The 56,687-nt window shown below is 70.7% G+C and carries 50 protein-coding genes, 2 pseudogenes and 1 riboswitch (2 of these 53 running past the window's edge); of the genes and pseudogenes, 36 read left to right on the top strand and 16 right to left on the bottom strand.

Annotated features, from left to right (window positions below):
• Positions 1-522, bottom strand: the 5' portion of a protein-coding gene (locus ACFYW5_RS05000; protein ID WP_389415491.1) for a C40 family peptidase. The gene continues 324 nt to the left of window position 1, outside the view; only the first 522 of its 846 coding nucleotides appear in the window; the start codon lies at positions 520-522; the stop codon falls past the left edge of the window.
• Positions 523-1,240: 718 nt separating this feature from the next.
• On the opposite strand from ACFYW5_RS05000, the gene ACFYW5_RS04995 reads away from it, so the two are divergent.
• From ACFYW5_RS04995 to recQ, 15 genes are all read left to right on the top strand, one after another.
• The gene (locus tag ACFYW5_RS04995) at positions 1,241-1,600 is read left to right on the top strand and encodes an NADH-quinone oxidoreductase subunit A (RefSeq protein WP_003974383.1); all 360 of its coding nucleotides are present in this window, start codon (positions 1,241-1,243) and stop codon (positions 1,598-1,600) included.
• Positions 1,601-1,614: 14 nt separating this feature from the next.
• Positions 1,615-2,169 (top strand): NADH-quinone oxidoreductase subunit B family protein, encoded by a 555-nt coding sequence (locus tag ACFYW5_RS04990; protein WP_056552623.1) that lies wholly within the window; start codon positions 1,615-1,617, stop codon positions 2,167-2,169.
• Positions 2,166-2,903: an NADH-quinone oxidoreductase subunit C gene (locus ACFYW5_RS04985; RefSeq protein ID WP_389415490.1), complete on the top strand. Its 738-nt coding sequence runs from the start codon at positions 2,166-2,168 to the stop codon at positions 2,901-2,903. The genes ACFYW5_RS04990 and ACFYW5_RS04985 overlap by 4 nt, the downstream gene beginning before the upstream one ends.
• A complete protein-coding gene (locus ACFYW5_RS04980) occupies positions 2,900-4,222 on the top strand; it encodes an NADH-quinone oxidoreductase subunit D (protein ID WP_389415489.1) in 1,323 nt (440 codons plus the stop codon). Before ACFYW5_RS04985 ends, ACFYW5_RS04980 begins: the two co-directional genes overlap by 4 nt.
• Complete coding sequence (gene nuoE / locus ACFYW5_RS04975) at positions 4,219-5,091, top strand: NADH-quinone oxidoreductase subunit NuoE (protein WP_389415488.1); 873 nt, start codon at positions 4,219-4,221, stop codon at positions 5,089-5,091. Before ACFYW5_RS04980 ends, nuoE begins: the two co-directional genes overlap by 4 nt.
• Positions 5,091-6,440, top strand: coding sequence for an NADH-quinone oxidoreductase subunit NuoF (nuoF, locus tag ACFYW5_RS04970; protein WP_389415487.1), 1,350 nt, complete (start codon positions 5,091-5,093; stop codon positions 6,438-6,440). Before nuoE ends, nuoF begins: the two co-directional genes overlap by 1 nt.
• The gene (locus tag ACFYW5_RS04965) at positions 6,437-8,941 is read left to right on the top strand and encodes an NADH-quinone oxidoreductase subunit G (protein ID WP_389415486.1); all 2,505 of its coding nucleotides are present in this window, start codon (positions 6,437-6,439) and stop codon (positions 8,939-8,941) included. Before nuoF ends, ACFYW5_RS04965 begins: the two co-directional genes overlap by 4 nt.
• Entirely contained in the window at positions 8,938-10,302 is a 1,365-nt protein-coding gene (gene nuoH, locus ACFYW5_RS04960; RefSeq protein ID WP_389415485.1) for an NADH-quinone oxidoreductase subunit NuoH, read from the top strand. Before ACFYW5_RS04965 ends, nuoH begins: the two co-directional genes overlap by 4 nt.
• Positions 10,295-10,936: an NADH-quinone oxidoreductase subunit NuoI gene (gene nuoI / locus ACFYW5_RS04955; protein ID WP_389415484.1), complete on the top strand. Its 642-nt coding sequence runs from the start codon at positions 10,295-10,297 to the stop codon at positions 10,934-10,936. Before nuoH ends, nuoI begins: the two co-directional genes overlap by 8 nt.
• Positions 10,933-11,751, top strand: a complete 819-nt coding sequence (locus ACFYW5_RS04950; protein WP_389415483.1) for an NADH-quinone oxidoreductase subunit J — start codon at positions 10,933-10,935, stop codon at positions 11,749-11,751. Before nuoI ends, ACFYW5_RS04950 begins: the two co-directional genes overlap by 4 nt.
• Positions 11,748-12,047: an NADH-quinone oxidoreductase subunit NuoK gene (gene nuoK, locus ACFYW5_RS04945; RefSeq protein WP_250070882.1), complete on the top strand. Its 300-nt coding sequence runs from the start codon at positions 11,748-11,750 to the stop codon at positions 12,045-12,047. The genes ACFYW5_RS04950 and nuoK (ACFYW5_RS04945) overlap by 4 nt, the downstream gene beginning before the upstream one ends.
• A 14-nt stretch (positions 12,048-12,061) precedes the next feature.
• Entirely contained in the window at positions 12,062-13,975 is a 1,914-nt protein-coding gene (gene nuoL / locus ACFYW5_RS04940; RefSeq protein WP_389415482.1) for an NADH-quinone oxidoreductase subunit L, read from the top strand.
• Between the two features lie 5 nt (positions 13,976-13,980).
• Entirely contained in the window at positions 13,981-15,552 is a 1,572-nt protein-coding gene (locus ACFYW5_RS04935) for an NADH-quinone oxidoreductase subunit M (protein ID WP_389415481.1), read from the top strand.
• Positions 15,549-17,198: an NADH-quinone oxidoreductase subunit NuoN gene (nuoN, locus tag ACFYW5_RS04930; protein ID WP_389415480.1), complete on the top strand. Its 1,650-nt coding sequence runs from the start codon at positions 15,549-15,551 to the stop codon at positions 17,196-17,198. The genes ACFYW5_RS04935 and nuoN overlap by 4 nt, the downstream gene beginning before the upstream one ends.
• Before the next feature lie 221 nt (positions 17,199-17,419).
• On the top strand, positions 17,420-19,429 hold the full coding sequence (gene recQ, locus ACFYW5_RS04925; RefSeq protein WP_389415646.1) for a DNA helicase RecQ: 2,010 nt from the start codon (positions 17,420-17,422) through the stop codon (positions 19,427-19,429).
• A gap of 33 nt (positions 19,430-19,462) precedes the next feature.
• Here recQ and ACFYW5_RS04920 read toward each other — a convergent pair whose 3' ends face one another.
• Together ACFYW5_RS04920 and fahA are read right to left on the bottom strand one after the other, a co-directional pair.
• Positions 19,463-20,401, bottom strand: coding sequence for a M56 family metallopeptidase (locus tag ACFYW5_RS04920; protein WP_389415479.1), 939 nt, complete (start codon positions 20,399-20,401; stop codon positions 19,463-19,465).
• Between the two features lie 219 nt (positions 20,402-20,620).
• A complete protein-coding gene (fahA, locus tag ACFYW5_RS04915) occupies positions 20,621-21,841 on the bottom strand; it encodes a fumarylacetoacetase (RefSeq protein WP_389415478.1) in 1,221 nt (406 codons plus the stop codon).
• Between the two features lie 319 nt (positions 21,842-22,160).
• Here fahA and ACFYW5_RS04910 point away from each other — a divergent pair, with 319 nt between their 5' ends.
• On the top strand, positions 22,161-22,967 hold the full coding sequence (locus ACFYW5_RS04910) for an HAD family hydrolase (protein WP_389415477.1): 807 nt from the start codon (positions 22,161-22,163) through the stop codon (positions 22,965-22,967).
• 9 nt (positions 22,968-22,976) lie between these two features.
• Here the strand turns inward: ACFYW5_RS04910 and ACFYW5_RS04905 are convergent, their stop codons facing one another.
• On the bottom strand, positions 22,977-23,459 hold the full coding sequence (locus ACFYW5_RS04905; protein ID WP_389415476.1) for a transglycosylase SLT domain-containing protein: 483 nt from the start codon (positions 23,457-23,459) through the stop codon (positions 22,977-22,979).
• A 5-nt stretch (positions 23,460-23,464) separates the two neighbouring features.
• Positions 23,465-23,672: riboswitch (cyclic di-AMP (ydaO/yuaA leader) on the bottom strand.
• 523 nt (positions 23,673-24,195) lie between these two features.
• Here ACFYW5_RS04905 and ACFYW5_RS04900 point away from each other — a divergent pair.
• The 4 genes from ACFYW5_RS04900 to ACFYW5_RS04885 all read left to right on the top strand — a co-directional run bounded on the left by ACFYW5_RS04900 (position 24,196) and on the right by ACFYW5_RS04885 (position 28,493).
• Positions 24,196-25,206: a polyprenyl synthetase family protein gene (locus tag ACFYW5_RS04900; RefSeq protein ID WP_389415475.1), complete on the top strand. Its 1,011-nt coding sequence runs from the start codon at positions 24,196-24,198 to the stop codon at positions 25,204-25,206.
• Between the two features lie 261 nt (positions 25,207-25,467).
• A complete protein-coding gene (locus tag ACFYW5_RS04895) occupies positions 25,468-26,661 on the top strand; it encodes an outer membrane lipoprotein carrier protein LolA (protein ID WP_389415474.1) in 1,194 nt (397 codons plus the stop codon).
• 10 nt (positions 26,662-26,671) lie between these two features.
• On the top strand, positions 26,672-27,643 hold the full coding sequence (locus ACFYW5_RS04890) for an ABC transporter ATP-binding protein (RefSeq protein ID WP_389415473.1): 972 nt from the start codon (positions 26,672-26,674) through the stop codon (positions 27,641-27,643).
• A complete protein-coding gene (locus ACFYW5_RS04885; protein ID WP_389415472.1) occupies positions 27,630-28,493 on the top strand; it encodes an ABC transporter permease in 864 nt (287 codons plus the stop codon). The genes ACFYW5_RS04890 and ACFYW5_RS04885 overlap by 14 nt, the downstream gene beginning before the upstream one ends.
• On the opposite strand, the gene ACFYW5_RS04880 is transcribed toward ACFYW5_RS04885, so the two are convergent.
• Together ACFYW5_RS04880 and ACFYW5_RS04875 are read right to left on the bottom strand one after the other, a co-directional pair.
• Complete coding sequence (locus ACFYW5_RS04880) at positions 28,490-29,071, bottom strand: flavodoxin family protein (protein WP_389415471.1); 582 nt, start codon at positions 29,069-29,071, stop codon at positions 28,490-28,492. The genes ACFYW5_RS04885 and ACFYW5_RS04880 overlap by 4 nt on opposite strands.
• Before the next feature lie 102 nt (positions 29,072-29,173).
• The gene (locus tag ACFYW5_RS04875; protein ID WP_389415470.1) at positions 29,174-29,683 is read right to left on the bottom strand and encodes a hypothetical protein; all 510 of its coding nucleotides are present in this window, start codon (positions 29,681-29,683) and stop codon (positions 29,174-29,176) included.
• 134 nt (positions 29,684-29,817) lie between these two features.
• Between ACFYW5_RS04875 and ACFYW5_RS04870 the strand changes: the two genes are divergently transcribed.
• A complete protein-coding gene (locus ACFYW5_RS04870) occupies positions 29,818-31,008 on the top strand; it encodes a tetratricopeptide repeat protein (protein WP_389415469.1) in 1,191 nt (396 codons plus the stop codon).
• 14 nt (positions 31,009-31,022) lie between these two features.
• Here ACFYW5_RS04870 and ACFYW5_RS04865 read toward each other — a convergent pair whose 3' ends face one another.
• Positions 31,023-31,505 (bottom strand): VOC family protein, encoded by a 483-nt coding sequence (locus tag ACFYW5_RS04865; RefSeq protein WP_389415468.1) that lies wholly within the window; start codon positions 31,503-31,505, stop codon positions 31,023-31,025.
• Positions 31,506-31,542: 37 nt separating this feature from the next.
• Positions 31,543-31,977, bottom strand: coding sequence for a winged helix-turn-helix transcriptional regulator (locus tag ACFYW5_RS04860; protein WP_389415467.1), 435 nt, complete (start codon positions 31,975-31,977; stop codon positions 31,543-31,545).
• Positions 31,978-32,067: 90 nt separating this feature from the next.
• On the opposite strand from ACFYW5_RS04860, the pseudogene ACFYW5_RS04855 reads away from it, so the two are divergent.
• A pseudogene (locus ACFYW5_RS04855) lies at positions 32,068-33,222 on the top strand (MFS transporter); the annotation flags it as partial.
• Positions 33,223-33,302: 80 nt separating this feature from the next.
• Here ACFYW5_RS04855 and rarD read toward each other — a convergent pair.
• Both rarD and ACFYW5_RS04845 read right to left on the bottom strand, forming a co-directional pair.
• Complete coding sequence (gene rarD / locus ACFYW5_RS04850; protein ID WP_389415466.1) at positions 33,303-34,316, bottom strand: EamA family transporter RarD; 1,014 nt, start codon at positions 34,314-34,316, stop codon at positions 33,303-33,305.
• A gap of 116 nt (positions 34,317-34,432) precedes the next feature.
• Positions 34,433-35,287, bottom strand: coding sequence for an SDR family oxidoreductase (locus ACFYW5_RS04845; RefSeq protein ID WP_389415465.1), 855 nt, complete (start codon positions 35,285-35,287; stop codon positions 34,433-34,435).
• Between the two features lie 94 nt (positions 35,288-35,381).
• Between ACFYW5_RS04845 and ACFYW5_RS04840 the strand changes: the two genes are divergently transcribed.
• Positions 35,382-35,780, top strand: coding sequence for a winged helix-turn-helix transcriptional regulator (locus ACFYW5_RS04840; RefSeq protein ID WP_389415464.1), 399 nt, complete (start codon positions 35,382-35,384; stop codon positions 35,778-35,780).
• Positions 35,781-35,888: 108 nt separating this feature from the next.
• On the opposite strand, the gene ACFYW5_RS04835 is transcribed toward ACFYW5_RS04840, so the two are convergent.
• From ACFYW5_RS04835 to ACFYW5_RS04815, 5 genes are all read right to left on the bottom strand, one after another.
• Positions 35,889-36,968 carry a 2-oxoacid:ferredoxin oxidoreductase subunit beta gene (locus ACFYW5_RS04835; RefSeq protein ID WP_389415463.1) on the bottom strand — a complete coding sequence of 360 codons (1,080 nt, stop codon included), beginning with the start codon at positions 36,966-36,968 and terminating at the stop codon, positions 35,889-35,891.
• Entirely contained in the window at positions 36,961-38,889 is a 1,929-nt protein-coding gene (locus ACFYW5_RS04830; RefSeq protein ID WP_389415462.1) for a 2-oxoacid:acceptor oxidoreductase subunit alpha, read from the bottom strand. Before ACFYW5_RS04830 ends, ACFYW5_RS04835 begins: the two co-directional genes overlap by 8 nt.
• A 148-nt stretch (positions 38,890-39,037) precedes the next feature.
• On the bottom strand, positions 39,038-39,697 hold the full coding sequence (locus ACFYW5_RS04825) for a LuxR C-terminal-related transcriptional regulator (protein WP_389415645.1): 660 nt from the start codon (positions 39,695-39,697) through the stop codon (positions 39,038-39,040).
• Positions 39,698-39,933: 236 nt separating this feature from the next.
• A complete protein-coding gene (locus ACFYW5_RS04820; protein WP_389415644.1) occupies positions 39,934-41,271 on the bottom strand; it encodes a sensor histidine kinase in 1,338 nt (445 codons plus the stop codon).
• 112 nt (positions 41,272-41,383) lie between these two features.
• Positions 41,384-42,592 (bottom strand): sensor histidine kinase, encoded by a 1,209-nt coding sequence (locus ACFYW5_RS04815; RefSeq protein WP_389415461.1) that lies wholly within the window; start codon positions 42,590-42,592, stop codon positions 41,384-41,386.
• 203 nt (positions 42,593-42,795) lie between these two features.
• On the opposite strand from ACFYW5_RS04815, the gene ACFYW5_RS04810 reads away from it, so the two are divergent.
• The 13 genes and pseudogenes from ACFYW5_RS04810 to ACFYW5_RS04750 all read left to right on the top strand — a co-directional run bounded on the left by ACFYW5_RS04810 (position 42,796) and on the right by ACFYW5_RS04750 (position 55,491).
• Complete coding sequence (locus ACFYW5_RS04810) at positions 42,796-43,215, top strand: NADH-quinone oxidoreductase subunit A (RefSeq protein WP_389415460.1); 420 nt, start codon at positions 42,796-42,798, stop codon at positions 43,213-43,215.
• Positions 43,206-43,781, top strand: a pseudogene (locus ACFYW5_RS04805) (NADH-quinone oxidoreductase subunit B); the annotation flags it as partial. The gene ACFYW5_RS04810 and the pseudogene ACFYW5_RS04805, both read left to right, overlap by 10 nt.
• A gap of 281 nt (positions 43,782-44,062) precedes the next feature.
• Positions 44,063-45,793, top strand: coding sequence for an NADH-quinone oxidoreductase subunit C (locus ACFYW5_RS04800; protein ID WP_389415459.1), 1,731 nt, complete (start codon positions 44,063-44,065; stop codon positions 45,791-45,793).
• Positions 45,790-46,758 carry an NADH-quinone oxidoreductase subunit H gene (locus ACFYW5_RS04795; RefSeq protein WP_389415458.1) on the top strand — a complete coding sequence of 323 codons (969 nt, stop codon included), beginning with the start codon at positions 45,790-45,792 and terminating at the stop codon, positions 46,756-46,758. Before ACFYW5_RS04800 ends, ACFYW5_RS04795 begins: the two co-directional genes overlap by 4 nt.
• A complete protein-coding gene (locus ACFYW5_RS04790) occupies positions 46,758-47,309 on the top strand; it encodes a NuoI/complex I 23 kDa subunit family protein (RefSeq protein ID WP_389415457.1) in 552 nt (183 codons plus the stop codon). The genes ACFYW5_RS04795 and ACFYW5_RS04790 overlap by 1 nt, the downstream gene beginning before the upstream one ends.
• Positions 47,309-47,923: an NADH-quinone oxidoreductase subunit J gene (locus ACFYW5_RS04785; protein WP_389415456.1), complete on the top strand. Its 615-nt coding sequence runs from the start codon at positions 47,309-47,311 to the stop codon at positions 47,921-47,923. The genes ACFYW5_RS04790 and ACFYW5_RS04785 overlap by 1 nt, the downstream gene beginning before the upstream one ends.
• Positions 47,923-48,303: an NADH-quinone oxidoreductase subunit NuoK gene (gene nuoK / locus ACFYW5_RS04780; RefSeq protein ID WP_389415455.1), complete on the top strand. Its 381-nt coding sequence runs from the start codon at positions 47,923-47,925 to the stop codon at positions 48,301-48,303. The genes ACFYW5_RS04785 and nuoK (ACFYW5_RS04780) overlap by 1 nt, the downstream gene beginning before the upstream one ends.
• Positions 48,300-50,294, top strand: coding sequence for an NADH-quinone oxidoreductase subunit L (locus tag ACFYW5_RS04775; protein ID WP_389415454.1), 1,995 nt, complete (start codon positions 48,300-48,302; stop codon positions 50,292-50,294). Before nuoK (ACFYW5_RS04780) ends, ACFYW5_RS04775 begins: the two co-directional genes overlap by 4 nt.
• 6 nt (positions 50,295-50,300) lie before the next feature.
• Complete coding sequence (locus ACFYW5_RS04770) at positions 50,301-51,875, top strand: NuoM family protein (protein ID WP_389415453.1); 1,575 nt, start codon at positions 50,301-50,303, stop codon at positions 51,873-51,875.
• Positions 51,872-53,395 (top strand): NADH-quinone oxidoreductase subunit N, encoded by a 1,524-nt coding sequence (locus ACFYW5_RS04765; protein WP_389415452.1) that lies wholly within the window; start codon positions 51,872-51,874, stop codon positions 53,393-53,395. Before ACFYW5_RS04770 ends, ACFYW5_RS04765 begins: the two co-directional genes overlap by 4 nt.
• A gap of 179 nt (positions 53,396-53,574) precedes the next feature.
• Complete coding sequence (gene htpX / locus ACFYW5_RS04760; protein ID WP_389415451.1) at positions 53,575-54,438, top strand: zinc metalloprotease HtpX; 864 nt, start codon at positions 53,575-53,577, stop codon at positions 54,436-54,438.
• Complete coding sequence (locus ACFYW5_RS04755; RefSeq protein ID WP_389415450.1) at positions 54,435-54,836, top strand: YccF domain-containing protein; 402 nt, start codon at positions 54,435-54,437, stop codon at positions 54,834-54,836. Before htpX ends, ACFYW5_RS04755 begins: the two co-directional genes overlap by 4 nt.
• A gap of 94 nt (positions 54,837-54,930) precedes the next feature.
• On the top strand, positions 54,931-55,491 hold the full coding sequence (locus tag ACFYW5_RS04750; RefSeq protein ID WP_389415449.1) for an SMI1/KNR4 family protein: 561 nt from the start codon (positions 54,931-54,933) through the stop codon (positions 55,489-55,491).
• A 26-nt stretch (positions 55,492-55,517) separates the two neighbouring features.
• On the opposite strand, the gene ACFYW5_RS04745 is transcribed toward ACFYW5_RS04750, so the two are convergent.
• Positions 55,518-56,687, bottom strand: the 3' portion of a protein-coding gene (locus ACFYW5_RS04745) for an APC family permease (RefSeq protein ID WP_389415643.1). Its footprint extends 75 nt past the window's final position; only the last 1,170 of its 1,245 coding nucleotides appear in the window; the start codon falls outside the window, past its right edge — the gene reads right to left on this strand; the stop codon is at positions 55,518-55,520.

Below are 56,687 nucleotides of genomic sequence, written 5' to 3'. Positions count from 1 at the left end.
GAGGAAGGCGATGACCGTGCCGACGCTGCCGCTCGCGGGGGCGGAAGCGGTGGCGGTGGTGGTGGTGGCAGTCGTGCTGGTGGCGGCGAGCGTGGTCCGCTCGGCGCTGCGCGCGGCGCGCTCGGCGGCGGCCTTGCGGGCCGCCTCGGCGGCCTCCTTCTTGGCCTCCGCCTTCTTCTTGGCCTCCGCGAGGTCGGCCTTGGCCTCCTTCGCGGCCGCCGCGGCTGCGGCGTCGCGCTCGGCCTGCAGCTCGTAACCGGCCGCGGCCTGCTGCGTGACGTCCGCGGACTCGGCGACCTGAGCGGCCAGGTCGGCCGTCAGGGTGGGCAGTTCGATGGTCTGCGTGACCGGCTCGGCGGCGCTCGCCGTGGCCGACGCACCCGCCGCTGCCATGCTGAGGACGCCACCGGCAACTCCGGCGCGCATCGCGAGGGTCGTGGACCCGGAGCGGCGGGGTTTCCGGTGGCTGCGTATGTGAGCGGTGTGGGACATGAGAACAACCGGTATCAGGGGCTCCTCCATACCTTCAAGAAACGTGTGCTGCGCCACAGTTGTTCAACCGACCCCCCGAAAACCTCTCCTGACGCCCTTTATTGACGCCGTAACGGACATTGCGGACGCCACCCCGCACGCCCGTGATCACGCGCTTTCATCGGTTCGCCCGAATTGCCCCGCGCCTACCACTGGTTGGGACAAGTGGCCAAGCCCGGTTCTCATCGGCCTCTCATGAGTGTGGCGGAGGTCACGCAACGGTCACAGCGACGGGTGCGTCCCCCGTGCGCGATCGACCCCCCGATCGCTCGTGAACGCGTGCACGCGTCCACACCTCGCCCCGCGCCTCCCTCTGATGTGTGAACGCGGTCCTCTATCAGGGCCCCGGGTCCATCTCCAATTTGCATGCAAGGGAAGTCTCTTGATATTGAGACGACCCCTCCGAGCTGCGCCGACGAGCGGAAATGTCACCTCAGGTGATCACTTGCATGCCTCGCGTACGAAGATCACCACTCATCCGACTTCATGATCCTTCGTCAGGTGGTGGAGATCACAAAGCTTGTGCAATACCCCGTGTCGCAGATCACAGAGCGGCGGGCATAAGATGCGAGGCAGTTGGGCTTGTGACCTGCTTCACATGTTCTCGATCTTCGCCGGGACGGGCGGGGTTCGAGGAACCGGTGGGACAGGAGTGGCGAGTCCGACGCAACCGCCAGCAGTCAGTGCCGACTGAGAGGAGCGAGGAGCGGTGAACGCGTATGCGCCCATCCTCGTACTGGGAGCCCTCGGGGCAGGCTTTGCGATCTTCTCCGTGGTCATGGCCACGCTGATCGGTCCGAAGCGGTACAACCGGGCCAAGCTCGAGGCCTACGAGTGCGGCATCGAGCCGACCCCCACGCCGGCCGGCGGCGGGCGTTTCCCGATCAAGTACTACCTGACGGCGATGCTCTTCATCATCTTCGATATCGAGATCGTCTTCCTCTACCCCTGGGCCGTCACCTTCGACGCCCTGGGGATTTTCGGGCTCGTGGAGATGCTGCTCTTCGTGCTCACCGTCTTCGTGGCGTACGCGTACGTATGGCGGCGCGGCGGCCTGGAATGGGACTGAGGGGCCTTTAACTCATGGGACTCGAAGAAAAACTGCCGAGCGGCTTCCTGCTGACCACCGTCGAGCAGGCCGCGGGCTGGGTGCGCAAGGCGTCCGTCTTCCCGGCCACCTTCGGCCTCGCCTGCTGCGCCATCGAGATGATGACCACCGGCGCCGGCCGCTACGACCTGGCGCGCTTCGGCATGGAGGTCTTCCGCGGTTCCCCGCGGCAGGCCGACCTCATGATCGTCGCCGGCCGGGTCAGCCAGAAGATGGCGCCGGTGCTCCGGCAGGTCTACGACCAGATGCCGAACCCCAAGTGGGTGATCTCCATGGGGGTCTGCGCCTCCTCGGGCGGCATGTTCAACAACTACGCCATCGTGCAGGGCGTCGACCACATCGTCCCGGTCGACATCTATCTGCCCGGCTGTCCGCCCCGGCCCGAGATGCTGCTGGACGCGATCCTCAAGCTCCACCAGAAGATCCAGACCTCCAAGCTCGGCGTGAACGCCGAGGAGGCGGCCCGCGAGGCCGAGGAAGCCGCGCTCAAGGCGCTCCCCACGATCGAGATGAAGGGGCTGCTGCGATGAGCGACACGAACAACGGCGTCAACCCCGAGAAGGACCTCGGCACCGAGAACCTCCCCGGCCAGCGGGGCGACGGCGGCGAGGAGATCCGCGTCCAGCGCGGCATGTTCGGCGCCAACAACGGCGGCGACACCTCCGGTTACGGCGGCCTGGTCCGCTCGGTCCGGCTCCCGGGGCCGGCCACCCGCCCCTACGGCGGCTGGTTCGACGAGGTCGCCGACGAACTCGAGGGCGCCCTGGAGGAGCAGGGCCTCCTGCCGGAGAACGCCATCGAGAAGACGATCGTCGACCGCGGCGAGCTCACCTTCCACATCGAGCGCGAGCATCTGCTCCGCGTCGCCCGCACCCTGCGCGACGACCCGGCCCTGCGCTTCGAGCTGTGCACCGGCGTGAGCGGGGTCCACTACCCCCACGACAAGGGCCGCGAGCTGCACGCCGTCTACCACCTGCGCTCGATCACCCACAACCGGCTGATCCGCCTCGAGGTCAGCGCCCCCGACAGCGACCGCCGCGTCCCGTCGCTGGTCTCCGTCTATCCGACCAACGACTGGCACGAGCGCGAGACCTACGACTTCTTCGGTCTCGTCTTCGAAGGCCACCCGGCCCTGACGCGGATCATGATGCCGGACGACTGGCAGGGCCATCCGCAGCGCAAGGACTACCCCCTCGGCGGCATCCCCGTCGAGTACAAGGGCGCCCAGATCCCGGCTCCGGACCAGCGGAGGTCGTACTCGTGAGCACTTCCCACGCTTCCCCCCGCGAGACCACCGAGGGCACCGTCTACACGGTCACCGGTGGCGACTGGGACGAGGTCGTCCAGTCCGCGGCCCGCGCCGACGACGAGCGCATCGTCGTCAACATGGGTCCCCAGCACCCCTCCACCCACGGAGTGCTCCGGCTGATCCTGGAGATCGAGGGCGAGACGGTCACCGAGGCCCGCTGCGGCATCGGCTATCTGCACACCGGCATCGAGAAGAACCTCGAGTTCCGCACGTGGACGCAGGGCACCACGTTCGTGACGCGCATGGACTACCTGACGTCCTTCTTCAACGAGACCGGCTACTGCCTCGCCGTCGAGAAGCTCCTCGGCATCGAGGACCAGATCCCCGACCGGGCCACCCTGATCCGGGTGCTCCTGATGGAGCTCAACCGCCTCTCCTCGCACCTGGTGTGCATCGCCACCGGCGGCATGGAGCTCGGCGCCACCACGATCATGATCTACGGATTCCGTGATCGTGAAATGATTCTCGACATCTACGAGCTCATCACGGGCCTGCGGATGAACCACGCGTACATCCGCCCCGGCGGACTCGCCCAGGACCTGCCGCCGGGCGCGGTGGACCAGATCCGCGAGTTCGTGAAGAAGATGCGCAAGAACCTCCCGGAGTACGACAAGCTCGCCACCGGGAACCCCATCTTCAAGGCCCGTATGCAGGACGTCGGCTACCTCGACCTGGCCGGCTGCATGGCCCTCGGCGCCACCGGACCCATCCTGCGCTCCACCGGCCTGCCGCACGACCTGCGCAAGTCCCAGCCGTACTGCGGCTACGAGACCTTCGACTTCGACGTCCCCACCGCCGACACCTGCGACTCCTACGGCCGCTTCCTGATCCGCCTGGAGGAGATGCGCCAGTCGCTCAGGATCGTCGAGCAGTGCCTGGACCGGCTGCAGCCCGGCCCGGTCATGGTCGCCGACAAGAAGATCGCCTGGCCCGCCCAGCTCGCGCTCGGCCCGGACGGTCTCGGCAACTCCCTCGACCACATCAAGAAGATCATGGGCACCTCCATGGAGGCCCTGATCCACCACTTCAAGCTGGTCACCGAGGGCTTCCGCGTTCCGCCGGGACAGGCGTACGCGGCCGTCGAGTCGCCCAAGGGCGAGCTCGGCGTGCACGCCGTCTCCGACGGCGGCACCCGCCCCTACCGGGTCCACTTCCGCGACCCGTCCTTCACCAACCTTCAGGCGATGGCGGCGATGTGCGAGGGCGGCCAGGTCGCCGACGTCATCGTCGCTGTCGCGTCCATCGACCCCGTGATGGGAGGCGTCGACCGGTGACCACCAGTTCTTCGGAGCAGGGCGTCAGCCTGGGCATGCCCGAACTGCCCGCGCCCGGCTACCCGGACGACGTCCGAGCCCGGCTGGAGCGGGACGCGCGCGAGATCATCGCCCGCTACCCCGACTCCCGGTCCGCGCTCCTTCCGCTGCTGCACCTGGTGCAGTCGGAGGAAGGCCATGTCACGCGCACCGGGATGCGGTTCTGCGCGGACATGCTGCAGCTGACCACGGCCGAGGTCACCGCGGTGGCCACCTTCTACACCATGTACCGGCGCCGCCCGAGCGGTGACTACCAGGTCGGGGTGTGCACCAACACGCTGTGCGCGGTGATGGGCGGCGACGCGATCTTCGAGGCGCTCCAGGAGCACCTCGGCATCGGCAACGGCGAGACCACCGACGACGGCAAGGTCACCCTGGAGCACATCGAGTGCAACGCCGCCTGCGACTACGCGCCGGTCGTGATGGTCAACTGGGAGTTCTTCGACAACCAGACCGTGCAGAGCGCCAAGCGCATGGTGGACGACCTGCGCGCGGGAGCACCGGTTTCCCCCACGCGCGGGGCGCCGCTGTGCACCTTCAAGGAGACGGCCCGGGTCCTGGCGGGCTTTCCCGACGAGCGGGAAGGGGCAGTCGAGGCCGGCGGAAGCGCGGGACCCGCTTCGCTGATCGGTCTCAAGCTGGCCAAGGGGGAGACCGCCCCCGCGCGCGTGGTGCACCCGCGCGACGGCGGACCTCATGAGGAGCCGCAGGACAGGGCAGTGCACGAGCCGTCACCCACGCAGCACCTGAGCTCACACGACGCGCCGCAGGACACATCGGCCTCCGACCCGGCCCACCCGGCCGGGCCTGCCGCCGAGGAGGGGGAGTGATGACCTTGGCACCCGAGCTGAAAGACACCGGCCCCGAGAAGCTGCTCGCACCCGTGCTGTCGGCCTTCTGGGACGAGGACAAGTCCTGGACGCTGGACGTCTACCGAAGGCACGAAGGATACGAGGGACTCCGCAAGGCGCTCGCCATGTCGCCGGACGACCTCATCGCCTATGTGAAGGACTCCGGTCTGCGCGGGCGCGGCGGCGCGGGATTCCCCACCGGAATGAAATGGCAGTTCATTCCCCAGGGAGATGGAAAGCCGCACTATCTAGTTGTCAACGCCGACGAGTCGGAGCCCGGAACCTGCAAGGACATCCCGCTCCTCTTCGCGAACCCGCACAGCCTCATCGAGGGCATCGTCATCGCCTGTTATGCCATCAGGTCGTCTCATGCCTTCATCTACCTGCGGGGTGAAGTCGTCCCCGTGCTGCGGCGGTTGCACTCGGCCGTGAGCGAGGCCTATGCGGCCGGCTACCTCGGAAAGAACATCCTCGGTAGCGGCCTCGATCTCGAACTCACCGTGCACGCGGGCGCCGGGGCGTACATCTGTGGTGAAGAGACCGCACTGCTCGACTCGCTCGAAGGCCGCCGTGGTCAACCGCGGCTCCGTCCCCCCTTCCCTGCGGTGGCGGGCCTCTATGCCTGCCCCACTGTGGTGAACAACGTCGAGTCGATCGCGTCGGTTCCCGCGATCCTGCACAAGGGCAAGGACTGGTTCAGGTCGATGGGCAGCGAGAAGTCCCCGGGCTTCACGCTCTACTCGCTCAGCGGCCATGTCGCGAGCCCCGGCCAGTACGAGGCCCCGCTCGGCATCACCCTGCGCCAGCTGCTGGAGATGAGCGGCGGCATGCGGCCCGGCCACCGGCTGAAGTTCTGGACGCCGGGCGGCTCCTCGACGCCGATGTTCACCGACGAGCACCTCGACGTCCCCCTCGACTACGAGGGAGTGGCCGCCGCCGGTTCGATGCTCGGCACCAAGGCGCTCCAGTGCTTCGACGAGACGACCTGCGTCGTCCGCGCCGTCACCCGCTGGACCGAGTTCTACGCCCACGAGTCCTGCGGCAAGTGCACGCCCTGCCGTGAGGGCACGTACTGGCTCGTGCAGCTGCTGCGCGACATCGAGGCCGGCAAGGGCGTGATGAGCGACCTCGACAAGCTGAACGACATCGCCGACAACATCAACGGCAAGTCCTTCTGCGCCCTCGGCGACGGCGCCGCCTCGCCGATCTTCTCCTCGCTGAAGTACTTCCGCGAGGAGTACGAGCAGCACATCACGGGCCGCGGCTGCCCCTTCGACCCGGCCAAGTCGACGGCCTGGGCCGACCACCGTACGGAGGTGAACGCATGACTGTGACCACGAGCGCTCCCTCCGGAGGGGGAGAGGCGGCGGTCCCGCCGGAAGATCTCGTCTCGCTGACCATCGACGGCGTGGAGATCAGCGTGCCCAAGGGCACCCTGGTCATCCGGGCCGCCGAACAGCTCGGCATCGAGATCCCCCGCTTCTGTGACCACCCGCTCCTCGACCCGGCCGGCGCCTGCCGCCAGTGCATCGTCGAGGTCGAGGGCCAGCGCAAGCCGATGGCGTCCTGCACCATCACCTGCACCGACGGAATGGTGGTGAAGACGCATCTGACCTCGCCGGTCGCCGAGAAGGCCCAGCACGGTGTGATGGAGCTGCTCCTCATCAACCACCCGCTGGACTGCCCGGTCTGCGACAAGGGCGGCGAGTGCCCGCTGCAGAACCAGGCCATGTCGCACGGCCAGGCCGAGTCCCGCTTCGAGGGACGCAAGCGGACCTACGAGAAGCCCGTGCCGATCTCCACGCAGGTGCTCCTCGACCGCGAGCGGTGCGTGCTGTGCGCCCGCTGCACCCGCTTCTCCAACCAGATCGCGGGCGACCCGATGATCGAGCTGGTCGAGCGGGGCGCCCTCCAGCAGGTCGGCACCGGCGAGGGCGACCCCTTCGAGTCGTACTTCTCCGGCAACACCATCCAGATCTGCCCGGTCGGAGCGCTCACCTCGGCGGCGTACCGCTTCCGCTCCCGCCCCTTCGACCTGGTGTCCTCGCCGAGCGTCTGCGAGCACTGCTCGGGCGGCTGCGCCACGCGCACGGACCACCGGCGCGGCAAGGTCATGCGCAAGCTCGCCGCAGACGACCCCGAGGTCAACGAGGAGTGGATCTGCGACAAGGGGCGGTTCGCCTTCCGGTACGCGCAGCAGCGGGACCGGCTCCAGACGCCGCTGGTGCGCAATCCCGAGGGCGAACTGGTGCCGGCGTCCTGGCCGGAGGCCCTGCAGATCGCGGCCCAGGGGCTGCTCGCCTCGCGCGGGCGGGCCGGTGTCCTGACCGGCGGCCGCCTCACCATCGAGGACGCCTACGCGTACAGCAAGTTCACGCGCGTGGCGCTCGATTCCAACGACATCGACTTCCGCGCGCGCGTGCACAGCGGCGAGGAGGCCGACTTCCTGGCGGCCCGGGTCGCCGGACGCGGCCGTGACCTCGACGGTACGGGCGTCACCTACACCCTCCTGGAGAAGGCGCCCGCGGTCCTGCTCGCCGGGTTCGAGGCGGAGGAGGAGGCGCCCGGGATCTTCCTGCGGCTGCGCAAGGCCTGGCGCAAGCACGGCCAGCAGGTCTTCTCGCTCGCCACGCACAGCACCCGCGGCCTGGAGAAGGCCGGCGGCGTCCTGCTGCCCGCCGCTCCCGGCACCGAGACCGAGTGGCTGGATGCCCTCGCGAGCGGGGTCGGACTGGAGGGCGACGGTGCCAGGGCCTCCGAGGCGCTGCGCACCGAGGGCGCGGTGATCGTCGTAGGGGAGCGGCTGGCCGGTGTGGCGGGCGGGCTCACCGCCGCCGTACGGGCCGCGTCCGCGACCGGCGCGCAGCTGGTGTGGATCCCGCGACGGGCCGGTGAGCGCGGCGCCGTGGAAGCCGGCGCGCTGCCGTCGCTGCTGCCGGGCGGCCGTCCGGCCACCGACCCGCGCGCGCGGGAGGAGGTCGCCGCGGCCTGGGGCGTGGCCGAGCTCCCGCACCGCTACGGACGCGACACCGGCCAGATCGTGGAGGCCGCCGCCACCGGTGAACTCCAGGCCCTGGTGGTCGCCGGAGTCGAGATCGCCGACCTGCCCGACCCGGCACGCGCGCGCGTGGCGCTCGCCGAAGCCGGCTTCCTGGTCTCGCTGGAGCTGCGGCCGAGCGAGGTCACCGAGCTCGCCGACGTGGTCCTGCCGGTCGCCGCCGTCGCCGAGAAGGCGGGCACCTTCCTCAACTGGGAAGGCCGGGTGCGCTTCTTCGAGGCCGCGCTCAAACCCGACCACATGACCCGCCGCCTGCCCCCGACCGACGCCCGCGTCCTGCAGATGCTGGCCGACGCCATGGACGTCCACCTGGGCCTGCCGGACCTGAGCACCGCGCGTGCGGAGCTGGACCGGCTGGGCGCCTGGGACGGGCCCCGGGCCACCGAACCCCTGGAGACCGGGGCGCAGTTGCCGCGGCCCGCCGCCGGGGAGGCCGTGCTGGCCGGGCACCGGCTGCTGCTCGACCAGGGACGCCTCCAGGACGGTGACGAGGCGCTCGCCGGCACCCGGCACACCGCCCACGCGCGCCTGTCGGCCGCCACGGCCGCCGAAGCGGGGCTGAAGGAGGGCGACCTCCTCGCGGTGACCGGCACCGCCGGGACCGTGCAACTCCCGCTCAGGATCACCGCGATGCCCGACCGGGTGGTCTGGCTGCCGCTGAACTCCACCGGTGGCGGCGTCGCCTCCGACACCGGGGCGCGGCCCGGCTCCCTCGTCCGCATCGGCCCGGCGACGCTCGCCACCGGAGCACCCAAGGAGGTGGAGGCATGAGTGTGTTCCTCGCCGCTGAAGACCTCTCGATGTTCGGCCGTGACCCCTGGTGGCTGGTCGTCGTCAAGGCGGTCTTCTGCTTCGCCTTCCTGATGGTGACGGTGCTGTTCTCCATCGTGTGGGAGCGCAAGGTCGTCGCCTGGATGCAGCTGCGCATCGGCCCCAACCGGCACGGCCCCTGGGGCATGCTCCAGTCGCTCGCCGACGGCATCAAGCTGATGCTGAAGGAAGACGTCATCGTCAAACGCGCGGACAAGGTGGTCTACGTCCTCGCGCCGATCATCGCGGCCATCCCGGCCTTCATGGCGATCGCGGTGATCCCCTTCGGCCCGGCCGGGAACGAGATCTCGATCTTCGGCGAGCGCACCACGATGCAGCTCACCGACCTGCCGATCGCGATGCTCTACATCCTCGCGGTCGCCTCGGTCGGCATCTACGGCATCGTGCTGGCGGGCTGGAGCTCCGGATCCACGTATCCGCTCCTCGGCGGCCTGCGCTCCTGCGCGCAGATGATCTCGTACGAGATCGCCATGGGCGCCGCCTTCGCCTCGGTGTTCCTCTACTCGGGGTCGATGTCGACGTCCACGATCGTCGAGGCGCAGCACGACCGCTGGTACGTCGTCCTGCTGCCGGTCTCCTTCCTCATCTACATCGTCACGATGATCGGCGAGACCAACCGCGCCCCCTTCGACATGCCGGAGTCCGAGGGCGACCTGGTCGGCGGCTTCAACACCGAGTACTCCTCGATCAAGTTCGCGATGTTCATGCTCGCCGAGTACGTGAACATGGTGACGGTCTCGGCGGTGTCGGTGACGCTCTTCCTCGGCGGCTGGCGGGCCCCCTGGCCGGTCTCCACCTTCTGGGAGGGCGCCAACCACGGCTGGTGGCCGCTGCTCTGGTTCGTGATCAAGGTGCAGCTGCTGCTCTTCTTCTTCATCTGGCTGCGCGGCACCCTGCCCCGAGTCCGCTACGACCAGCTGATGAAGCTCGGCTGGAAGGTCCTGATCCCGGTCTCCGTGGTCTGGCTGATGCTCGTCGCGACGGTACGGACCCTGCGCAACGAGAACTACGACTTCGCCGACATCGCCCTCTACGTCGGCGGCGGCGTCCTGGTGCTCCTGCTGCTCTCCTTCGTCGCGGACATGTTCCGCGGCAAGCCGAAGGAGGAGGAACCCGCCGCCCCGGCCGCCGGATTCGACGCGATGGCGGGCGGATTCCCCGTACCGCCGCTGCCCGGGCAGGAGCTGCCGCCGGTGCCGCGACGCCGTTCGCGCCGGGAGCGGGAGCTGATTGTCAGTGGCGGGGCCAATACTCGGAGTGACGACGGATCTCTGGATGGAAAGGAGGCGTCCGATGGCTGAGGAGCCCAAGGAGACCAAGCCCGGTTTCCAGAATCCCGTGGCCGGCTTCGGCGTGACCTTCAAGGCCATGTTCAAGAAGCGGCTGACCGAGCAGTACCCGGAACAGCAGAAGACCACCGCTCCCCGGTTCCACGGACGGCACCAGCTCAACCGCCATCCGGACGGCCTGGAGAAGTGCGTCGGCTGCGAACTGTGCGCCTGGGCCTGCCCCGCCGACGCGATCTATGTGGAGGGCGCGGACAACACCGACGAGGAGCGCTACTCGCCGGGCGAGCGGTACGGCCGCGTCTACCAGATCAACTACGCCCGCTGCATCCTGTGCGGCCTGTGCATCGAGGCGTGCCCCACGCGCGCGCTCACGATGACGAACGAGTTCGAGCTGGCCGACTCCAGCCGCGCCAACCTCATCTACACCAAGGAGCAGCTGCTCGCCGGTCTCGAGGACGGCATGGTCGACTCGCCGCACGCCCTCTACCCCGGCACGGACGAGCAGGACTACTACCGGGGCCTGGTGACGGAGGCCGCGCCGGGCACCACCCAGCAGGTCGCGCTCTCCAAGGGCGAGGTCCCGCAGGAGGCCGCCTCGACGTTCGGCGAGGACGAACCGGCGTCGGGGAAGGTGGTCGGCCGATGACCGCGCAGCTCGCCGCCTACTCCACCTCCACCGGCGAGGCCTTCCAGTTCTGGATCCTCGGCACGGTCGCGGTGATCGGCGCCCTGTGCACCGTCTTCATGAAGAAGGCCGTGCACAGCGCCCTCTGCCTGGCCGGCACCATGATCGTCCTGGCGGTGTTCTACCTCGCCAACGGCGCCTACTTCCTGGGCGTCGTGCAGATCGTCGTCTACACCGGCGCGATCATGATGCTGTTCCTGTTCGTGGTGATGCTGGTCGGCGTGACCGCCGCGGACTCCCTGAAGGAGACCATCAAGGGCCAGCGCTGGCTGGCCCTTCTGTGCGGCCTCGGCTTCGGCATCCTGCTGTTCGCCGGGATCGGCAACGCCTCCCTGACGGAGTTCAACGGCCTCGCCCAGGCGAACGCGGGCGGCAATGTGGAGGGCCTGGCCGTCCTGCTGTTCACGAAGTACGTCTTCGCCTTCGAGATCACCGGCGCCCTGCTCATCACGGCCGCCGTCGGCGCCATGGTGCTCACCCACCGGGAGCGCACCGAGCGGGCCAAGACGCAGCGCGAGATGGCCGAGCAGCGGGTGCGCGAGGGCAAGAACGTGCCGCCGCTGCCGGCGCCCGGCGTGTACGCCCGGCACAACGCCGTGGACATCGCCGGTCTGCTGCCCGACGGCACCCCCTCGGAGCTCACCGTCAGCAAGACGCTGCGGGAGCGCGGCCAGATCCGTGACGTGTCCACCGAGGCGCTCAACGACCTCAAGGCCCTGGAACAGCGGGCCGAGGAGCGCCTGGAGCGCACCAAGAGCGGGGAGGCGTTGAAGTGAACCCGGTCAACTACATCTACCTCGCGGCCCTGTTGTTCACGATCGGCGCCACCGGCGTACTGATCCGGCGCAACGCGATCGTGGTGTTCATGTGCGTCGAGCTGATGCTCAACGCCTGCAACCTCTCGCTCGTCGCCTTCTCCCGGATGCACGGCAATCTCGACGGCCAGATCCTCGCCTTCTTCACGATGGTCGTCGCCGCCGCGGAGGTCGTGGTCGGGCTCGCGATCATCGTGTCGCTGTTCCGTTCCCGCCACTCGGCCTCGGTCGACGACGCCAGCCTGATGAAGCTGTAAGGGGTCGCTGAATCGTGGAGAACCTGATTGCGCTGCTCATCGCGGCGCCCCTGCTCGGAGCGGCGGTCCTGCTGTGCGGCGGTCGGCGCCTGGACGCCGTCGGACACTGGATCGGCACGCTCCTCGCGGCCGTGTCCTTCGTGTTCGGCGCGATCCTCTTCGTCGACCTGCTCGGCAAGGACGCCGACCACCGGACGCTGACCCAGCATCTGTTCAGCTGGATCCCGGTGGAGGGCTTCCAGGCGGACGTCGCCTTCCGCCTGGACCAGCTGTCGATGACGTTCGTCCTGCTGATCACCGGTGTCGGCTCGCTGATCCACCTGTACTCGATCGGGTACATGGAGCACGACGAGCGGCGCCGCCGCTTCTTCGGCTATCTGAACCTGTTCCTCGCGGCGATGCTGCTGCTCGTCCTCGCCGACAACTACCTGCTGCTGTACGTCGGCTGGGAGGGCGTCGGTCTGGCCTCGTACCTGCTGATCGGCTTCTGGCAGCACAAGCCCAGTGCCGCGACGGCCGCGAAGAAGGCGTTCCTGGTCAACCGCGTCGGCGACATGGGTCTGTCGATCGCGATCATGATCATGTTCACCACCTTCGGGACCTTCGCCTTCGGCCCGTTCCTCGGCACCCGCGAGGAGCCCGGGCTCGTCGGCGAGACCTCCGAGGGCACGCTCACCGCCATCGCCCTGATGCTGCTGCTCGCGGCCTGCGGCAAGTCCGCCCAGGTACCGCTGCAGTCCTGGCTCGGGGACGCGATGGAGGGCCCGACCCCGGTCTCGGCCCTGATCCACGCGGCGACGATGGTGACCGCGGGCGTCTACCTGATCGTCCGCTCCGGCGCGATCTTCAACGCCGCGCCCGACGCCCAGCTGGTCGTCACCATCGTCGGTGCCGTCACGCTCCTGTTCGGTGCGATCGTCGGTTGCGCGAAGGACGACATCAAGAAGGCGCTGGCCGGCTCGACCATGTCGCAGATCGGCTACATGGTCCTGGCCGCGGGCCTCGGCCCGATCGGCTACGTCTTCGCGATCATGCACCTGGTGACCCACGGCTTCTTCAAGGCCGGGCTCTTCCTCGGCGCCGGTTCGGTCATGCACGGCATGAACGACGAGGTCGACATGCGCAAGTACGGCGGCCTCAGGAAGTACATGCCGATCACCTTCATCACCTTCGGCCTCGGCTACCTCGCGATCATCGGCTTCCCGGGCCTGTCCGGCTTCTTCTCCAAGGACAAGATCATCGAGTCGGCGTTCGCCAAGGGCGGCACCGAGGGCTGGATCCTCGGCGGCTGTGCCCTGCTGGGCGCCGCGATCACGGCGTACTACATGACGCGCGTGATGCTGATGACGTTCTTCGGCGAGAAGCGCTGGCAGGCCGACGAGCACGGCCGTGAGCCGCACCCGCACGAGTCGCCCAGCTCCATGACGATCCCGATGATCCTGCTGGCGTTCGGGTCCGTCTTCGCGGGCGGCCTGTTCAGCGTCGGTGACCGCTTCGTGCACTGGCTGGAGCCCATCACCGGCCACGACCACGGCCACTCCCCGCTCAGCGCGGCCACGGTCACGGCGTCCACGGTGGCCGTGATGGTCATCGGTGTCACCGCCGCGTACCTGCAGTACGGGCGCCGCCCGGTGCCGGTCGTCGCCCCGCGCGGGTCGCTGCTCACCCGGGCCGCCCGGCGCGATCTGCTCCAGGACGACTTCAACCACGTCGTCCTCGTCCGCGGTGGCGAACACCTCACGCGCTCCCTGGTGTACGTCGACCACACCCTGGTCGACGGCGTCGTCAACGGCACGGCGGCCTCGGTCGGCGGCCTCTCCGGACGGCTGCGCAGACTCCAGAACGGCTTCGCGCGGTCGTACGCGGTCTCGATGTTCGGCGGTGCGGCACTCCTCGTCGCCGCGACCCTGCTGATGAGGGCGGTCTGATACCGATGTCCTTTCCCCTGCTGACAGCGACGGCGGCGCTCCCCGCGATCGGGGCGATCGTCACGGCCGCCGTACCGGCCACGCGGCGCACCGCGGCCAAGTGGCTGGCGCTGCTCGTCTCGCTCGCCACGCTCGCGCTGGCCGTCGCGATCCTGGTCCGCTTCGACCCGGACGGCGACCGCTACCAGCTCACCGAATCCCACTCGTGGATCGCTGAGTTCGGGGTCCGTTACGACCTGGGCGTGGACGGCATCGCGGTGGCCCTGATCGCGCTGACCGCCCTGCTGATCCCCTTCATCATCCTCGCGGGCTGGCACGACGCCGACCCGCTGGAGACCGGCAGCAAGCGCTGGCGGCCGACGCAGGGCTTCTTCGCCCTGATCCTGGCCGTCGAGGCGATGGTGATCCTCTCCTTCGAGGCCACCGACGTCTTCCTCTTCTACATCTTCTTCGAGGCCATGCTCATCCCGATGTACTTCCTCATCGGAGGCTTCGGGGACCGTGCCCACCAGCACGGCGAGGAAGTGGCGTCCACCCAGCGCTCGTACGCCGCGGTGAAGTTCCTCCTCTACAACCTGGTCGGCGGCCTGATCATGCTGGCCGCGGTGATCGGCCTGTACGTGGTCGCCGGGAACTTCTCGCTGCCCGAGATCGCCGAGGCCCGGGCCAACGGCTCGCTGGAGATGGCGACCAGCACCGAACGCTGGCTGTTCTCCGGCTTCTTCTTCGCCTTCGCGGTGAAGGCGCCGCTGTGGCCGCTGCACACCTGGCTGCCCAATGCCATGGGTGAGGCCACCGCCCCGGTCGCCGTCCTGATCACCGCGGTGGTCGACAAGGTCGGCACCTTCGCGATGCTCCGCTTCTGCCTCGGGCTGTTCCCGGAGGCCTCGAAGTGGGCGACGCCTGCCGTCCTCGTCCTGGCGCTGATCAGCATCATCTACGGCGCGCTGCTCGCCGTCGGCCAGCGGGACATGAAGCGCCTGGTGGCCTACGCGTCGATCTCGCACTTCGGCTTCATCATCATGGGCATCTTCGCGATGACCAGCCAGGGCCAGTCGGGCGCGACGCTGTACATGGTCAACCACGGTCTCTCCACGGCCGCGTTGATGCTGGTGGCCGGCTTCCTGATCTCGCGGCGCGGCTCGCGGCTCATCGCCGACTACGGGGGAGTGCAGAAGGTCGCCCCGGTGCTCGCCGGCACCTTCCTGATCGGCGGTCTGGCGACCCTGTCGCTGCCCGGACTGGCGCCGTTCGTCAGTGAGTTCCTGGTCCTGGTCGGCACCTACGCCAGCTATCCGGTGGTCGGCATCATCGCCACCTTCGGCATCGTGCTCGCCGCGCTCTACACCCTCGTCCTGTACCAGCGGACGATGACGGGCCCGGTGAAGCCCGAGGTCGCCACGATGCCGGACCTCAGGGTGCGGGAGCTCGCGGTCGTCGCCCCGCTGGTCGTACTGCTGATCTTCCTGGGCGTCTACCCGAAGCCCGTCACGGACATCGTCAACCCGGCGGTCGAGCACACCATGTCCGACGTACAGAAGAAGGACCCCCAGCCCGAGGTGGAGGCGGCCAAGTGAGCGCATCAGCCGTCCACAGCCTGTGGACAACCGCGGCCGACCCGATCTCGAAGATCGACGCGCCGAAGATCGAATACGGACAATTGTCGCCCACGCTGATCGTCGTCGGCGCGGCGATCGTGGGGGTGCTGATCGAGGCGGCGGTACCGCGCAAGTCCCGGTACTACGCTCAGGTGATCGTCTCCGCCATCGCGTTGACCGCCGCCTTCGCCGCGGTGGTCGCCCTCGCGGCCGACGGGTACGGCACCACGAAGGCCGGCATCGTGGCGATGGGCGCCATCGCCGTCGACGGCCCGGCGCTCTTCCTCCAGGGCACGATCCTGCTGGCCGGGCTGGTGGGCCTGTTCACCTTCGCCGAACGGCGGCTCGACCCGGCGGCGCACGGCAACCGGGTCGACTCCTTCGCCGCGCAGGCCGCGTCGGTGCCGGGCAGCGACAGCGAGAAGGCCGCGGTGCGGGCCGGGTTCGCCACCACCGAGGTGTTCCCGCTGCTGCTCTTCGCGGTCGCGGGCATGCTGGTCTTCCCGGCCGCCAACGACCTGCTGACGCTGTTCATCGCGCTGGAGGTCTTCTCCCTGCCGCTGTACCTGATGTGCGCCCTCGCCCGCCGCAAGCGGCTGATGTCGCAGGAAGCGGCGGTGAAGTACTTCCTGCTCGGGGCGTTCGCCTCCGCGTTCACCCTGTTCGGCATCGCGCTGCTGTACGGCTACGCGGGTTCGTTGTCGTACGCGACGATCGCGCAGGTCGTCGACGGCACCCTCACCACCGTCGACCCGGCCCTCGCGTCCACCATGGGCAATGACGCGCTGCTGCTGATCGGCATGGCCATGCTCGTCATGGGCCTGCTGTTCAAGGTCGGCGCGGTGCCCTTCCACATGTGGACGCCGGACGTGTACCAGGGCGCGCCGACCCCGGTGACCGGCTTCATGGCGGCGGCGACCAAGGTGGCGGCGTTCGGCGCGCTGCTGCGGGTCCTGTACGTGGTGCTGCCCGGCCTGCGCTGGGACTGGCGGCCGGTCATGTGGGCCGTCGCGATCATCACCATGCTGGGCGGCGCCATCGTCGCGATCACGCAGACCGACATCAAGCGGCTGCTGGCGTACTCGTCGATCGCGCACGCGGGCTTCATCCTCGCCGGTGTGATCGCGACCACGCCGGACGGTGTCTCCTCCGTGCTGTTCTATCTGGGCGCCTACTCCTTCGTGACGATCGGCGCCTTCGCGGTGGTCACACTGGTCCGGGACGCGGGCGGCGAGGCCACGCATCTGTCCAAGTGGGCGGGGCTGGGTCGGCGTTCGCCGCTGGTGGCGGCCGTGTTCGCGGTGTTCCTGCTGGCCTTCGCGGGCATTCCGCTGACGTCCGGGTTCGCCGGGAAGTTCGCCGTGTTCAAGGCGGCGGCGGAGGGCGGGGCGGCCCCGCTGGTCGTGGTCGGTGTGATCTCGTCGGCGATCGCGGCGTTCTTCTACATCCGTGTCATCGTGCTGATGTTCTTCAGCGAGCCGCGCGCCGAGGGCCCCACGGTCGCGGTGCCGTCTGCGCTGACGACGACGGCGATCGCGGTCGGCGTGGCGGTCACGCTGGTGCTCGGTGTGGCGCCGCAGTACTTCCTGGACCTGGCGAGCACTGCCGGGGTGTTCGTGCGCTGACCCGCGCCGCCGACACGGAGGGCCCCGGTTCCCGAGGTGGGAGCCGGGGTCTTCGTCGTGCGCGGGGGCAGGGATGACCGGCTCGCTTCGGCCGACCGCCGACCGCCGACCGCCGACCGCCGAGCGTTACGAGGGGCAGCCTGTGGATAACTCCGGCGCTGTCGGTGCGGACGCCTATCGTGGACGCAGTGGTCGAGAAGCGACGTACGGGGGGCACGACGATGGGCGGGACGGGCGGGATCGGTGTCATGACAGCGGTAGCCGAGAGCGAGGCGTTGGCCACGCTCAACAGGGTCTTCGGGTACGAGACCTTCCGGGGCGAGCAGGAAGCGGTCATCGAGCATGTGGTGGTCGGCGGTGACGCCGTCGTCCTCATGCCGACCGGCGGCGGCAAGTCACTGTGCTATCAGATCCCGTCCCTGGTCAGACCCGGTACGGGCATCGTGGTGTCACCGCTGATCGCGCTGATGCAGGACCAGGTGGACGCGTTGCGGGCGCTCGGTGTGCGGGCCGGGTTCATCAACTCCACGCAGGATTTCGACGAGCGCCGGGTGATGGAGGCCGAGTTCCTCGCCGGGGAGCTGGACCTGCTGTACCTCGCCCCGGAGCGGCTGCGGCTCGACTCCACGCTGGATCTGCTCTCCCGCGGCAAGATCGCGGTGTTCGCGATCGACGAGGCGCACTGCGTGTCCCAGTGGGGCCATGACTTCCGGCCCGACTATCTGGCGCTGTCCCTGCTCGGCGAGCGCTGGCCGGACGTCCCGCGGATCGCGCTCACGGCGACCGCCACCCACGCGACGCACCAGGAGATCACCGAGCGGCTGAACATGCCGACGGCCCGCCACTTCGTGGCGAGCTTCGACCGGCCCAACATCCAGTACCGGATCGTGCCGAAGGCCGACCCCAAGAAGCAGCTGCTGAGCTTCCTGCGCGAGGAGCACGCCGGGGACGCGGGCATCGTGTACTGCCTCTCGCGCAACTCCGTGGAGAAGACGGCGGAGTTCCTCAGCCGCAACGGCGTGGAGGCGGTGCCGTACCACGCGGGGCTCGACGCGGGGACCCGCGCGGCGCACCAGTCCCGCTTCCTGCGGGAGGACGGGCTGGTCGTGGTGGCGACGATCGCGTTCGGCATGGGCATCGACAAGCCGGACGTACGGTTCGTCGCGCACCTGGACCTGCCGAAGTCGGTCGAGGGCTACTACCAGGAGACGGGCCGGGCGGGCCGGGACGGGCTGCCGTCCACGGCGTGGATGGCGTACGGACTCAATGACGTCATCCAGCAGCGCAAGATGATCCAGTCAGGGGAGGGCGACGAGGCGTTCCAGCGGCGGGCGGAGGCCCACCTGGACGCGATGCTCGGCCTGTGCGAGACGGCTCAGTGCCGGCGGGGACAGCTGCTCGCCTACTTCGGCCAGGACCCCGATGCGTCCGCCTGCGGCAACTGCGACACCTGCCTGACTCCGCCCGAGACCTGGGACGGGACCGTCGCGGCGCAGAAGGTGCTGTCGACCGTGGTGCGGCTGCAGCGGGAGCGGGGGCAGAAGTTCGGGGCGGTGCAGATCGTCGACATCCTGCTGGGCAAGCGCACGGCCAAAGTGATCCAGTTCGACCACGACCAGCTCTCCGTCTTCGGCATCGGGGAGGAGCTGAGCGAGGGTGAATGGCGGGGCGTCATCCGGCAGTTGCTGGCCCAGGGCCTGCTGGCCGTCGAAGGGGAGTACGGCACGCTCGTGCTGACCGAGGGCAGCGGGGCGGTGCTCCGGCGGGAGCGGGAGGTGCCGCTGCGCAAGGAGCCGAAGAAGCCGGTGACCTCGCGGTCGGCGTCGGCCGGCAAGGGGGAGCGGAAGGCCCGGGCCGCCGTGGTGGAGTTGCCGGAGCGGCTGGTGCCCGCGTTCGAGGCGCTGCGGGCCTGGCGGGCCGAGCAGGCCCGGGAGCAGGGGGTTCCGGCGTATGTGATCTTCCACGACGCGACGCTTCGGGAGATCGTCACGGTCTGGCCCTCGTCGGTGCGGGAGCTGGGGAGCGTCGGCGGAGTGGGGGAGAAGAAGCTGGCGACCTACGGGGAGGGCGTGATCGGGGTTCTGGCCGGGCTGGGCGAGGGCGCGGCGGAGTCCGAGCCTGAGTCCAAGTCCGAGCCCGAGTCCGAGCCCAGGAATCAGTCCGTGTCTCAAGGCGAGGAGGATCACTGGCCCGAGATGGACGCGGAGCCGGAGCCTGACGGCTGGGAGTGAGGGGTCGGCCGGGGGCGGGACGCGCCTTCGCCGCTAGGCCAGCGCCGTCAGCCCCGGACCGAAGACGATCAGCAGCGGGAGCAGGGGCACCAGCGCCGCCGCGGTGGTCGTCAGGACCCGGTGGCGGCGGTCCAGGCGCGGCTGGGGTTCCAGCAGCCGGTCCACGCGCTCGCCCAGCAGGCGGTGGCTGGAGGCGCAGGACAGGACGCCTCGGTGCTGGTTGAGCTCGATCAGGGCCAGCGCCGTGGTCAGGTGGCCGCAGCGGCGGGACGCGGTGTCGTCGGCGGCCAGCTCGACCAGGCGGTGGGTCTGGTCGCAGAAGTGGGCGAACAGGGGGATGCGGGGGAAGCCGGTGGCCAGTGCGGTGGACAGGTGCAGCAGCCAGTCGTGGCGGGCCCGGGCGTGGCCGCGTTCGTGGGTGAGGACGGCGTCCAACTGGTGGTCGGTCAGGCGGCGCAGGGCGCCGGTGGTGACGATCAGCTGGGGCGGGTTGCCGGGCATCCACCAGGCGTCCGGGTACTCGTCCTCCAGCACCAGCAGGGGGCCGCGCGCGGCCGGGAGACCGGCGGGCAGGTCCGGGGCGCGTTCGCGCAGGTGGGCCCTGGCCTGGCCGCGACTGCGCCGGGCCTCGACCAGCTCACGGGCCAGCATCGCCGTCGTCCAGGCGGCGCCGCAGGCCAGCAGCAGCGTGAAGGCCGTCACCCAGACCGGCGCCGTGGACAGGTCGTACGCCGCGGTCACCGCGGGCGGCGCGGGCGCGAAGACATGGTCGCGGACCGTGTGGAAGACGGCGGCGGCGCCCAGGACGAGGGCCGTCAGACAGCACAGCAGCACGGTCGCGACCAGGCACTGCCACACCCACAGCGCGACCACCGGCTCCCGCTCCGGCCACATGGCCCGGGTCAGGGAACGCGGTACCGGCACGGCGGCCAGCAGAGCGACGGCGCTCAGCAGGAGCAGGCAGACGGTCATGCCACGGGCTCCGGATCCTGGTCGGGACAAGGGCGGCTGCGGGGCGGGCTGTGCGCGGGCGGTGCGAGAGCGTGTCCCGCGCGCACCGTCCGCCGCCCAGTATGACGGCGAGCGGCGGTACGCGGCAGACATCGGCGGCCATCGAACCGTTCGACCCGAGGGGAGCGGCCGCGAGCGGCAACTCCCGCGGGGGCGATGGCCGTTCGGCAGGCGGTGGGATCAGGCCCCGGCGGCCACCACCCGCCCGGTGACCTCGCCCAGCCCCACCCGCGCCCCGTCCGCTCCCGGGGCCCACGCCGACAGCGTCACCACGTCGCCGTCCTCCAGGAAGGTCCGCTTGCCGTCGGGGAGCTCCAGGACGTCCCGGCCGTTCCAGGTGAGCTCCAGCAGGGAGCCGCGCTCGCGTTCCGCCGGGCCGCTGACCGTGCCGGAACCGTAGAGGTCGCCGGTGCGCAGGGAGGCGCCGTTGACCGTCATGTGGGCCAGCTGCTGGGCGGCCGTCCAGTACATCGTCGAGAAGGGAGGTTCGGAGATCACATGACCGTTGAGGGAGACCGAGATGCGCAGGTCGTAACCGGCGGGTTCCTCGACCGCGTCGTCCAGGTAGGGAAGCAGGTCGTGGGTGCGCTCAGGAGGGGCCACCCGGGCCTCCTCCAGCGCGTCCAGCGGGGTGATCCAGGCCGACACCGAGGTGGCGAAGGACTTGCCGAGGAAGGGGCCGAGCGGGACGTACTCCCAGGCCTGGATGTCGCGCGCGGACCAGTCGTTGAGCAGGCACAGGCCGAAGACGTGCTCCCGGAAGTCGCCGAGGCCGACCGGGCCGCCCATCGCCGACGGCACGCCCACCACGAAGCCGACCTCGGCCTCGATGTCCAGGCGGACGGACGGGCCGAAGACGGGCGCCGCGTCGGCCGGCGCCTTGCGCTGGCCGGAGGGCCGTACGACATCGGTGCCCGAGACCACGACCGTGCCCGAGCGGCCGTGGTAGCCGATCGGGAGGTGCTTCCAGTTCGGGGTGAGGGAGTCCGCGGCGTCCGGGCGGAACATCTGGCCGACGTTCCGGGCGTGGTTCTCGGAGGCGTAGAAGTCCACGTAGTCCGCGACCTCGAAGGGCAGGTGCAGGGCCACCGCGGAGAGCGGGTGGAACAGCGGCTCGATGGTCTCCCGGTGGGACGGCACCGTGACCCAGGCGGTCAGCGCGCGGCGCACGTCCGACCAGGCGGTGCGGCCCGCCGCCAGCAGCGGGTTCAGCGTGGGCCGGGCGAGCAGGGAGGCGTACGGGGAACCCAGGGCCAGCGCCGCCGCGCCCGCGTCGAGGACGTGGTCGCCGAGCCGTACACCGACCCGGCGCTCGCCGTCCTCACCGGGGAGGGAGAAGACACCGTACGGAAGGTTGTGCGGGCCGAAGGGGTCGCCCTCGGGGACATCAAAGGGGGGCATGGGTGCTGCCTCACTCTCGTGCGTGCCACGGGTCCGTGTCGTCGCCGCACACGTTACGGGTGGGGCACCCGTCTTGGGCAGTGCACAAGGGAGCGGGACGATCAGTTCCCGAGGTGCGTCGGGCCTGCTGGCGGCCGTGTCGCGCGGTCCTCGCTCCGCCCCGTCCTGCCCTCCGCCCCGTGCGTCACGGCAGTGCCCTCATGTCACCAGCAACGGGTGAGGACAAGGGAGTTGGAGGGGGCGCGTGGGGCGCAGGGGGGCGCCGGGGTCGTCCGGTTCGCGCTGAGTCGTGGGGGCGTCCTGTCCGTATTCTCTGATCATGGCCGCACCCATCGCATATTCACTCATCGCCACCGACCTGGACGGGACCCTCCTGCGAGGCGACGACACGCTCTCCGACCGGTCGCTGGCCGCACTCGCGCGGGTGGCGGAGGCGGGGGCCCGGCACCTGGTGGTGACCGGCCGGCCGGCGCCCAGGGTGCGGCCGCTCCTGGACGACCTGGGCAGCGAGGGGCTCGCGGTGTGCGGGCAGGGTGCGCAGGTGTACGACGCCGGCGCGGGCCGTCTGCTCTGGTCCGTCACCCTGGACCAGGAGCTGGCCGAGACCGCGCTCGGCAAGATCGAGGCCGAGGTGGGACAGGTGTACGCGGCGGTCGACCAGGACGGCGTCGACGGGCTCACCCTGATCGAGCCCGGGTACCTGATGCCGCACCCCACCTTGCCCGCGGTGCGCGTCGGCCGGCGTGACGACCTGTGGGGCGCGCCGATCAGCAAGGTGCTGCTGCGCCATCCCGAGCTGTCCGACGACCAGTTGGCGGCGACGGCGCGTTCGGTGGTGGGTTCGCTGGCGACGGTCACCATGTCGGGGCCCGGGACCGTCGAACTTCAGCCATGCGGCATCACCAAGGCGACCGGGCTCGCCCTGGCCGCGGATCACCTGGGCCTCGGCCCGGAGGGGACGATCGCCTTCGGTGACATGCCCAACGACATCCCGATGTTCGACTGGGCGGCCCACGGCGTGGCGATGGCCAACGCCCATCCCGAACTCAGGGCGGTCGCCGACGAGATCACCCTGTCGAACGAGGACGACGGCATCGCCGTCGTCCTCGAACGACTCTTCCGGTGACGGGCCCGGTCAGTACGCCCCGAAGACGTTGTCGATCGAGCCGTACCGCTGCGCCGCGTAGTTGCAGGCGGCGGTGATGTTGGCGACCGGGTCGTAGGGGTCCCACGAGGTGCCGGACACGTGGTACGCCTGGAAGGTCGGGTCGATCACCTGGAGCAGGCCCTTGGAGGGGGTGCCGGCGGCGGCGTTGGAGTCCCAGTTGTTGATCGCGTACTGGTTGCCCGAGGACTCCCGGATGATGTTGCGGTAGATGCCGTTGTAGCTGCCGGGGATCCCCTTCTGGGCCATGACCTGGAGGGACGCGCGGATCCAGCCGTCCAGGTTGTTGGCGTACCCCAGCGAGGCGGCGGTGGTGACGGTCGGGGTGGCCGCGGCGGCGGTGGTTGCCCCGAGGAGCGGCAGCGCGAGTACGGCGGCTCCGGTGCCGAGGACGGCGAGCTTGCGGGCGACCCGGCTGGTGCGGGCAGGACGGTGCTGAGCGGCAGCAGGCATGACGAAGTTCCTCTCCGGCGCCTGCGAGGTGAGCTGTCGGGTTCGGGCGGGAGCTGCCCGGCCGCGCACCGCGAAGGGCGCGCGACTTCACCCCGAGCCGCACCGGCGCGTCCGAAGACGTTCCGGGTCGGCGACTTACCTGGTTCCCCCGCTCCTGCCGTACGAAGAATCTCGGTGGAGCCGGACGGCGGCAGGATTAGGCGTCCGCCCGACAGGCCGGGAACGTATGCGAGAGCACATGTCCGAAACAAGTAGCGGATTCACATATCCAGGGTTTTGATCTTCGTTCGCGGGATGCGTGGCGGTTGCATCTTTGCGAGTGCCAAGGCCCAACTGGCCGCCGGGGAAGGGGTGTCGGGGGAAGTCTGAGGGGCGCCTGCGGACTCGGGGGCGTGAGTCACATCACGCGTGATCACAAGTCGCGCCAAATCTGGCAATCAACCTAAAAGGCGCATGGCACGTGCAGCATGGTTCCGTCCGCGAGGGGGATACGGACATCCGTGCGGGTTGTCTCTTCGGCTCGAGACACGCTCCACCGCTTCCACGTAAGTCGATCTATATCCGTTCTTATCAGGTGATCAAAAACATAACCACCGTGATCCGATACCGCCCGTCGTGGACGGGTGGGCGGCAGCGGTGATCGAAACGTGACCGGATACGCTGACTTGAGTGAAGGCAGCGACCTATCGACAAACCGCGTAATCGCCAGTAGACACCAGCAGACAGGAGACCCCTCGTGACCGTCGTCGGGCCGTTCGGGCTGAGCGTGCGGGACCAGGCTCTGGAAGCCGATGTCCAGGCCGGATTGGCGGCTGTCGAGGAGGGACTGCTCGAGGCCACCAAGAGCGAGGTCCCCTTCATCACGGGCGCAGCCCAGCATCTGGTGCGCGCGGGCGGGAAGCGGTTCAGGCCGCTGCTCGTGATGCTCAGCGCGCAGTTCGGGGACCGCCACGCGCCGGGGATCGTACCGTCGGCCGTGGTGGTGGAGCTGACCCACCTGGCGACGCTGTACCACGACGACGTGATGGACGAGGCCGAGGTCAGGCGCGGGGTGCCGAGCGCCAACACCCGCTGGGGGAACTCGGTCGCGGTCCTCACCGGTGACTTCCTCTTCGCCCGCGCCTCGCACATCCTCGCCGACCTCGGCCCGGAGGCCGTCCGGGTCCAGGCCGAGGCGTTCGAGCGGCTGGTCACCGGGCAGATCCTGGAGACGGCGGGACCGCAGGACGGGCGCGACCCGGTCGAGCACTACCTCGATGTGCTGGCCGGGAAGACCGGCTCGCTGGTGGCGGTGTCGTGCCGCTTCGGCGCGATGATGTCGGGCGCCGACGAGACGGTGGTGGACGTGCTCACCCAGTACGGCGAGCGGCTGGGGGTCGCGTTCCAGCTGGCCGACGACGTCCTGGACATCGCTTCCGACTCCCGCGAGTCCGGCAAGACGCCGGGTACGGATCTCCGGGAGGGGATCGCGACCCTGCCCGTGCTGCGGCTGCGGGAGCGGGCGCAGCGGCTGGGGCTCGCGGAGGACATCGCGCTCTGCGAGCTGCTGGACTCCGACCTGACCGACGATGTGCGGCACGCCGAGGCGCTGGCCGCGCTGCGGGCGCACCCGGCTCTGGAGCAGGCCCGCCGGGACACCGTGCGGTACGCCCAGGACGCGCGGGCCTCGCTGGCGCCCCTGCCCGAGTGCGACGCCAAGGCCGCGCTGATGGAGCTGTGCGACGCGGTGGTGCACCGCGCGGGTTAGCGGCGCGGCCCCCTTCCGGGCCACCGGCGAAACGGCGGCGCCTCCCCCGACCCCTACGGGTCGGGGGAGGCGCCGCCCTCTTGTGTCATACCGCAGGTGTACACGGAGTTGAGCCCGCGGTCTGACGCTTCGCGGCCGCCGATTTGGTCAGATGGTCACAACGGAAAACACCACTCCTCACCGATTCGGGTGAGAATGGCGGCTAAGGGCTGGACGCACGGGAATTGGCAGGCCGCCGCCGACGACGGAGGTAAGTCAGACATGGCACCGTACGAATCCGACGACAGCACGACCGCGAACGAGGTCGACGACCTGCGCTCGGGGCGGCGCAAGGCCGCGCGGTACGTCGTTCCGGTCGCGGTGGTGGGCGTGGCGGCGGCGACCATCGGTCTCGTCCCCGCCCTCGCCGACTCCGGCGACCCCGACCTGCCGAAGATCAGCGCACAGCAACTCATCGAGAAGATCGCCGAGTCCGACGTACAGCAGCTGTCCGGGACCATGCGGGTCAGCACCGATCTGGGGCTGCCCGACCTCGGCGGTCTGGAGAGCTCGCTGGCGTCCGGGGCGATGGAGTCCGGGGACGGTTCGTCCGCCGACCCGTCGGCCAAGCTCACCGAGCTGGTGTCCGGCAGCCACACCCTGCGGGTCGCCGTCGACGGCCCGGACCGGCAGAAGCTCTCGCTGCTGGAGAACTCCTCGGAGTACAGCCTCATCCACAACGGCAAGGACGTCTGGGGCTACGACAGCTCCTCCAACGAGGTCTTCCACAGCACCGCCCCCGACAGCGCCGAGCCGGACAAGGAGGTCCCGGCCACGCCCAAGGACCTCACCGAGGAGGCCCTGAAGTCGGTCGACGACACCACGTCCGTCACCGTCGACGGCACCGCGCAGGTCGCGGGCCGGGACGCCTACCGGCTGCTCATCAAGCCCAAGCAGTCCGGCACCACCGTCGGCGCCATCACCGTGGCCGTCGACGCGAAGACCGGTATGCCGCTGAAGTTCACGCTCACCCCGTCGAGCGGCGGCGCCGCCGTGGTGGACGCGGGCTTCACCGACGTCAGCTTCGCCAAGCCGGCCGCCTCCACCTTCGACTTCACCCCGCCGAAGGGCGCGAAGGTCACCGAGGACGACGCGCTCGAGGCCCCCGCGGAGGAGCAGGAGAAGCACTCCAAGGCGCCCGAGCTGGAGCCGGAAGGCGAACCGGAGGTCATCGGCGAGGGCTGGAACTCCATCGCCGTCCTCGACACCGGCGGCGAGGGCATCCCCTCCGGCTCCGAGGTCGGCGGCGACCTCGGCGGCTTCATGGATTCCCTGGGCGACAAGGTGAAGGGCTCGTTCGGCGAGGGCACGGTCTTCAAGACCCGCCTGATCAACGCCCTGATCACCGACGACGGCACGGTCTACGTCGGCGCGGTCACCAAGGACGCGCTGGTGAAGGCCGCGAACGCCGGGTAGTAAGGCACCCATGACCGACACGTCCGCCGCGGAGCCGAAGCCGGAGCAGGGTGACGGCGTGATCGTCACCCGCGCTCTCACCAAGCGCTACCGCGGCGGACAACTCGCCGTGGACGGTCTCGACCTGACCGTCCCGGCGGGCAGCGTCTTCGGCTTCCTCGGCCCCAACGGCTCCGGCAAGACCACCACCATCCGGATGCTGATGGGCCTCATCGAACCCACCTCCGGCACGGCCCGGGTCCTCGGCCGCCCCATGCCCCGCGCCACCCGCTCCGTCCTCCCGCACGTGGGCGCCCTGATCGAGGGCCCCGCCCTCTACGGCTTCCTCTCCGGCCGCGACAACCTCCTGCGCTACGACGCCGCCGACCCGACCGCCGACCCGCGCACCCGGCGCGAGCGCGTCGCGGCGGCGCTGGACCGGGTGGGCCTGACGGCCGCCGCGGCCAAGAAGGCCAGGGCGTACTCGCTCGGCATGAAGCAGCGGCTCGGCCTGGCCGCCGCGCTGCTCCAGCCGCGCCGCCTGCTGGTGCTGGACGAGCCGACCAACGGCCTCGACCCGCAGGGCATGCGCGAGATCCGCTCGCTGATACGGGAGTTGGCCTGCGACGGCACGACCGTCTTCCTCTCCTCCCACCTCCTCGACGAGATCGAGCAGGTGTGCACGCACGCGGCCGTGATGGCCCGGGGCCGGCTCGTCACCCAGGGCGCGGTCGGCGACCTCGCGGCCGGAGTGCGCGGCAGGCTCCTGGTCACCACCCCCGACACCGCGGACGCCGCCCGGGTGCTGAAGGAGCAGGGAGCGAGTGATGTCGTGGTCGCCGAGGACCGGGTGACGGCCGAGCCGCCCGACCGGGACCTGGCGGAGCTCACCGCGGCTCTGGTGACCGCGGGCGTCCGCGTCCGTGGCTTCGGGGTCGAACGGGCCTCCCTGGAGGACGCGTTCGTGGCGCTGACGGGAGAGGGCTTCGATGTCGCAGGCTGAACTCACCGCTCCGGTGCGCAGGGGATGGACCTTCGGTCTGTTGCGCAACGAGATGGGGACGACCCTGCGCCGCTGGCGCACCCTCGCCCTGCTGGGAGTCCTCGCGGCCGTGCCGGTCCTGGTCGGGGTCGCCGTGAAGATCGAGACCGGCGACGGCGGTTCGGCCGGCGGCGGCGAAGGTCCCGCGTTCGTCGCGCAGATCACCAACAACGGCCTGTTCCTGGTGTTCACCGCGCTCGCCGCGACACTGCCGTTCTTCCTGCCGATGGCGGTCGGCGTGGTCGCGGGCGACGCCATCGCCGGCGAGGCGAACGCGGGCACCCTGCGCTATCTGCTGGTCGCCCCCGCGGGCCGCACCCGGCTGCTGCTCACCAAGTACGCGACCACGATGGCCTTCTGTCTGCTGGCCACGCTCGTGGTCGCGGTCTCGGCGCTGACGGTGGGCGCGCTGCTCTTCCCGCTGGGGGACCTGACGACGATCTCCGGCACTCGGATCGGCTTCGGCGAGGGACTCGGCCGCGCGCTGCTGATCGCGCTGGTCGTCGCCGCGTCCCTCACCGGGATCGCGGCGCTCGGCCTGTTCGTCTCCACCCTGACCAACAGCGGCATCGCGGCGATGGCCACGACCGTCGGCCTGCTGATCACGGTCCAGATCCTCGACCAGATCCCCCAACTGGACGCCCTCCAGCCGTACTTCTTCTCCCACTACTGGCTGTCCTTCGCCGACCTGATGCGCGAGCCGGTCTACTGGGACGACCTGGTCAAGAACCTCGGCCTCCAGGCCCTGTACGCGGCCGTGTTCGGCTCGGCGGCCTGGGCGAGGTTCACGGCGAAGGACATCACGGCCTAACTCTCGTGGGGGAAGCGCGCGAGCGGGGTCTCCCCCTGGAAGAACGTCTTCGCGCGGGTCAGCGCGTCGGCGTCGTTGAGTACGTCACCGGGCTTGCTGCCGTTGCCGAGCAGCACTCCGCCGAAGCGCATGCCCATGTATGCGGCCGAGTTGTTGAGCGTGCCGATCAGCGGATCGGCGACCACCTGCTCGTGCTCGGCGAGCACGGTGACGCCCCAGAGGGTGCGCCCGGCCAGCGTCGGCTTGAAGTCGAGGCCGGGGGTGCGCAGCCAGCCGGCCCAGTAGTCGAGGTAGCGCTTGGTGTGGGCGGACACGGAGTACCAGTACAGCGGGGAGACGATCACGATGTCCGTCGCCGCGAGGGTTGCGTCGAGCAGCAGTGCTTCGGGGCCCTCGGTCGGGCGGACACGGTCGCTGTCGTGGCACAGGTCCACGAAGTCCGGCAGCGGATGCGCGGCGAGATCGATCCACTGCTGCTCGACGTCCTCGGGCAACTGTTCGGCGGCGCGGCGGGCGAGCGTCTCGGTGTTGCCGTCGTCGCGGCTGCTGCCCAGGACGAACAGGAAACGGCGGGTCATGGGTCCCCCAGGTGGCGAATGGTCGGCGTACGCGAACAAACTGCATCTGCATTATATGCGTACGCAAGAAGTTGTCGAGGGGGATTATCCGGAGTCCGCCCGCTACCGTCGCCCGATGCCGGTCAGGTGGGCCAGCGCCTCGGTCTCCCGGGGCGGCCCCCCGGCGGTCTCGCCGAGCCGCCAGTCGTGGACCCAGGGCACCCGGTACACGTCGATGACCTCCTCGATCGCCTTCACCCGCCGGGCGAGCGGCCGCGGCAGCCGGCCCGGCGCGTCGGCGACGAGCACGACCGCGTCCAGGTCGAGTCCGGGCGGCACCGGCCCGTACCGGAAGGCGTCCAGCGCGCGCAGTACGGCGTCGAGGCCGGCGGCGTGCGTACGGCCGACCAGCAGGACGGAGCGCGGAGCGCCGGGCCCCGGCCAGTCGCGCCCGCAGTCGTGGCCGCCGTAGACCAAGGCCAGGGTGGTGACACCGGCGCCGCCGTGGGTGCCGACCCAGGAGTAGCGCCGGGGGGTGACTCCGGCGGGCGGGGCAGGCGGTGGCGGTGCTTGAGGTACGGCCACCGGCCCGCGGATCCAGATTTCCGGTCCCTGTCGCACGTCGGTGGGCATGCCCGCGTGCGCCCCTCGGCACGCCATCGATGCGGGGGCGAGTCCTGGAACGAGGCTGTGACGACTCGGTGACGTGTGCGGCGGGGACCTGCGGAGAGACTCGACGGTAGGTGCTGCCAGGGAGGGAGGAACCGATGTCTCGACTCAGCCGCGCGAAGAAGCGGGATCAGGGGGAGGAGCGGGCGGTGGATGCGGGGGCTTCTGTGGCTTCTGCGGCTTCTGGCCGTCCTGGGATTGCCACGGGTGCTAGGGCTTCCACGGCTCGTGCGGTCTCTGCGGCGGCGCCGATCGAGGTCCGGGTGCCGGGGGACGGCGGGGGAGGCGCGTCGGTCGGTGGTGTACCGGTCGCGGCGGTCGCGGGCGAGGAGATCCAGCAGACCGTCCTGACCCACCTCCACCGGATCGCTCTCGCCGCGGGGACGCCGGTGCGGGCGACGATCCGGGACGACCGGATCGGGTACGTGGTGCCGCTCGTGGTGAACCTGGACGGGTCGAGCGCGCTGATGGGGGAGCCGGTGGACGCGACGCCGCGAGCGGAGTCGGCCGTACCGCTTCCGCCCGAGCCGCCGCGGGCCGTCCGGGAACCCGCTCCCACGTTCACGCCGCGGGCGGTACGGGACGCCGTCCCCGGCACGGTCGCCCCACCGACGGGCGCATTCGGCCCCCCGCCGGTGATGGACGGGCCGGTCACGGACGTGCCCGTGCGGGACGCCCCGCCCCCGGTCGGCGCCGCGCGGTCGCCGCACCCTTCCCGCAGGGCGGCCCCGGACCCGGCCTTCGACCTCGGCGTCGACCCGGGTCCCAAAACCCCGACCCCGCCCCGGGGCTTCGACGCCGTCGCCGAGGCGGTACTCGGTGACGAGCCCCCCACCGCCACCCTCCTCGCGGAACCGGTGGCCAGGATCAACGAGGCCGTCCGGGCCGGGCGCACCCAGGAGGCGGCGGATCTCGCGCAGCGGACCGTGGCGCAGGCCGCGCAGTCACTGGGCCCCGAGCACCCCGAGGTGCTCCAGTTGCGCGAACTGACCGCGTACATCGCCTACCTGGCGGGCGAACCGGCGCAGGCCCTCACCCTCTCCCTGGACCTGGCCCGGATACACCACCGCGCCCAGGACGCCGAGGCCGCCTACGGGAACGTCCTGAGCGCGGCGACCGCCTGGCGAGCCGTACGCGACCCCGAGCAGGGCCTGCGCCTCGGCCACGACCTGATCGCCCTGTGGGCCGTCCTCGCGGCGGAGGCCGGTCCGGCCGCCGATGAACCCGAGAAGCTGACCGCGGCCCGGACCCGCATGGGCCGTCTCGCGCAGCGAGCCCGCGCCCAGTAGGGGACCCCGGCGGCTCATTGCACGCAGAACTCGTTCCCCTCCGGATCCGCCATCACCACCCACTGACCGGAGGGTTCCCTCACCTCCCGCAGCACACTCGCGCCGAGCCCCCGCAGCCGCTCAGCCTCCGCCTCCCGCTGCCCCTCGGGGGCGTGCAGGTCGAGATGGAGCCGGTTCTTGCCGGTCTTCTCCTCCGGCACCCGCTGGAACAGCAGCCGCCGCCCGAGCCCCGTCCCGCTGTCGGGGTCGAAGGGGTCCTCGGGATGCCGTACGGCGACCAGGTCCCGGAAGGCGAGCCGGGCATGGAACTCGACGGTGGCCTCGCGGGGCAGCGCGCCGAGTTCCAGCAGCCGTTCGATGAGCGCGTGGTTGTCCTCGACCTCGTAGTGCAGCGCGGCGGCCCAGAAGTCGGCCTGCGCCTGCGGGCTCGCGCAGTCGACGACGAGCTTCCAGTGCAGCGGCGCGGGTGCGGACGCGGAATCAGGAACCTGTGTCATGGGTCCCTTATAGCGGCCCATCAGGTCCGGGACTGTCCTAGTGGACCGCGGCTTCCCTCTTGTCGTACGCCTCCCGCGCCTCCGCGATCTCCCGCTGGTGCCGCTCCGTCCAGTCCACCAGTGACTGGATCGTCGCGTGCAGGGTCCCGCCCAGCGGGGTCAGTTCGTACTCCACCCGAGGCGGCACCACCGGATGAACGGTCCGCTTCACCAGCCCGTCCCGTTCCAGCTGCCGCAGCGTGACGGTGAGCATCCGCTGGCTGACCCCGTCGATCTCGCGCCGCAGCTCGGTGAAGCGCAGCCGCCGGTTCTCCAGCAGGGCGATGACCAGCAGCGACCACTTGTCGGCCACCCGGTCCAGGATCTGCCGCACCTGGCAGTCCTCGCGGGTGTCCCACTGGAAGGGGTCGGCGTCGCCGTAGTCCACGGTGCTCGCGCAGTTACTCGGTGACTTAGAAGTGCCTTCTTCCATGTCTGCCGATGGTGCCGCAGGGTGGGGGTGGTTACAAGAGGGAACCGACCCTCATTCGCGTAACTCCCCTCTCTTTCCTGGAGTGTTCCTATGGGCACCCGCGCCTGGGCGCTGCTGTTCGTCCTCTGCGGAACGATTTTCCTGGAGGGCATCGACGTCGCCATGATGGCCGTCGCGATCCCGTCGATCAGAGCCGATCTGGGGCTCACGACCGGCACCGCGGCCTGGGTCATGAGCGCCTACGTCCTCGGGTACGCCGGTTTCACCCTGCTCGGCGGCCGGGCCGCCGACCTGCTGGGCCGGCGCCGCATGTTCCTGCTCTGGCTCACCGTCTTCCTCTGCTTCTCCGGCCTCGGCGGTTTCGCCACCGAGGGCTGGATGCTGGTCCTCGCCCGCTTCGTCACCGGCGTCGCCGCCGCCTTCATGACCCCGGCCGCGCTCTCGCTGATCACCACCTCGTACGAGGAGGGCCCCCGGCGCAACAAGGCCCTGATGATCTTCGCCGGTACCGCCGCCGGAGGCTTCTCCTTCGGCCTGGTGGCCGGCGGACTGCTCACCGAGCTGGGCTGGCGGTGGGTCTTCTTCGCGCCGGTGCTGCTGAGCGCCGCCCTGCTGCTCGCGGCGGTGCGGCTGGTCCCCCGGCAGGACGGTCCGCGCGCCCGCGGACGGAGCTTCGACCTGCCCGGCGCGATCATCGCCGCCGGCGCCATGCTGCTGGCCGCCTACACCGTCGTACGCCTGGAACACGGTCTGCAGGACCTGCCGCTGACCTCGGCCGCGGCCCTCGCGGCGGTGCTGCTGGCCACCGCCTTCGTGGTCGTGGAGCGCCGCACCGCCGACCCGCTGGTCCGGCTGGGCATCCTGCGGGTGGGATCCGTCGTGCGCGCCGACCTCGGGGCGCTGCTCTTCGTCGGCGCCTTCTTCGGCTTCCAGTTCGTGGTGACGCTCTACCTCCAGGAACTGCGCGGCTGGTCCTCGCTGCAGACCGCGCTCGCCCTGGTGATCATGGGCTGCGACATGATCCTGGCGCCGACCCTGACGCCCTGGCTGGTCGCCCGGTACGGCAACACCCGCGTGATCGTCGGCGGCTTCGCGCTGGCCGTCGTCGCCTACGCGCTGTTCCTGCCGGTGGGCCCGGACTGGCCGTACGCCGCGATGCTGCCCACGCTGTTCGTCGCGGGCCTGGCGTTCGCGCTGGCCTACGGGCCGCTGACGATCGCGGCGACGGACGGGGTCGCCGAGCGGGAGCAGGGCCTGGCGAGCGGGCTGCTGACCACCGCCACCCAGTTCGGCTCGGCGATCGGCATCTCCGCGGTGACGGCCGTCTACGGCCTGGCGTCCACCGGACCGGGACCCGAGGAGACGCTGTCCGCGTTCCGTACGGCACTGGTGGTGCCGGTCGCGATGGTGGCGCTGGGGTTGCTGATATCGGCCTTCGGCGCCCGGGCGGACCGGCGCGCCGAGCGCCAGGCGTCGGCGGTCAGCAGGGTCAGCGCCAGCCACACCAGCGCGAACCCGGCCCAGCGCTCGGCGGGCATGGCCTCGCGGAAGTAGAGGATGCCGAGCAGGAACTGGAAGACGGGCGCCAGGTACTGCAGCAGCCCCAGGGTGGACAGCGGCACGCGGATGGCCGCCGCGCCGAAGCAGACCAGCGGCAGCGCGGTGACCAGGCCGGTGGTCGCGAGGAGCGCCGCGTGTCCCGGGCCCTCGGAGGTGAACGTGGAGCCGCCGTCGGCCGACAGCCACACCAGAAAGGCCAGCGCCGGCAAGAACTGGATGGCGGTCTCGGCGGCCAGCGACTCCAGGCCGCCGAGGTTGACCTTCTTCTTCACCAGGCCGTAGGTGGCGAAGGAGAAGGCGAGGACGAGCGAGATCCACGGCGGGCGGCCGTAGCCGATGGTGAGCACCAGGACCGCGGCGAAGCCGATCCCGACCGCCGCCCACTGCACGGGACGCAGCCGCTCCTTCAGCAGCAGCACGCCCATCGCGATGGTGACCAGCGGGTTGATGAAGTAGCCGAGCGAGGCCTCGACGACCCGGTCGTTGTTCACGGCCCAGATGTAGACGCCCCAGTTGACGGCGATGACGGCCGAGGCGACGGCGATGAGCGCGAGCTTGCGCGGCTGGCGCAGCAGCTCACCGGCCCACTTCCAGCGCCGTATGACCAGCAGGGCCAGCGCCACCGCGACGAGGGACCACACCATCCGGTGGGCCAGCACCTCGACCGGCTCGGCGGGCTTGAGCAGCGGGAAGAACAGGGGGAACAGCCCCCACATCCCATAAGCCGCGAAGCCGTTCAGCAGACCTATGTGCCGCTCGCCCTTCGGCTTCCCGCTCACGGGCCCTCCTTCTGGTCGTCCTCGCCCCGAAGAAGGTAGCGCCGATCACCCTCGCCTGTCATGCCCGTATCGCCATACGGTCATGACAGGCGAGGGTGCCCGGTCACCGGGGGGCGTCAGTCCTTGAGCGCGGCGGCGATGGCCTCGGAGAACGGCGTGGTCGGACGGCCGGTGAGCCGGGACAGGTCACCGGAGGAGACGACCAGTTCGCCCTTGGCTATGGCGGCGTCCACCCCGACGAGGATGTCGGCGAACGGCGCCGGCATCCCGGTGCCGCCGAGGATGCCCTTCAGCACCTCACCGGACACGGCGTTGTAGGCGATCTCCCGGCCGGTCTGCCGGCTCAGCTCGGCCGCGTACTCGGCGAAGCTCCACGCCTCGTCGCCGCCCAGCTCGTACGTCGTGTTCTCGTGCCCCTCGCCGGTCAGTACGGCGACGGCGGCAGCGGCGTAGTCGGCGCGCGCGGCGGAGGAGACCCGGCCCTCGCCGGCGGCGGCCACGACGGCGCCGTGCTCCAGCACGGGGGCGAGGTTCTCGGTGTAGTTCTCGTGGTACCAGCCGTTGCGCAGCAGGACGTAGGGCACGCCCGAGCCGGTGAGCGCCTTCTCGGTGCCGCGGTGGTCGTCGGCGAGCGCGGCCGTCAGGCTCCCCGGGGCGCTGGTGTAGGCGAGCAGGGCGACACCGGCGGCCTTCGCGGCCTCGATGACGACCTGGTGCTGGGCGACCCGGCCCTTGTCGAACTCGTTGCCGGAGACCAGCAGCACCTTGTCGCCCGCGGCGAACAGGCCGTCGAAGGTCTCGGGCGCGTTGTAGTCGGCGACGGCGATCCGGACGCCCTTGGCCGCGAGGTCCGCCGCCTTCTCCGGGGTGCGCACGACGGCGGTGATCCGGGCGGCGGGCACCTTGTCGAGCAACTGCTCCACGACGTGGCGGCCCAGGTTTCCGGTGGCTCCGGTGACGACGATGCTCATGATGCGGGGCTCCTTGTGAGGTGGGTGATCTGTCGTCGACCCTAGAAGGAGCGCTAACTATTGGAAAGTACACACTTTGAAGTAAGGTACAGGCATGACGGTAAGTGAGGGGGCGCGCCCAGGGCAGTCCGACGGTGAGGCGATGTGCCCGTACCGCCTGGTGCTGGAGCACGTGACGAGCCGCTGGGGCGTCCTGGTCCTGATCCATCTGCTGGACCGGCCCCACCGCTTCAGCGAACTGCGCCGGGCGATCGGAGAGGTCCGGCCGGTCAGCGAGAAGATGCTGACCCAGACCCTCCAGACCCTGGAACGCGACGGCATGATCCACCGCGACGCCCAGCCGGTGATCCCCCCGCGCGTCGACTACTCCCTGACCGGCCTGGGCCGCGAGGCGGCGGAACAGGTGCGGGGGCTCGCCGCGTGGACGGTGCGGCGGATGGGGGAGGTCAGCGCGGCCCGGGAGCGGTACGACGCGGAGAAGGGGAGGGGCTGAAGGGGCGGGACTGAAGGGGCGGGGTCGAAGGTGCGCGGTTGCATCAGAGGGCCCGGGCACCCTGCGGTACCCGGGCCCTGCGCTCGGCGATCGGTTCGGCCGGGCCGGTCAGCCGACGACCGTCCAGGTGTCGCCGCCCGCCAGCAGCGCGGCCAGGTCGCCCTTGCCGTTCTGCTCGATGGCCGCGTCCAGCTGGTCGGCCATCTGCGTGTCGTAGACGGGCCGCTCGACGCTGCGGAACACACCGATCGGGGTGTGGTGGAGGGTGTCGGGGTCGGCGAGCCGGGAGAGGGCGAACGCCGTGGTCGGCGAGGCGCTGTGGGCGTCGTGGACCAGGATCTCCGCCTCGTTCTCCGGCGTCACTGTCACCACCCGCAGATCACCCGTCGCCCGGTCCCGGACCACGCCCCGCGCCCCGTCGGTGCCGAAACGGATCGGCTCGCCGTGTTCCAGGCGGATGACCGCCTCCTGGGCCTGCTGCTTGTCCTTCAGGGCATCGAAGGCACCGTCGTTGAAGATGTTGCAGTTCTGGTAGATCTCCACCAGCGCGGTGCCCGGGTGGGCGGCCGCCTGGCGCAGCACCTCGGTGAGGTGCTTGCGGTCGGAGTCGACGGTCCGCGCCACGAAGGACGCCTCCGCGCCGATCGCCAGCGACACCGGGTTGAAGGGCGCGTCGAGCGACCCCATCGGCGTCGACTTGGTGATCTTCCCGACCTCGCTGGTCGGGCTGTACTGGCCCTTGGTCAGGCCGTAGATCCGGTTGTTGAACAGCAGGATCTTGAGGTTCACATTGCGCCGCAGGGCGTGGATCAGATGGTTGCCGCCGATGGACAGCGCGTCGCCGTCGCCGGTCACCACCCACACGCTCAGGTCCCGCCGACTGGCCGCGAGACCCGTCGCGATCGCGGGCGCGCGGCCGTGGATGGAGTGCATGCCGTACGTGTTCATGTAGTACGGGAAGCGCGAGGAGCAGCCGATCCCTGAGACGAACACGATGTTCTCCCGCGCCAGGCCCAGTTCGGGCATGAAGCCCTGCACCGCGGCCAGGATCGCGTAGTCACCGCACCCGGGGCACCAGCGCACCTCCTGATCGGACTTGAAGTCCTTCATGGACTGCCTGGCCTCGGCCTTGGGAACGAGCGAGAGTGCCTCGATCGTGCCCGTGCCTTCCCTGGACGTCTCAGCCATCGATGGCCTCCTTGAGAGCCGCTGCGAGCTGTTCGGCCTTGAACGGCATGCCGTTGACCTGGTTGTACGAGTGGGCGTCCACCAGGTACTTCGCCCGGATCAGCGTGGCGAGCTGACCGAGGTTCATCTCGGGGACGACGACGCGGTCGTACCGCCCCAGCACGTCACCGAGGTTCTTCGGGAAGGGGTTGAGGTGCCGCAGGTGCGCCTGCGCGATCCCGTGTCCGGCGGTGCGCAGTCGGCGGACGGCCGCGGTGATCGGGCCGTAGGTCGAACCCCAGCCCAGCACCAGGGTCCTGGCGTCGTGCGGATCGTCGACCTCGAGGTCGGGCACCTCGATGCCGTCGATCTTCGCCTGCCGGGTGCGGACCATGAAGTCGTGGTTGGCGGGGGCGTAGGAGATGTTGCCCGTGCCGTCCTCCTTCTCGATGCCGCCGATGCGGTGCTCCAGCCCCGGGGTGCCGGGGACGGCCCAGGGCCGGGCGAGGGTCTGGGGATCCCTCTTGTACGGCCAGAAGGCTTCCGAGCCGTCCTCCAGGGTGTGGTTCGGGCCCTGCGCGAACTGCACCCGCAGGTCCGGGAGTTCGTCCAGCTCCGGGATCCGCCAGGGCTCGCTGCCGTTGGCCAGGTAGCCGTCGGAGAGCAGGAAGACCGGCGTCCGGTACGTCAGCGCGATCCGTGCCGCCTCCAGCGCCGCGTCGAAACAGTCGGCGGCCGTGCACGGCGCGACGACCGGCACCGGCGCCTCACCGTTGCGCCCGAACATGGCCTGCAGCAGGTCCGCCTGCTCGGTCTTGGTCGGCAGACCGGTCGAGGGCCCGCCGCGCTGGATGTCCACCACCAGCAGCGGCAACTCCAGCGAGACGGCCAGCCCGATCGTCTCGCTCTTGAGCGCCACCCCGGGCCCGGAGGTCGTCGTCACCGCGAGCGAACCGCCGAAGGCCGCGCCCAGCGCCGCCCCGATCCCGGCGATCTCGTCCTCCGCCTGGAAGGTCCGCACACCGAAGTTCTTGTGCTTGCTCAGCTCGTGCAGGATGTCGGAGGCCGGGGTGATCGGGTACGAGCCCAGGAACAACGGCAGATCCGCCTGCCGGGAGGCCGCCACCAGGCCGTACGACAGGGCCAGGTTCCCGGAGATGTTCCGGTAGGTGCCGACGGGGAAGGTCTTGGCGGCCGGGGCGACCTCGTAGGAGACCGCGAAGTCCTCGGTCGTCTCGCCGAAATTCCATCCCGCTCTGAACGCCGCGATGTTCGCCGCCGCGATCTCCGGCTTCTTCGCGAACTTCGACTTCAGGAACTTCTCCGTGCCCTCGGTGGGCCGGTGGTACATCCATGACAAGAGGCCGAGCGCGAACATGTTCTTGCTGCGCTCGGCCTCCTTGCGGCTGAGGTCGAATTCCTTGAGGGCCTCCACCGTCAGCGTGGTCAGCGGCACCGGGTGCAGGTGGTAGGCGTCCAGCGAGCCGTCCTCCAGGGGTGAGCTGACGTAGCCCACCTTCTGCATGGCCCGTTTGGTGAACTCGTCCGTGTTCACGATGATCTCCGCGCCGCGCGGCAGATCCTGCACGTTCGCCGCCAGCGCCGCCGGGTTCATCGCGACCAGGACGTTCGGCGCGTCACCCGGCGTGAGGATGTCGTGGTCGGCGAAGTGCAGCTGGAAGGAGGAGACACCGGGGAGGGTGCCGGCGGGGGCGCGGATCTCGGCAGGGAAGTTCGGCAGCGTCGACAGGTCGTTGCCGAAGGACGCTGTCTCGGAGGTGAAGCGGTCACCGGTGAGCTGCATACCGTCACCCGAGTCTCCCGCGAACCGAATGATCACTCGGTCCAGCCGGCGGACGTCCTTCGCCGTCGCCGGTTTGCGCTGCTCTCCCAGAACTGCTTCGTCGGCCTGCTCCGCTGGGCTACTGACCTGGCTGGTCACTGAACTGGACCTCCCTCGAGGCGGCTGTCGGGGACAGGCCTTCCCGCGGGCCCTCCCCACAGGATCAACCCTACGTCCGTAAAGGTCGCCTTCCCCGGGCCATTCGCATGATGGACACGGTTTTGAGACGGTTCGCCACCCTGACTCGTCATGAGTTCAGATAGGTGAGTACCGCGAGAACGCGACGGTGATCCCCGTCGCTAGGGGACAGCCCCAGCTTCAGGAAGATATTGCTGACGTGCTTCTCCACGGCCCCGTCGCTGACCACCAGTTGGCGGGCGATGGCGGAGTTCGTCCGCCCCTCGGCCATCAGCCCCAGGACCTCCCGCTCCCGCGGGGTGAGCCCCGCGAGCACGTCCTGCTTCCGGCTGCGTCCGAGCAACTGCGCGACCACCTCCGGGTCGAGCGCCGTGCCGCCCTGAGCCACCCGCACCACCGCGTCCACGAACTCCCGCACCTCGGCGACCCGGTCCTTGAGCAGATAGCCGACCCCCCGGCTGGAGCCTGCCAGCAGTTCGGTGGCGTAGCGCTCCTCCACATACTGTGACAGCACGAGCACACCGAGTCCCGGATGCGCCTTGCGCAGCTGTACGGCGGCCCGCACGCCCTCGTCGGTGTGGGTGGGCGGCATCCGTACGTCCGCGACGACGACGTCCGGAAGTGTGCCCTGCGCGTCGAGCTCCGTGATGGTCTTGATCAGTGCTTCTCCGTCGCCCACGCCGGCGACGACCTCGTGCCCGCGGTCGGTCAGCAACCGGGTCAGGCCCTCTCTGAGCAGCACTGAGTCCTCTGCGATGACCACCCGCACCCTGTCCTCCACGACGTCCGGCCCCCCGAGCCTGTTGCGCGCCCGGCCGGCTGTCTCCGGCCCGGTCCCGCGGCTCCTCAGTATCGCGCGATCGGCCGGTCCTCACCGGGCCTGTGGATAACCCGGCCTGCCGTCTTCGGATCCGAGGGCCGGGAGGGGGCTGATTTCCGGCCTGGGCACACACAGAGGCGTCCGTCTCCGGCTGCCGGAGACGGACGTACTGAGCCGTTACGGCTCTACACCGCCCGCCAGGGCAGCTCCGCCGTGATCCGGGTGGGGCCGCCGACCGGGGAGTCCACGACCAGGATCCCGTCCACCGCGTCCAGACGTTCAGCGAGCCCGGCCAGACCCGACCCGGCGGAGGTGTCCGCGCCGCCCACGCCGTTGTCCACGACCTGGAGCATCAGCCGGTCCTCCACCCGCCAGACGTCCACCCCCGCCCAGGTGGCTCGCGCGTGCTTGCTGATGTTCTGGAGCAGTTCCGAGACGGTGAAGTAGGCGATGCCCTCGATCGCCGGCACCGGCCGCGCGGTCAGGTCGACCTGGACCTCGACCGGGACAGTGCAGCGGGAGGCGACCGAGGAGAGCGCGGCGTCCAGACCCCGGTCGGTCAGTACGGCCGGGTGGATGCCGCGGGCCAGGTCGCGCAGTTCCTGGAGCGCCGTCTTCACCTCACCGTGGGCCTCCTCCACCATGCGGGCCGCGGCCTGCGGGTCCTCCGTCAGCTTCTCCTTCGCCAGCCCCAGGTCCATGGCCAGCGCCACCAGCCGGGCCTGCGCGCCGTCGTGCAGATCGCGCTCGATGCGCCGCAGGTCAGCGGCGGCCGTGTCGACCACGACCCCGCGGCCCGACTCCAGCTCCACCACGCGCGTGGCCAGCCGCGTCGGCCCGAGCAGCCCGTGCACCAGCAGCCGGTCCACCATCGTCAGCGCCCGCACGATCCACGGCGTCGCCAGCGTGAAGAGCAGCCCCACCAGCGCCGTCACGGTGATCTCGAACGCGTTGTCGAGGTAGATGCGGTGCGTCTCGTCGCCGTAGAGCTGGATACCGCCCTGGCCGCCGTAGAGCGGGAACAGCCAGAACCACAGCGGATACGTCAGCAGGCTCCAGCCGATGGCCCAGAAGTTCACCGCGACCACGAAGGAGAAGACCGCCCACGGCAGATGCAGCACCGCGTACAGCAGCGAGCGCCAGGAGGCGCCGCTCTTCAGGACGGCGCCCATCCACGCCATGAAGCCCTGCTTGCGCATCCGCAGCGGCTCCGGGTCCGCGACCTCCAGATCGAGCAGCCCACGCGCGCGTGCCCGCTCCATCGCCCCGAACCCCCGGCAACCGGCCAGGCCCGCCGCCAGCACCGGGATCCCCAGGAACGTCACCAGCAGGCCCGCCCCCAGCGACACCATGGTGACCGCGTAGGTGAAGAGCAGGATGCTGATCGGCAGGCTCAGCAGGAGGTAACCGAGTTCGCGCCAGTGCCGCGCCTCGAACGGCGCCCGCAGCCCGGCGGGCAGCCGATGAGCGCGCTCACTGTCGGGGAAGCCGAGCCCGTAACCCTGTCCGTACTCCGTGGCCATCGACGTCGTCCGTTTCTGCTCGTGCGGCTGGGTCTTCGCGATACCTCCACCCTCCTCGGGCGCAGGTCGGCGGGCCATGGAGTCCGTCGGCGTCTTGGGCGGGGGGTTTTCCCTACCCCCGCTCCGGCTCCCGGTCGCGCCAGGGCAGCTCGGCGGTGACCGTGGTGGGGCCGCCCGGCGGGGAGTCGATGACGAACAGCCCGTCCACGGCGCCGAGCCGGTCGGCGAGCCCGCGCATCCCCGTACCGCCGTCCAGCCGCGCGCCCCCGTGCCCGTCGTCCCACACCTGCAGCAGCAGCCGGTCGTCCGTCCGCCACACCTCGACCGAGGCGGTCCGGGCCCCGCTGTGCTTGCTGACGTTCTGCAGCAGCTCCGAGACGGTGAAGTAGGCGATGCCCTCGATGGCCGCGGCCGGCCGCCCGTCCAGATCGACCGTCACCTTCACCGGCACCGTGCACCGCGTGGCCACCGACGACAGCGCCGCGTCCAGGCCCCGGTCGGTCAGCACCGCCGGATGGATCCCGCGCGCGAGATCCCGCAGCTCCTGGAGGGCGAGCTTCACCTCACCGTGCGCCTCCGCGATCATCGAGGCGGCGAAGTCCGGGTCCTCCAGCAGCTTCTCCTTGGCCAGACCGAGCCCCATCGCCAGATTGACCAGCCGGGCCTGCGCGCCGTCGTGCAGATCCCGCTCGATACGCCGCAGATCGGCGGCGGCCGTGTCCACCACCACCCCCCGGTCGGACTCCAGCTCGGCGATCCGCCGCTCCAGCTCGTCCGAGGGCGACAGCAGCCCCCGCACCATCGCCCGGTCCGCGTTCGCCAGGCCCCGCGCGATGAACGGCAGCACCGGCCACAGCACGAACAGCGAGGCCAGCGTGATGGCGAAGGTGAGCACACCCCAGGGCAGCCGGATGAAGTCGTACAGCACCGTCCGCCAGCCCACCGGGTCCTTCAGCATCAGCCACAGCTGCGCGAAGAACCCGTTCCGGCTGCCGCGCAGCCGGATCGGGCTCGGCTCGTCCACCCGCACCCCGAGCAGCGCGCGGGCCCGCGCCCGCTCCAGCTTGCCCAGCTGCCGGGCGCCCATCAGCCCCGCCGCCAGCAGCGGGAAGCCGACCACGGTGACCGTCAGCCCGGCCCCGGTGAACAGCATCGTCACGACATAGACGAACCCCAGCAGCGACATCGGGAGGTTCGCCAGCAGATGCGCGATCTCTTTCCAGGTGTGCCGGTCGTAGGCGAAACGGGCCGGCGGCAGCCGGTCGCCGTCGGCCGGTTCGGCACGGCGGGCGCGGTCGGAGGACGGGTGGCGTTCGGTCATATGGGCTAGCGTGCCGGTCGAGCGGCACTCGCGCCATGAGGCGGACCGCCGCCCTCCCCGGGGGAAAACCCCACCCGCGCCCCCGAAGCCGTGACAGGCTGCTTACGCTCGCTTTAGCAGGGCCTAGACTCCCGTGCGTAAAGATCGTCGAACTAGATCGTCGAACGGCTGTGTTCACTGAGGTCAGGGAGCGAGGGACGGACGTGCCGGAACCGACCGTCGTCGTCGCGGCGGACAAGGGTGTCGTCGTCTCGGCGGAGTACTTCCAGTCCTACTCGGTCGTCGGACTGCTCGCCCTGGTCGGCGTGCTGTTCGTCGCGGTCGCCTTCGGCGCCGGGCGCCTGCTGCGGCCCGTGGTGCCGACGCCCGAGAAACTGATGACGTACGAGTGCGGCGTCGACCCCGTCGGCGAGGGCTGGGCCCACACCCAGGTCCGCTATTACGTCTACGCCTTCCTGTACGTGATCTTCGCTGTCGACTCGATTTTTCTCTTCCCCTGGGCGACGGTCTTCGCCGCCCCCGGCTACGGCGCCACCACCCTCGTCGAGATGTTCATCTTCCTCGGCTTCCTGACCGTGGGTCTGCTGTACGCATACAAGAAGGGCGTCCTGACATGGACGTGACTCCCTCTTCTTCCGAGCCCGTGCCGCTGCCGGAGCCGAAGCGGCTGGGCGCGCTCGCCCGGCTGGCCCCCGAGCCGATGAAGGTGGTCCTCAACTGGGGCCGCCGCTACTCGCTCTGGGTCTTCAACTTCGGCCTCGCCTGCTGCGCGATCGAGTTCATCGCGGCGTCGATGGCCCGCCACGACTTCATCCGCCTCGGCGTGATCCCCTTCGCACCGGGCCCGCGCCAGGCCGACCTGATGGTCGTCTCCGGCACGGTCACCGACAAGATGGCTCCCGCGGTGAAGCGCCTGTACGAGCAGATGCCCGAGCCGAAGTACGTCATCTCCTTCGGCGCGTGCAGCAACTGCGGCGGCCCGTACTGGGACTCGTACGCGGTGACCAAGGGCGTCGACCAGATCATCCCGGTGGACGTCTACGTACCCGGCTGCCCGCCCCGCCCCGAGGCGCTGCTCCAGGGCATCCTGAAACTCCAGGAGAAGATCGCCCGGGAATCGCTGGGGGAGCGGTACGGGGTGGCACGTCCTTCGGCGGCGGCTTTGCAGAGTGGGTTGGTGAAGGGGCCGGAGTCGAGGGGCGCCGGGTCGGGTGCGGCGACGGCTGTGGCTCCGGGTGCGGCGGCTTCTGCGACAGGGTCGGTGGAGTCGGCGGGAGCTGGTTCTCAATCGGTCAACGGATCGGCGGGGGGCGCTGGTTCCCGGTCGGCGGCAGATTCTGGAACGGGGGCCGGATCGGCCAACGGGTCGGGGTCTGGATCTGGGTCTGATCCGGTGTCCGGGGCGGGTTCGGCTTCTGAGCCCGGTCCGGCGTCCGGGTCCGGTTCGGCTTCGGACGCGGGGGAGGAGAGATGAGCACGGTCGGCTGGCTGCCCGCCCCCGTCGAAGAGCTCTTCGGCGCGGAGGCCACCGCCGAGGAGTCCTACGACGTCCTGACCGTCGACGTGCCGTCGGCGTCCTGGACCTCCGCGCTTCGTACGGCGCGTGACGAACTGGGCTGCACATACTTCGACTGGCTGAGCGCGGTCGACGAACCCGGCACGGGCTTCCGGGTCGCCGCCCATGTGGCCGCCCTGGCCCCGGTACGCCGGCTGCTGGTGCGCACGACCGTGCCGCACGAGGCTCCGGCCCTGGAGTCCGCGATCACGGTCTACGCGGGCGCGGCCTGGCACGAACGCGAGACGCACGAGATGTTCGGCGTCACCTTCGAAGGCCACCCGGCGCTGGACCACCTCCTCCTGCCGGAGACCTTCGAGGGCCACCCCCTGCGCAAGGACTTCGTCCTGGCCGCCCGCGTCGCCAAGGCCTGGCCCGGCGCGAAGGAACCGGGGGAGTCCGAGCACGGCGGCCCCAAGCGCCGCCAGATGCTTCCGCCCGGCGTCCCCGACCCGAACGAGTGGGGCCCGCTCAAGGGCCAGCTCCCGCCTGCCCCGGCCCGCCCGGCGCGGGGTGCGGGCCGCGCGGCGGGCGAACGTCCGGCCCGCGCGGCGGGTGCGGGTGCTGCGGCTGGGGCTGCGGGAGACCGTCCCGTACGCCGTGCCCGGTCGGCCTCGGAAGGCTCGGCTAGCCAGGCCGCGGCGGCCGGTACGGCGGCGCCTTCGGCGGAGGGCGCCCCCGCGGCGACCCCGCCCCGCCGCTCCCGCAGCGCGAGCGAGGGCTCCGCGAGCCAGCAGGCGGATACGGAGGCGGCAGGCCGCGAGGGTGCGGGTGACACCACCGGCGCCCCCACCTCCCGCCGCTCCCGCGGCGTGAACGAGGGCAGCGCGAGCCAGCAGGCGGGTACGGAGGCGGCAGGCCGCGAGGGTGCGGGCGACACCACCGGCGCCCCCACCTCCCGCCGCTCCCGCGGCGTGAACGAGGGCTCCGCGAGCCAGCGCACCCAGCCCCCGGCGGCCGAGGACACCCAGCCCGCGGCCCCCCGCAGCGCGGACGCCCCCTGGCACCACGCCCGCCCAGCCTTCGAGGAACCGTCCAAGAAGGACCCGAAGCCGACGAACGAGCCGACCCCGCCGGCACCCGAGAACACCGCCACCCCCCGCCAAGCAGCGCCGCCAGCCGCGGCCAAGTCCTCGCCCGAGGCTGCACCCAAGTCCTCGCCGGAAGCTGCGACCGAGGCCGCGCCCGAGTCCTCACCCGAAGCCGCGCCGGAGGCCGCAACCCGGCCCTCCCCGGAAGCCGCGCCCGAAGCCGCGCCCGAGCCCTCCCCGGAAGCCGCGCCCGAAGCCGCGCCCGAGCCCTCCCCGGAAGCCGCGCCCAAGGACCCGGCCAAGGAATGCACCGGCGCCCCCGCCGAGGAGCGCACCGGCGCCCCCACCGTCGACCAGCCCGGCGCCCCCGCCGAGGAGCGCACCGGCGCCCCCACCCGCGCCCAGCCCGGCGCCCCCGCCGAGGAGCGCACCGGCGCCCCCACCCGCGCCCAGCCCGGCGCCCCCGCCGAGGAACGCACCGGCGCCCCCACCCGCGCCCAGCCCGGCGCCCCCGCCGAGGAACGCCCGGGCGCCCCCACCGACGACGACCACCCCCACACCCCCGCCCAACCCCCCGCCGAAGACCCCAAGCACCCCTCAGGAGGCCCGCAGTGAACGACGTGCTCGACGTCACCCTGCGACTCCTCGTCGTCTTCGTCGTCTTCCTCACCTTCCCCCTGCTGATCGGCCAGACCGAGCACAAGGTGATGGCCCACATGCAGGGCCGCCTCGGCCCCATGTACGCCGGCGGCTTCCACGGCTGGGCCCAGCTCGTCGCCGACGGAGTGAAGTTCGCGCAGAAGGAGGACGTGGTCCCGGCCGGCGCGGACCGCCGCATCTTCCAGCTCGCCCCCGCCGTAGCCCTCCTGCCGTACCTCCTCGTCCTGCTGGCGATCCCGATCGGCCCCGGCGAAGGGGCCGTCGGCGAGGTCATCGACGCGGGCGTCTTCTTCGTACTCGCCGTGATGGGCGTGGGCGTCCTCGGCGCGCTGATGGCCGGCTGGGCCTCCGCCAACAAGTTCTCCCTGCTCGGCGGCCTGCGCACCGCCGCCCAGCTCCTCGCCTACGAACTCCCCATGCTCCTCGCCGCCGCCTCCGTAGCGATGGCGGCCGGCACGGTCTCCCTGCCCGGCATCCTCCACGCCTTCGAGTGGTGGTGGCTGCCCTGGCAGATCGTCGGCGCGATCGTCTTCTTCGTCGCGGGCCTCGCCGAACTCCAGCGCCCGCCCTTCGACATGCCGGTCGCCGACTCCGAGATCATCTTCGGCGCGTACACCGAGTACACGGGCCTGCGTTTCGCCCTGTTCCTGCTCGCCGAGTACGCCGGAATCGTCGTCCTGTGCGGCCTGACCACCGTCCTCTTCCTCGGCGGCTGGCACGGCCCCTGGGGCGAGGACGGCCTCGGCTGGGTCTGGACCCTGCTGAAGACCGCCCTCCTCGCCTTCGTCGTGATCTGGCTGCGCGTCACCTACCCACGACTGCGCGAGGACCAGCTCCAGAAGCTCTCCTGGACCCTCCTCGTCCCCCTCGCCCTCGCCCAGATCGCCCTCACCGGCGTCGTCAAGGTGGTGATCGAGTAATGGCCCCCATCCCCGGCTCCGGCCTCGCCAAGGGCCTGGCCGTCACCCTGCGCACGATGACGAAGAAGTCCGTCACCGCGCAGTACCCGGACGCCCAGCCCCACCTCCCGCCCCGCACCCGCGGCGTGATCGGTCTGTTCGAGGAGAACTGCACGGTCTGCATGCTCTGCGCCCGTGAGTGCCCCGACTGGTGCATCTACATCGACTCCCACAAGGAGACGGTCCCGGCGGCGGCCCCCGGCGGCCGCGAACGCAGCCGCAACGTCCTCGACCGCTTCGCCATCGACTTCTCCCTGTGCATGTACTGCGGTATCTGCATCGAGGTCTGTCCTTTCGACGCCCTGTTCTGGTCCCCGGAGTTCGAGTACGCCGAGACCGACATCCGCGACCTCACCCACGAGCGCGACAAGCTCCGCGAGTGGATGTGGACCGTGCCGGCCCCGCCCGCCCTCGACCCCGGCGCGGAGGAGCCCAAGGAGATCGCCGCGGCCCGCAAGACCGCGGAGAAACTCGCCGCCGCCCAGGCCGAACCTCAGGAGGGACAGCCGTGATGCTCGCCGCTGATACGCACGGCTTCCTCTCCCCGACCGGCGTGGAGATCACCTTCCTCCTCGTCGGCCTGGTCACCCTCGGCGCGGCCCTGGTCACCGTCACCACCCGGCAACTGGTGCACGCCGCCCTCTGGCTCGTGGTCACCCTCGGCGGCCTCGCCGTCGAGTACCTCCTGCTCACCGCCGAGTTCATCGCCTGGGTGCAGGTCCTCATCTACGTCGGTTCCGTGGTCGTCCTCCTGCTGTTCGGTCTGATGCTCACCCGCGCCCCCATCGGCCGCTCCCCGGACGCCGACTCCGGCAACCGCTGGGTGGCCCTGGGCGTGGCGCTCACCGCCGCGACCGCCCTGATCTGGGTGGTCGTCGACGCCTTCCGCACCACCTGGATCGATCTCGACGGCGCCCCCGCCGGCTCCACCGAGGTCACCGGCAAGGCCCTCTTCCAGAACTGGGTCCTCCCCTTCGAGGCCCTCTCCGTCCTCCTCCTCGCCGCCCTGGTCGGCGCGATCGTCCTGTCCCGCAAGGCGAAGGCCGACGCCCCGCCCACGGCCGGCGGCGGCGCCGGACCGGACGGCGGGGGAGCCGCCCAGGCCGACAAGGAAGGCGCCCGCTGATGCACCTCGCCTATCCCGCCGTGCTCTCCGCCCTCCTGTTCTGCACCGGCCTGTACGGCGTGCTGGCCCGTCGCAACGCGATCCTGGTCCTGATGTCCGTCGAGCTGATGCTCAACGCCGTCAACCTCAACCTGGTCGCCTTCGACGTCTGGCTCAGCCGGGCCGCCGAGGAGACCCTGCACTCCGGCCAGGCCCTGACCCTGTTCACCATCGCCATCGCCGCCGCCGAGATCGGCATCGGCCTGGCGATCGTCCTCGCCGTCCACCGCAACCGCGGCACCGCGGACATCGACAGGCTCCGCGACACCGCCGAGGGCCACGAGAGCGAAACCCCGGACGTCCAGGCCCCCGTCGAGGAGAAGGCTGAGGCCACCGCGTGACCACGACCACCCTCGCCGTCCTCGTCCCCCTCCTTCCGTTCCTGGGCGCGGCCGTCGGCCTGCTCCTCGGCCGCACGGCCCCCGGCTACGTCCGCCCGCTCGCCGTCCTGCCGGTGCTCACCTCCCTCGTGCTCGCCGTCTGGGTCGCCGTCGACCAGGGCGGCGGCCAGGCCCTGAACGCCGCCACCGAACTGACGCCCACCGGCTCGGTCCCGATCGACCTCGCCCTGCACATCGACGGGTTCGCCGCCCTGGTCGCCGTGCTGGTCGCGCTCGTCGCCTCCTGCGTGCAGATCTACTCGACCGGCTACCTGAGCGACGACCCGCGCTATCCCTCGTACGCCGCCCTCGTCTCCCTGTTCACCTCCGCGATGCTGCTCGTCGTCTACTCCGGCGACCTGATGGTGCTGCTGGTCGGCTGGGAGATCATGGGCATCTGCTCGTACTTCCTGGTCGGCCACTACTGGGAGACCCCGGAGGCCCGCGCCGCCTCCCTCAAGGCCTTCCTGGTGACCAAGCTCGGTGACGTCCCCTTCCTCATCGGTCTGTTCGCCCTGGCCACCGATGCCGGGTCCTTCCGCATCACGGAGATCCTCGGCACCGTCGCGAGCGGCGGCCTCGACCACCCCACGCTGATCGCCGTACTGCTCCTCGCGGGCGTGGCCGGCAAGTCGGCGCAGTTCCCGCTGCACACCTGGCTCCCCGACGCGATGGCGGGCCCGACCCCCGTCTCCGCGCTGATCCACGCCGCGACGATGGTCGCCGCCGGTGTCTACTTCGTGGCCCGTCTCCTCCCGGTCTTCGAGGCCTCCCAGGCCGCGATGGTCCTCCTGGCCGTCATGGCCGCCGTGACGATGGCCGGCTCGGCCCTGTGCGCGCTCGCCCAGGACGACATCAAGCGCGTCCTCGCCTACTCGACGATCGGCCAGCTCGGCTACATGACCGGCGCCCTCGCCGTCGCCGACCGCGGTGCCGCCGTCTTCCACCTCCTGTCGCACGGCGCCTTCAAGGCGCTGCTGTTCCTCGCGGCCGGCGTGATCATCCACGCCGCCGGCACCAACTCGCTGGCCGCCATGTCCCGCATGCGGAACCTGCGCGCCCGGGTCCCGGACGCCTACTGGACGATGACCGTGGCGCTCCTGGCGCTCGCCGCGATCCCGCCGTTCAGCGGCTTCTTCTCCAAGGAGTCCGTCCTCGGCGCCGCCGAGCACGTCTCCACCGGCCACACCGAGCACGCCCCCGGCGCCGCGGGCTGGATCGTCCTGGTCGCCGCCCTGCTCACGGCCCTGCTCACCGCCGCGTACGCGACCCGCCTGTGGCTGCTGGCCTTCCGCGGCCACGGAGCCGAGGCCCCCGACCACGGACGGCAGCCGCTCACCATGACCTCGGTGCTGTGGGTGCTGGCCGTGCCGTCGCTGGCCTTCGGCGCCTTCGCCTACGGAACGCTGCCCGACTGGTTCGACGGCCGTGACCTCGCCCCGACCCTGACCACCTCGGTCCTCGGCACCGGCGTGGCCCTGGTCGGCGGCATCGTCACCTACGCGGCCTGGCGGCACACCACCGCGCTCGCGGGCCGCGTCCCGCTGGGCGCGGTCGCCGCCCACCCCGAGGGCGACGCCGCACAGGTCGAGGCCGAGGCCATCGCCAGCCACGCGGCCGCCTACGGAGACGTGGCCTCGGCGTCCGACCCGGCGGATCCGGGCCGTCTCCTGCTCGGCCCGCTGCACCGCCACGCGGCCGTCGGCTTCCACCTGGACGCCGTGTACGCGACCCTCTTCGTCCGCCCGGTCCAGGCCGGCGCGAGTCTCGTCCGGTTCCTCGACCGCGAGGTCGTCGACACCTACGTCCGCGGGGCGGGCGCTGTGCCCCGCTGGCTCGGCATCGCCGTACGGCGTGCCCAGACCGGCAATGTGCAGACCTATGTGAGCACGCTGCTCGCCGGAACCGTCGTCCTGGCGGTCGCCGCCGTCCTCGTCGCCACGGGAGCGTGAGCAGGCGTGATCGATATCAACGAGTCCGTGATGCAGTTTCTTCTGGCGTTGATCGTCGTCGGCCCGCTCATCGGTGCCGCCGCCGCTCTCCTGCCGGCCCCGCCCGGGCTGAAGGGGAAGTCACCCGAGCAGGCCGTGCTGCGGCACGGCGTGACCGTCACCGGCACGGTCCTCATCGCCGCGATCGTCCTCGCGCTCGGCTTCGACCACGACCAGCCGTCGAAGATGCAGGCCACGACGGACATCAGCTGGATCCCCGCACTCGATGTGCGCATCCACCTCGGCATCGACGGCATCTCCCTCCCCCTTCTGGTCCTGACCGCGCTGCTGACCTTCCTGTGCGCGCTCTACTCGTACTTCAAGATGCCCGCGGGCCCGACCCCGAAGGCGTTCGTCGCCCTGCTGCTCGTCCTGGAGGCCGGCACCCTCGCCACCTTCGCCGTCCTCGACCTGCTGCTGTTCTTCCTCGCCTTCGAGATGGTCCTGATCCCGATGTACTTCCTCATCGCCCGCTGGGGCGGTGCGGGGCGGACCCAGGCCGCCTGGAAGTTCATCCTCTACACACTGCTCGGTTCGGTCGTCATGCTGCTCGGCCTGCTCCTGATCGGGATCAAGGCGGGCACATTCGACATGGTGGCACTCGCCACTGACAACGGCCGGTCGCTGACCACATCCGTGCAGGTCATCGCCGTTTTGGCGATCGGTCTCGGGCTCGCGGTCAAGACGCCGATGTGGCCGCTGCACAGCTGGCTGCCCGACGCCCACACCGCTGCCCCGACCGTCGGCTCGGTCCTGCTGGCCGGTGTGCTGCTGAAGATGGGTACGTACGGGTTCGTCCGGATTCTGCTGCCGATCACCCCCGACGGCTTCGCCGACTTCGCGCCCTACCTCGCCGCCTTCGCCGTCGTCGGCATCATCTACGGATCCCTGGCCTGTCTGGCCCTGGCCAAGCGGGGCGCGAAGGGCGACCTCAAGCGCCTCATCGCCTACTCCTCCGTCGGCCACATGGGCTTCGTGCTGCTCGGCATCGCGACGATGACCCCGACCGGCGTCAACGGCGCCCTGTTCGCCAACATCGCCCACGGCCTGATCACCGGCCTGCTCTTCTTCTTGGTCGGCGCCCTGAAGGACCGCACCGGCACCACCGACCTCGACACCCTCGCCGAGGCGACCGGGGCGGCGCTGTACGGCAAGGCCCCGCGCCTCGGCGGGCTGATCGCCTTCGCCGCGGTCGCCTCGCTGGGCCTGCCGGGCCTCGCCGGGTTCTGGGGCGAGATGCTCGCCCTGTTCGGCGCCTTCGAACCCGCCGACCAGCTCAGCCGCCCGGCCTTCCTCACCTTCATGACCATCGGCGCGTTCGGCACTCTGCTCACCGCCGCCTACCTGCTGATCGTGGTCCGCCGGGTCTGCATGGGCGCCGTACCGCAGCAGGCCCCGAAGCTCGCCGACGTACAGCCGTACGAACTCGTGGCCTGGACGCCGCTCGTCGCCCTCACCGTCGTCGCCGGCCTGTGGCCGAAAACCCTCCTCGGCCTGACTGACCCGGCCGTCCAGCAGCTTCTCGCAGGAGGCACCCGATGAGCTCCCCGGCCCAGCCGCTGGCCGCGTCCCTCGTCCAGGACGTCGACTGGCTCGCCATCGCGCCGCCCACCCTCGCGGCCGTCGTCGGTCTCGTCGTCCTGGTCGCCGACCTCTTCGTCGGACAGGACCGCAAGGCGCTGCTCGGCTGGGTGTCCGTCGCCGGCCTCGCCGCCTCGACGCTGATGCTGCTGCCCCTGGCCGACGGTGACCGCTCCACCTTCTGCCTGACCGGCGCCCCCGACACCTGCAGCTACACCGCCGACCGCTTCACGCTCGTGCTGCAACTGCTGGTCCTCGGCGGCGCCCTTGTGGCCGCACTGCTGTCGGTCACCGCACTGAAGGACGACGCCAAGAACCTCCCCGAAGGGGAGTTCTGGTTCCTGCTGCTCTCCTCCGCGGCGGGCGCCGCCCTGCTGCCCGCCTCCCGCGATCTCGCCACACTCGTCGTCGCCCTGGAAGTCGCCTCCCTGCCCGCGTTCGCCCTCGTCGGCCTCCGCCACGGCGACCGCAAGTCCTCCGAGGCGGCCCTGAAGTTCTTCCTGTCCTCGGTCACCGCGACCGCGGTCAGCCTGATGGGCATCAGCTTCGTGTACGCCACCACCGGCACCCTCTACCTCACCCAGATCGCCGAGCGCATCCAGGACGTCGACGGCCAGTTCCACACCCTCGCCCAGACCGGCGTTGTCCTCACCCTGGTCGGCTTCGCCTTCAAGACGGCAGCCGTCCCCTTCCACTTCTGGGTCCCGGACACCTACGTGGGCGCCCCCCTCCCCGTAGCCGCCTACCTCTCGGTCGTCGGCAAGGCGGTCGGCTTCTCCGGCCTGATCCTGATCACGGTCATCGCGCTGCCCTCGTACGACGAGGTCTGGGGCCCGGCGCTCGCCGTCCTGGCCGCCCTCACCATGACCGTCGGCAACGTGGGCGCCCTGCGCCAGCACCCCACGCGCGCGTACAGCGCGGTACGCCTGCTCGCCTGGTCGTCGGTGGGCCAGGCCGGCTACCTCCTCGTACCGATCGCCGCAGCCGCGTACTCCGACGACGCCGAACGCTCCATCGGTTCCACGGTGGCCTACGCCCTCATGTACGGCGCCGTGAACCTCGGCGCCTTCGCGGTGGCCGCCCTGGTGGGCCGCACCCGCTCCCTGAACCGCCTCACCGACTACCGGGGCCTGTACGCGCGTAACCCGGTCTCCGCCCTGGTTCTCGCCTTCTTCCTGCTCTGCCTCGCCGGGCTGCCGCCGGGCATCATCGGCCTCTTCGCCAAGGTCACCGTGTTCTCGGCGGCCGTCGACGCGGGCCTGGGCTGGCTGGCCGTGGTCATGGCCGTCAACGTCGTCATCGCGCTGTTCTACTACCTCCAGTGGACGGCGCTGCTGTTCCGCGCCCCCGAGGGCGAGCCCGTCCGGCACGCCGTGCCCGTCCCCCTCACGGCGGCCCTCTCCCTCACCGCGGTCCTCGCCGTCGCCCTGTCGGGTGCACCCCAGCTGGTCCTGCGCTTCGCGGACACCGGCCTCTTCTAGGGCCGCGGCGGCATCACCCGGACGGCCCATCGGCGGGGCCGTGCGCCCAAGGGAACCCCAGACCCTCGCCTGGCGTTGACCAGTACGGGAGGGTCCACTGGACGTGTCACCACGACACCAGTGGCATCGGAGATCGACCAGCAAAGGGTTCCCCTGCCGCACCACTTGGAGGGCGTACCGTGCACCGCCGGCACAACGGGCTCAGGACCGCAGTACTCCTCGGGGGACTGTCCGCACTCATCATCGCCATCGGCAGCTTCTTCGGCCGCATGGGGCTCGTCGTCGCCGTCGTCATCGCCCTGGGCACGAACGCGTACGCGTACTGGAACAGCGACAAACTCGCGCTCCGCGCGATGCGCGCCCGCCCGGTGAGTGAGTTCGAGGCCCCGGCGCTGTACCGCATGGTCCGCGACCTCTCCACCCAGGCCCGGCAGCCCATGCCACGCCTGTACATCTCCCCGACGGAGGCACCGAACGCCTTCGCGACCGGCCGCAACCCGCGCAACGCCGCCGTGTGCTGCACCGACGGCATCCTGCGCCTGCTCGACGAGCGCGAACTGCGCGGAGTGATCGGTCACGAGCTCAGCCATGTCTACAACCGGGACATATTGATCTCGTCGGTCGCCGGCGCCCTCGCCTCCGTGATCATGTTCCTGGTCAACTTCGCCTGGCTGATCCCGATCGGCCGCTCGGACGACGACGACGGACCCGGCCTGTTCGGCATGCTGCTGATCACGCTCCTGGGCCCGCTCGCCGCCAGCCTCATCCAGCTCGCCATCAGCCGCTCCAGGGAGTACGACGCGGACGCCTCCGGAGCCCAGCTCACCGGCGACCCGCTCGCCCTCGCCAGCGCCCTGCGCAAACTCGAAACAGGCACCAAGCAGCTTCCGCTGCCCCCGGAGCCCCGGATCGAGACGGCGAGCCACATGATGATCGCGAACCCCTTCCGCCCGGGACAGGGGCTGTCCAAGATGTTCACCACGCACCCGCCGATGGCCGAGCGGATCGCGCGGCTCGAGAAGATGGCAGGTACCCACCAGTGAAGACAGTTCTGAACGTCATCTGGCTCGTCCTCAGCGGCTTCTGGCTGTTCCTCGCCTACCTCGTCGCGGGCGTGCTGCTCTGCATCACCGTCATCGGCATCCCGTTCGGCATCGCCGCCTTCCGCATCGGCATCTACGCCCTGTGGCCCTTCGGGTACACGGCGGTCGAACGCCGGGACGCGGGTGCGCCGTCCTGCGTCGGCAACGTCCTGTGGCTGGTGCTGGCGGGCTGGTGGCTGGCGCTCGGCCACATCGCCACCGGCCTCCTGCTGTGCGTCACGATCATCGGCATCCCGCTGGGCATCGCCAACTTCAAGCTGATCCCGGTCTCGCTCCTGCCGATGGGGCGCGAAATCGTCCGCACCGACCAGGCGTTCGCGTCGACGGGCCGCTGGTAGCCGACAGCCCGTCCGCAGGCCGCTGGTTGTCCACAAGCCGGAGGTTGTCCACAGGCTCCGCTCGATTGTCAGTGCCGGATTGCATCATGAACGCATGACCGAGATCGAGCAGTTGCTGACACGGGTGGCGGCCAAGGCCCACAACACCCGCCCGTGGGGCTGGGCTTCCCTCCCCGAGCCCGTGGACGCGGCCGCCCTCGCCCGCGCCGAGACCGCCCTGGGTTTCTCCCTGCCCCCATTGCTCGCCGAGCTCTACCTGCGCATAGGGGACGGCGGCTTCGGCCCGGAGTACGGCCTGCTGCCCCTCCTCGAAGGGCCCCCGTCCGGCGAACCCGCGGCCGTCGTGCAGTACCTCGCCAACCGTGAGAGCGGCCGCAAGGACCCCGACTGGCCCTGGCCCGAGGGCGTCCTGCCGATCTCCCACTGGGGCTGCGCGATGTACGCGTGCGTGGACTGCCACGCCCCCGAGGCCCCCGTCCTGCTCTTCGAACCGAACGCCGACACCAGCGACCACGCCTGGTACGTGGACGCGCCCAGCCTCGAACTCTGGCTGCACACCTGGGTCGAAGGCACCGGCTGGTACGAGGAGACCAACGACGACATGGACATGGTCCCGTGGACCGACTTCCGCATACGGACCAGGCGGGCGTCCTAGCCCCCGGGGGAGAGCAGCCGGCCGCCCTACCGGGCCGCCCTCCACCGCAGTACGCCGTACGCGAGGACGCCCGCCGCCAGCACCCCGGCACCGACGACCACCGACACCCAGGGCAGCGCGAACGCCAGGACCGCGCAGCCCACCAGACCCACCGCCGGCACCACCCGAGCCGACGGACCCGACCCGAGCGTCCAGGCCGAGGCATTGGCCACCGCGTAGTACGCCAGCACACCGAAGGAGGAGAACCCGATGGCCCCGCGCACGTCCACCGTGGCGGCCAGCACCGCGACCACCGCACCCACGGCGAGCTCCGCCCGGTGCGGCACCTGGAACCGCGGATGCACGGCCGCCAGAGCGCCGGGCAGATGCCGGTCACGCGCCATGGCCAGCGTCGTCCGGGAGACGCCCAGGATCAGGGCGAGCAGCGACCCCAGCGCGGCAACCGCGGCACCGACCCGGACGACCGGCACCAGCTCCGGCACACCGGCGGCCCGGACCGCGTCGGCCAGCGGCGCCTCCGCGGTGCCGAGACCGCCTGCGCCCAGCACGGACAGGACGGCCACCGCCACGCACGCGTACACCGCGAGCGCGATACCCAGGGCGACCGGGATCGCGCGGGGGATGGTGCGCGCCGGATCCCGCACCTCCTCGCCGAGGGTCGCGATGCGCGCGTACCCGGCGAACGCGAAGAACAGCAGCCCGGCCGCCTGAAGCACACCGCCCGCACCACCGGAGGTCCCGATGTCCAGCCGCCCGGCATCGGCCTTCCCGGACGACAGGCACACCACCACCACGGAAGCGAGGACCGCCAGCACCACCGCCACGATCGCCCGCGTCAGCCAGGCGGACTTCTGCAGGCCGCCGTAGTTCACCGCGGTCAGCGCCACCACGGCCGCGACCGCCACCGCGTGCGCCTGGTCCGGCCAGACGTACGCGCCCACCGTCAGCGCCATCGCCGCACAGGAGGCCGTTTTCCCGACCACGAACGCCCAGCCCGCGAGATAGCCCCAGAACTCCCCGAGCCGCTCACGGCCGTACACATAGGTGCCGCCCGAGGCCGGATACAGGGCGGCCAGCCGCGCCGAGGAGGTGGCATTGCAGTAGGCGACCACGGCGGCGACGGCGAGTCCGAGCAGCAGCCCCGTCCCGGCGGCGTGCGCCGCGGGCGCCAGGGCGGCGAAGATCCCGGCCCCGAT

It is taken from the genome of Streptomyces sp. NPDC002779 (assembly GCF_042888685.1).
Taxonomy (GTDB): domain Bacteria; phylum Actinomycetota; class Actinomycetes; order Streptomycetales; family Streptomycetaceae; genus Streptomyces.
The sequence above is the reverse complement of the archived record's forward strand: the minus strand, read 5'-3'. Positions and strand labels throughout refer to the sequence as shown.

Bases quoted from the DNA above. Each gene is read 5' to 3' on its own strand.
- ACFYW5_RS04885 (WP_389415472.1), top strand. From the start codon at position 27,630: ATGTCGCAGGCTGAACTCACCGCTCCGGTGCGCAGGGGATGGACCTTC.
- ACFYW5_RS04820 (WP_389415644.1), bottom strand. From the start codon at position 41,271: ATGGCCACGGAGTACGGACAGGGTTACGGGCTCGGCTTCCCCGACAGT.
- nuoH (WP_389415485.1), top strand. From the start codon at position 8,938: ATGAGTGTGTTCCTCGCCGCTGAAGACCTCTCGATGTTCGGCCGTGAC.
- ACFYW5_RS04890 (WP_389415473.1), top strand. From the start codon at position 26,672: ATGACCGACACGTCCGCCGCGGAGCCGAAGCCGGAGCAGGGTGACGGC.
- ACFYW5_RS04845 (WP_389415465.1), bottom strand. From the start codon at position 35,287: ATGAGCATCGTCGTCACCGGAGCCACCGGAAACCTGGGCCGCCACGTC.
- ACFYW5_RS04870 (WP_389415469.1), top strand. From the start codon at position 29,818: ATGTCTCGACTCAGCCGCGCGAAGAAGCGGGATCAGGGGGAGGAGCGG.
- nuoI (WP_389415484.1), top strand. From the start codon at position 10,295: ATGGCTGAGGAGCCCAAGGAGACCAAGCCCGGTTTCCAGAATCCCGTG.
- ACFYW5_RS04905 (WP_389415476.1), bottom strand. From the start codon at position 23,459: ATGCCTGCTGCCGCTCAGCACCGTCCTGCCCGCACCAGCCGGGTCGCC.
- fahA (WP_389415478.1), bottom strand. From the start codon at position 21,841: ATGCCCCCCTTTGATGTCCCCGAGGGCGACCCCTTCGGCCCGCACAAC.
- ACFYW5_RS04950 (WP_389415483.1), top strand. From the start codon at position 10,933: ATGACCGCGCAGCTCGCCGCCTACTCCACCTCCACCGGCGAGGCCTTC.
- ACFYW5_RS04860 (WP_389415467.1), bottom strand. From the start codon at position 31,977: ATGGAAGAAGGCACTTCTAAGTCACCGAGTAACTGCGCGAGCACCGTG.
- ACFYW5_RS04765 (WP_389415452.1), top strand. From the start codon at position 51,872: ATGAGCTCCCCGGCCCAGCCGCTGGCCGCGTCCCTCGTCCAGGACGTC.
- ACFYW5_RS04815 (WP_389415461.1), bottom strand. From the start codon at position 42,592: ATGACCGAACGCCACCCGTCCTCCGACCGCGCCCGCCGTGCCGAACCG.
- ACFYW5_RS04800 (WP_389415459.1), top strand. From the start codon at position 44,063: ATGAGCACGGTCGGCTGGCTGCCCGCCCCCGTCGAAGAGCTCTTCGGC.
- ACFYW5_RS04880 (WP_389415471.1), bottom strand. From the start codon at position 29,071: ATGACCCGCCGTTTCCTGTTCGTCCTGGGCAGCAGCCGCGACGACGGC.
- recQ (WP_389415646.1), top strand. From the start codon at position 17,420: ATGGGCGGGACGGGCGGGATCGGTGTCATGACAGCGGTAGCCGAGAGC.
- ACFYW5_RS04910 (WP_389415477.1), top strand. From the start codon at position 22,161: ATGGCCGCACCCATCGCATATTCACTCATCGCCACCGACCTGGACGGG.
- ACFYW5_RS04835 (WP_389415463.1), bottom strand. From the start codon at position 36,968: ATGGCTGAGACGTCCAGGGAAGGCACGGGCACGATCGAGGCACTCTCG.
- nuoF (WP_389415487.1), top strand. From the start codon at position 5,091: ATGACCTTGGCACCCGAGCTGAAAGACACCGGCCCCGAGAAGCTGCTC.
- ACFYW5_RS04990 (WP_056552623.1), top strand. From the start codon at position 1,615: ATGGGACTCGAAGAAAAACTGCCGAGCGGCTTCCTGCTGACCACCGTC.
- ACFYW5_RS04750 (WP_389415449.1), top strand. From the start codon at position 54,931: ATGACCGAGATCGAGCAGTTGCTGACACGGGTGGCGGCCAAGGCCCAC.
- nuoK (WP_389415455.1), top strand. From the start codon at position 47,923: ATGCACCTCGCCTATCCCGCCGTGCTCTCCGCCCTCCTGTTCTGCACC.
- ACFYW5_RS04790 (WP_389415457.1), top strand. From the start codon at position 46,758: ATGGCCCCCATCCCCGGCTCCGGCCTCGCCAAGGGCCTGGCCGTCACC.
- ACFYW5_RS04875 (WP_389415470.1), bottom strand. From the start codon at position 29,683: ATGCCCACCGACGTGCGACAGGGACCGGAAATCTGGATCCGCGGGCCG.
- ACFYW5_RS04920 (WP_389415479.1), bottom strand. From the start codon at position 20,401: ATGACCGTCTGCCTGCTCCTGCTGAGCGCCGTCGCTCTGCTGGCCGCC.
- ACFYW5_RS04895 (WP_389415474.1), top strand. From the start codon at position 25,468: ATGGCACCGTACGAATCCGACGACAGCACGACCGCGAACGAGGTCGAC.
- ACFYW5_RS04965 (WP_389415486.1), top strand. From the start codon at position 6,437: ATGACTGTGACCACGAGCGCTCCCTCCGGAGGGGGAGAGGCGGCGGTC.
- ACFYW5_RS04865 (WP_389415468.1), bottom strand. From the start codon at position 31,505: ATGACACAGGTTCCTGATTCCGCGTCCGCACCCGCGCCGCTGCACTGG.
- ACFYW5_RS04785 (WP_389415456.1), top strand. From the start codon at position 47,309: ATGCTCGCCGCTGATACGCACGGCTTCCTCTCCCCGACCGGCGTGGAG.
- ACFYW5_RS04935 (WP_389415481.1), top strand. From the start codon at position 13,981: ATGTCCTTTCCCCTGCTGACAGCGACGGCGGCGCTCCCCGCGATCGGG.
- ACFYW5_RS04985 (WP_389415490.1), top strand. From the start codon at position 2,166: ATGAGCGACACGAACAACGGCGTCAACCCCGAGAAGGACCTCGGCACC.
- ACFYW5_RS04840 (WP_389415464.1), top strand. From the start codon at position 35,382: ATGACGGTAAGTGAGGGGGCGCGCCCAGGGCAGTCCGACGGTGAGGCG.